Here is a 51,055-nt window from a genome sequence, read left to right on the forward strand (position 1 = left end):
CAGTGTCAGGCTTTAGATCGAGACGAAGAAGAAACTCGCAATCAACGCCATCCCCACCGCCCACACCACCGACCGCAGGATCGCCCAGTCCGCCAGATAGCAGATGATGTAAAGCAACCGGCTGGTAATAAACAGCACCGCCAGCACGTTGATCGTCACCAGCGACGCCGCGCCGGCCAAATGGGCGATGATCACCGCCGCCGCAAAGGCCGGGGTCACTTCAAAGCTGTTGAGTTGCGCACTGTGGGCACGCTTGGCAAACCCCTCCAGCGTATCCAGGAAGGCACGCGGATCATGGTTATCCCGGGGCCCGAACTTGCCACCGCTGAACTTGGCCACGCCCGTGCACAGGTACGGCAGAAAAATTGCGATCAACACACACCAGAAAGCGACTGTCATAACCCATTCCTTTTTTAGTTTTGTCCGACGGTTAGAGCTTCATCACGAACATGCCGATCAGCACCAACCCACAGGCTATGAGCCGCGGGCGGCCGAAAGGTTCTTTCAGGTAACGCATACCGAACAGCACCACCAGGATCACGCTGACTTCCCGCAGCGCGGCAGCCTCGGCAATCGAGCCCAACTGCATGGCCCAAAGCACCAGAGCGTAGCTCAACAACACGCACAACCCGACGCTCAGCCCCAGCCGCCACTGGGTACGCCAGAACAGCCCGAACGCCGCCCGCTTGCGCACCATCGCCAGCAACGGAAACGGCCAGGCGCTGATCAGCGTCAGCCACACCAGGTAATCCAGCGGGTGTGACCAACGGCGCAACGCCTGGCCATCGAGGAAGGTGTAGCAGCCGATGCACAGGCCAATCAGCGCCACCACCGGCAACATCGACCAGGGCAACCGCTCGCCACCACCGCCTTGCCACAACAGGCACAGCATGCCGAACGGAATCAGCAGAATGCCGAGGATCTGTTGGGTGCTGAGCACCTCACCGGCAAACACCAGCGTCAGCACCAGCACCACCAGAGGTGACAGCCCACGCATCAACGGGTACACCAACCCCAGGTCACCCACCCGATAGGCCTGGATCAGCAGGTAGCGATAGAGCAATTCAAACAGCGCCGAGGCGATGATCCATGGCCAGATTTCCAGCGGCGGCAACGACACGAAACCTACCGCCAGCAAGACAAACAGCAACGCCACCGTGTCCATGCACGCGATCACCAACAGGCGCTCGCCGCTGAATTTGATCAAGGTGTTCCACGTCGCATGCAGCAGCGCCGCTACCAGTACCAGAGCTGTTGCAATCACTCGTGACTCCCCAGTCAGAAACAGCAGAATTGATGCGCCATATGTCAGCACCTGTTTATACTAAAGCCAACCACGCCGCACTCAGTTGCGCAAAGACCTCTACCCATAATTTTTTGCTGCTGCCCGATCCTCATCGACCCGAGCGTATGCCTGACGGCACTTTTCTCCATCTGCTTGCAACGTCGCCGCCTCGCTGCGGTCCACCTATCCAACTAACTACTCACCCCCCATCCAAGGACCCCGGATGCTTGAACTTGTCGCTGCGTTTATTTGCCTCACCACCCTGCTCACTTATGTGAACTACCGCTTCATCGGCCTGCCGCCCACTATCGGTGTGATGGTGACGGCACTGATGTTTTCCCTGCTGCTGCAAGGTTTGAGCTTTATCGGTTACCCCGGCCTTGAAGAACGCATTCAGCAGTTGATCGGCCAGATCGACTTCGGCGACTTGCTGATGAACTGGATGCTCTCGTTCCTGCTGTTCGCCGGCGCCCTGCACGTCAACCTGAGCGACCTGCGCAGCTACCGCTGGCCCATCGGCCTGCTCGCCACCTTCGGCGTATTGATCGCCACGGTGGTGATCGGCAGCCTGGCCTTCTACATCTTTGCCCTGTTCGGCTGGCACGTAAGCTTCCTGTATTGCCTGCTGTTCGGCGCGCTGATTTCCCCCACCGACCCGATTGCCGTACTCGGTGTGCTACGAACCGCCAACGCGTCCAAGCCGCTGAAGACCACCATTGTCGGCGAATCGCTGTTCAACGACGGCACAGCGGTGGTGGTGTTCACGGTGTTGTTGGGCATCGCGCAACTGGGCGAGACGCCTACGGTTGGCGCCACGGCCATGCTGTTTGCCCATGAGGCGATCGGTGGCGTGGTGTTCGGCGGGCTGATCGGCTACATCGTGTACCTGATGATCAAGAGCATCGAGCAGTACCAGATCGAAGTGATGCTGACCCTCGCCCTGGTGATCGGCGGCTCGGCAATGGCCACCGAGTTGCACGTCTCGGCACCGATTGCGATGGTGGTGGCGGGACTGATCATCGGCAACCTGGGCCGCAAGCTGGCAATGAACGACATGACCCGTCGCTACCTGGACGGTTTCTGGGAACTGCTGGATGACATGCTCAACGCCCTGCTGTTCGCGCTGATCGGCATGGAATTGCTGCTGTTGCCGTTCAACTGGCTGCACGTGCTGGCCGCCAGTTTGCTGGCGGTGGCGATCCTGTTGTCACGCCTGCTGACGGTCGCCCCGGCGATCCTGCTGCTGCGGCGCTGGCGCACGGTGCCCCGCGGCACCATCCGCATCCTTACATGGGGCGGCTTGCGCGGTGGGGTTTCCGTGGCATTGGCACTGGCCCTGCCGTTGGGCCCGGAGCGCGACTTGCTGCTGAGCATCACCTACATCGTGGTGCTGTCCTCGATCCTGTTGCAGGGCTTGAGCATCGGCAAGCTGGTCAAGCACGTGACCAAGGATGATCCGGCGCCTGCTGCGGCGCCGGAGACTCACTGATCCTTTTTGATCTGCTGCGGATGCCTCGGGTCCGCAGCGGCTTTGCCTGGCAGGCTGCTTTCGCTGCGAATCTGCGCATGGCTGATCAGCGCAAAGATAAAGCTGCCGCCGATGATATTGCCCGCCAGTGTCGGCCCGGCGAACACCAGCCAGAAGTCTTTCCACGGCAACTCGCCGGCAAATACCAGGTACGACACTTCCGCCGAACCCACCACGATGTGGGTGAAGTCTCCCAGTGCCATCAGGTAGGTGATCAGGATGATGATCCAGATTTTGGCGCTTTCCATGGACGGGATCATCCAGACCATGGTGGCGATCATCCAGCCGGAGACAATGCCCTTGGCGAACATCTGGGAGGCGTCGTTTTCCATGACCTTGCGCCCGATTTCCAGGAAGGCCAGGTCGGTCTTGGTGTCAAAGATCGGCAAGTGCAGCATCACGTACGCCACCAGCAAGGTGCCGCACAGGTTGCCCACCAGCACCACTGCCCATAAACGCAGCAGACGTCCGAAATTATTCAGCGTGGGTTTGCTCATCACCGGCAACACCGCTGTCAGGGTGTTTTCGGTGAACAACTGCTGACGGGCGAGGATCACCGCCAGAAAACCTGCGCAGTAGCCAAAACTGGCGATCACCTTGAACTCTTCGCCATCCGGCAGGCGCGAGTTGAGCAAGCCCATGCCCATCAGCGACAGGCCCATGGTCAGGCCAGCGGCCAGCGCCGACCACCACAACGCGGCGACATTGCGCTCCAGTTCCTGGTCGCCTTGAGTGCGGATGATTTCATGCAGAACCGCCGCGCGAGGCGGCTGGTTCTTGTCGACGTCGTGCTGCTCTTCCTGCGACAGATTGGGGGTCTTGCCGTCTTCTTGGGTGGCCATGGTGATACCTGAACGGGGGGCGATATTCAGGTACGACCCATGGTTGATCAAGAGCGTTCACTGGCCCTGCGCAGGATTACTCGCCGATGCCTTCCGACTGAAACTGATCCTTCACGTACTTGATCTCGGTGCGGCCATGGGGCGCCGGCAAACCGTCTTCGCCCAGGTTCACGAAGACCATTTTTTCCACCGTCAGAATGCTCTTGCGCGTGATCTTGTTACGCACTTCGCAGGTCAGGGTGATGGAGGTGCGGCCGAACTCGGTGGCGGTGATGCCCAACTCGATGATGTCGCCCTGGCGCGAGGCGCTGACAAAGTTGATTTCAGAAATGTACTTGGTCACCACCCGCTGGTTGCCCAACTGGACAATCGCGTAGATGGCGGCCTCTTCGTCGATCCAGCGCAGCAGGCTGCCACCGAACAGGGTGCCGTTGGGGTTGAGGTCTTCGGGTTTTACCCATTTGCGGGTGTGGAAGTTCATGTTCACTCCAAAGCGTGTTGCGAAATGATGGTCAACATCATGGCAGAGGCCGGCCCCAAGCTCTATGAGCCATTGCCTATCAACCCCATGAGCGATCTTCATGCCGCCGACAGAAAGGCTTTAGAAGTCAGGCGCAGGCGGCTATAATCGCCTCCGCTTCAAAACGGTCATCTTCGATTGATACCGTTCTCCCGCCACCTGTCCGAGGGGCGCTGCAGCAGGCTCGACCTGTCAGGCTCGGATGGGGCGTTGTCTGGCCTGGTTAATTGGGCCTGATACTAAACGCACAACGGCGCCCATTCGCACACTACGAATGGAGGCTCTTCATGAGCGCTGTAATCACGCCTGCAGGTTTTACCGACTACAAAGTCGCCGACATGTCCCTCGCTGCCTGGGGCCGTCGCGAAACCTTTATCGCCGAATCCGAAATGCCAGCCCTGATGGGCCTGCGCCGCAAGTACGCCGCTGAGCAGCCGCTCAAGGGCGCGAAGATTCTCGGCTGCATCCACATGACCATTCAGACTGCCGTGCTGATCGAAACCCTGGTTGCCCTGGGTGCCGAAGTACGTTGGTCGTCCTGCAACATTTTCTCGACTCAAGACCAGGCTGCTGCCGCTATCGCTGCTGCCGGGATCGCTGTTTACGCCTGGAAAGGCGAGACAGAAGAAGAGTACGAGTGGTGCCTGGAGCAAACCATCCTCAAGGATGGCAAGCCATGGGATGCCAACATGATCCTCGACGACGGCGGCGACCTGACCGAGCTGCTGCACAAGAAATACCCGCAGATCCTCGACCGCGTCCACGGCGTGACCGAAGAAACCACCACCGGCGTTCACCGCCTGCTGGACATGCTGGCCAAGGGCGAGCTGAAAATCCCGGCCATCAACGTCAATGATTCGGTGACCAAGAGCAAGAACGACAACAAGTACGGCTGCCGTCATAGCCTGAACGATGCGATCAAGCGTGGCACCGACCACCTGTTGTCCGGCAAGCAAGCGCTGGTGATCGGCTACGGTGACGTGGGCAAGGGTTCGTCCCAGTCCCTGCGTCAGGAAGGCATGATCGTTAAAGTCTCCGAAGTTGACCCAATCTGCGCCATGCAAGCCTGCATGGACGGTTTCGAAGTGGTTTCGCCGTTCATCAACGGCCAGAACGACGGCACCGAAGCGAGCATCGACAAAGCGCTGCTGGGCAAGATCGACCTGATCGTGACCACCACCGGCAACGTGAATGTGTGCGACTCGAACATGCTCAAGGCCCTGAAAAAGCGCGCCGTGGTGTGCAACATCGGTCACTTCGACAACGAAATCGACACCGCTTTCATGCGCAAGAACTGGGCATGGGAAGAAGTGAAGCCACAGGTACACAAGGTTCACCGTACCGGTGCTGGTGATTTCGACCCGCAGAACGATGACTACCTGATCCTGCTGGCCGAAGGCCGTCTGGTGAACCTGGGCAACGCCACTGGCCACCCAAGCCGCATCATGGATGGCTCGTTCGCCAACCAGGTTCTGGCGCAGATCTTCCTGTTCGGCCAGAAATACGCCGACCTGTCGCCAGCCCAGAAAGCCGAGCGCCTGACCGTGGAAGTACTGCCGAAGAAACTCGACGAAGAAGTGGCCCTGGAAATGGTCCGCGGCTTCGGCGGCGTAGTGACTCAACTGACCAAGACCCAGGCCGACTACATCGGCGTGACGGTCGAAGGCCCGTTCAAGCCGCACGCTTACCGCTACTAAGTAACCGGCTCTCTCCCTGTCGGAGCGGGCTTGTGTGGGAGCGGGCTTGCTCGCGAATACGGAGTGTCAGTCGAAGCAATCATGGCTGACCCACCGCATTCGCGAGCAAGCCCGCTCCCACATTGACGGTGTAAGCCTTCCAGTTTTGAGTTTCCAAGGATACGACCATGTCCCAAGACCGTCGCTACAGCTTCGAGTTCTTCCCGACCAAGACCGATGCTGGGCATGAAAAACTGATGGCGACTGCCAAGCAGTTGGCCAGCTTCAACCCCGATTTCTTCTCCTGCACCTACGGTGCCGGTGGCTCCACCCGCGATCGCACGATCAACACCGTGTTGCAGCTGGAAAGCGAAGTCAAAGTCCCTGCTGCTCCGCATTTGTCCTGCGTGGGCGACAGCAAGGCCGACCTGCGCAGCCTGCTGACCCAATACAAGCAAGCCGGCATCAAGCGCATCGTCGCCCTGCGCGGTGACCTGCCGTCCGGCATGGGCATGGCCAGCGGCGAGCTGCGCTACGCCAATGACCTGGTGAGCTTCATCCGCGAAGAAACCGGCGATCACTTCCATATCGAAGTGGCCGCTTATCCGGAGATGCACCCCCAGGCGCGCAATTTCGAAGACGATTTGCAGAACTTCGTGCGCAAAGCCAACGCCGGCGCCAACAGCGCAATCACCCAGTACTTCTTCAACGCAGAGAGCTACTTCTACTTCGTTGAACGTGTACAGGCGATGGGTGTGAATATCCCGATCGTGCCGGGCATCATGCCGATCACCAACTACAGCAAACTGGCGCGTTTCTCTGACGCCTGCGGCGCGGAAATCCCACGCTGGATTCGCAAACAACTGGAAGCCTACGGCGACGACGTCAAGAGCATCCAGGCGTTCGGCGAGCAGGTCATCAGCGAAATGTGTGAACAATTGTTGCAAGGTGGCGCGCCAGGGTTGCACTTCTATACCCTGAACCAGGCTGAGCCAAGCCTCGCTGTCTGGAACAACCTGAAGCTGCCACGCTAAGGTCTGCTCCGAAATGCCAGGGCCCTCATATCGAGGGCCTTTGCCGTTCTAAACGCCCACGGAATTCTGCAGTCCATGAATACAACCGCCCCGACGTCCCGCCCGCAACTGGTGTACCTGGTATTCGGCGCCGAGACTTACCATCAGGAAGCGGTATTCAGTATCGCCAGTGCCTTGGCCTTCCTGCGGGATACGCCGGATGCCGGCATCGATATCCAGGTCTTCAGCGACAATCCCGAGCCTTATCGCCTGCTGCCGGTACGGGTGCGCCCGCTGGATGAAGCCACGCGTAAACGCTGGAGCGAGCCCCATGGCTACCACTTCCGCACCAAGCACGTGGTGCTGCGGCAGGTGCTGCAAGAGTCCGAAGTGGCGCTGCTGATCGACACCGACACGTTTTTCCACCACTCGCCCTTGGCGCTGTTTGAACGCGTGCAGCCCGGCACCCTGCTGTGCAACGCCTTCTACACCAAGTACGGCGACAACCACGAAAGCATTCTGTACAGCGCCCTGTACCAACGCCTGCTGGACATGGGCGTGGCCGACGACGACATGATGACCCTCAACTCCGGGGTCATGGGCCTGACGCAGCAGGACGCGCACATTCTCGACCGTTCGATCGAGCTGATGGACGAACTGTTTCCCCATGCCCAGGGTGCCTACACCCTGGAAGAGTTCTGCCTGTCCATCGCCGCTTATCGCACCCTCAACGTGCGCGAATGCCCGGACCTGATCCACCACTACTGGAGCCGCAAGCAGCTGTTCCGGGCCAAGGTCAAGGCATGGATCGCCAAGCATGCGGCGAACCCCACCAGCGTCACGGCCCTCGACGATACCCGCCAGGTCTCCGCCCATCTGCCGCGCCCGCCGCGCCTGCAACGGCTGATGTACAAGCTGATCACCCTGATATTGCCCAAGCACCAGCAGCAGTTCATCCGGGAAATCCTCTACGGCTGCTATGAGCATGAAAACGAGTTCGACCAGGCGTGTGGCCCGGTTTGGTGGGACAAGGCCCGGCAAAATCAGGAAGAGCGCCAGGGCCGGCCCGTTGATGCCCATCTGCTAGAGCACTGGTTTGCCAATCCCGTGGTGCGGCTGATTCTCGGTGAGCGGCGCGAGGCGATCTACGAACACTTGATCAAATCTCCCGGTAAGTAAAACCGGCGGGCGCCCGCAGATCGCTGAGCCAGAGCTTCTCTTTAGCCCGAGACAGTCGTAATCTCGGGGCATGCCTGTCACTTTCCGGTTGTTGACTGTTGTTCTTTTCGCTTGCCTGAGCCTCGGTGCCCATGGCGAGAAACTGCGCATTGTCACCGAGCCCTGGGCGCCTTACGTATACGACGACAAAGGCACCATGCGCGGGCTCGACTACGAGACCACGGTGATCGTGTTCCAGCGTTTGGGCATCGATGTGGATTGGCAATTTCTGCCCTGGAAGCGCTGCCTGGCGATGCTCGATCAGGGCCAGGCCGATGGCGCACTGGATATTTTCCACAGCCACGAACGCGACGCGGTGCTGCTGTACCCCAGCGAGCCGCTGTCCGAGGTGGAGTTCGTGCTGTTCTACGCCAACGAGCGCCCACATCCGTTCCAGACCTTCGACGACCTGCGTGGCCTGACCATCGGCACGTCGCCGGGTTACCTCTATGGCGCCGAGTTCAGCGAGTCCACACAGTTCAAGCAGGAGCCGGCCGCCAGCCATGAGGCCAACTTCGGCAAGCTGGCCCTGGGGCGAATCGACCTGGTCATCACGGACCGCCGAGTCGGCCAGCATGTGCTCAAGGCCCTCGGACTTGAGGACCAGATCACCCAGGCACCCCCGGTGGTCAGCAGCCAGCCACAATTCCTCGCCGTGCGCCGTGGTGCCGGCATGGATTTGCTGGTGCAACGCTTTGCCGCCGAACTCAAACGCTTCAAGCAAGAGCCGGCCTACGCGGCCTTGAGCGCCAAATATGCAGGCAGCAGCCCTCAAACCAGCGCATCCGCCGTGCCCGCGCGCACCGTTGAGCAGCAGGAAAGCAGCGCAGAGTGATTGCTCTGTTATACTCCGGCCTTTCCGCCAGGCTTACGCCCGGACGCTTCGGTCTTGCAAAAGGCACCCGACCCCGCTACAGCGCAGCTTTCAAGCCCGCGCGAGCCGTCTGAGTGCCTGCCAGCCCCAGCAGGACCGGACGGGATTGCGTTCATCTAAACGCCATTCACGCCAGGCAAGACTATCCCTCTGGGCCAAGCCCTAACTAAAACAGGATTACTCATGTCCTTTGCTTCCCTCGGTCTCTCCGAGGCTTTAGTCCGCGCCATCGAGGCAGCGGGCTATACCGAGCCTACTCCGGTGCAACAGCGGGCCATTCCCGCCGTGTTGCAAGGTCGCGACCTGATGGTTGCGGCTCAGACAGGTACTGGTAAAACCGGCGGCTTCGCCCTTCCGATCCTGGAGCGGTTGTTCCCCAATGGTCACCCGGACAAATCCCAGCGTCATGGCCCGCGCCAACCGCGCGTACTGGTCCTGACCCCTACCCGCGAACTCGCCGCCCAGGTGCATGACAGCTTCAAGCTGTATGCCCGCGACTTGAAGTTCGTCAGCGCCTGCATCTTCGGCGGCGTCGGCATGAACCCACAGGTTCAGGCCATGTCCCGCGGTGTCGACGTACTGGTTGCATGCCCGGGTCGTTTGCTCGACCTGTGCGGCCAAGGCAGCGTCGATTTGTCCCACGTGGAAATCCTCGTGCTGGACGAAGCCGACCGCATGCTCGACATGGGCTTTGTCCATGACGTGAAAAAGGTCCTCGCGCGCCTGCCGGCCAAACGCCAGAACCTGCTGTTCTCGGCCACGTTCTCCAACGACATCACCGCGTTGGCGGGCAAGTTGTTGCACAACCCCGAGCGCATTGAAGTCACGCCGCCGAACACCACGGTCGAGCGTATCGAGCAGCGCGTATTCCGCCTGCCGGCCGCCCACAAGCGTTCGCTGCTGGCCCACCTGATCACCGCCGGCGCGTGGGAACAGGTATTGGTCTTCACCCGCACCAAGCACGGCGCCAACCGCCTGGCCGAGTACCTGGACAAGCACGGCCTCACCGCCGTCGCCATCCACGGCAACAAGAGCCAGAACGCTCGCACCAAAGCCCTGGCCGACTTCAAGGCCGGTGAAGTGCGCATCCTGGTCGCCACCGACATCGCCGCTCGCGGCCTGGATATCGACCAGCTGCCACACGTGGTCAACTTCGAGCTGCCAAACGTCGACGAAGACTATGTGCACCGTATCGGCCGTACTGGCCGGGCCGGTCGTTCGGGCGAGGCCATTTCCCTGGTCGCTCCGGACGAAGAAAAGCTGCTGAAAAGCATCGAGCGCATGACCAAGCAGAAAATCACCGACGGCGACCTGATGGGCTTCGACTCCAGCGCCGTTGAGGCTGAAAAGCCTGAAGTGCGCGAGCGTCCGGACGTGCGTAACCCACGCAACAACCCACGCGGTCCGAAGGGCGATGGCCCGAACGGCGGCGGCGGTGGTGGCGGTCGTAAAGACAAGGGCAAGGACAAAGGCGGCAAGGACAAGGCTGCGACCAACGGCCGTGGCGAACGCCCGGCTCGTGAGCAAAAGCCCCGTGAAGGCACCCCGGCCCGCGAACAGCGCCAGCCGAGCCAGCCGGCACGTGCTGCTGCCGACCGAGCGCCGGACGAGTTCCTGGACGACGACGTAGACAACTTCGGTAACCGCGTTGACTACGTACCCCAGGCCAAGCCGGCCCAGGGCCGTGGTCGTCGCCCGGGCGCTCCGGCCCAGGGCGCAGGCGCAGGTTCTGCGCCACGCACTGGCGGCCAGCCACAAGGTCGCCAGAACGGCCCGCGCAGCAGCAACGGCGCCACCACCGGCACCCCGCCTGCCAAGCGCAGCGGCCCGCGCAACGGCGCACCGCGTGACGGCCAGGCCCGTCGCGAAGAATCGCGCAACCGTCGTCCGGCTAGTGATGATCAACCTCGTCTGTCGGAGCCAGCGGTGCAAAACCCGCGCGGCGGCCCGGCACCGAAGATCATCCACAAAGAGTCGAAAAGCGATCGCACGCTGACACCTGAGCAGTTGGATCAACTGCCGGGCCGTCCACGTGGTGAAAAACCGGCGTTGCTGACCCGCAACCGCTGAGTTTTCAAAGCGCCATAAAAAATGCCCCGGATCGCGAGATCCGGGGCATTTTTGTTTCAGGGCAACGAAGACTTACTTCGTCCTTATGCCTTCGAACGTGATGTACAACTCGATCCGGCTGGAGCCTGGGGACAGCTTGCCCGTCTGGCCAAAGTCTTCCCGCAGAATACTGGTGGTGCCTTCGAACCCCGCACGGTAACCGCCCCATGGGTCATCGCCCTCCCCGAGGAACGTTGATTTGACCACGATGGATTTCGTCACACCGCCAAGGGTGAGGTCACCCGTTACATCGGCCGTGAGTTTCCCCTCCGAATTGGTGCCGGTCAGTTTCACACCTGTAGAAACAAACCTGGCGTCGGGAAACTTGTCGACATTGAGGTATTCCTTTTCCCGCAGGTGCTTGTCGCGTTCCGTGTGATTGGTGAACAGACTGGCGGTACGCACATTCACTTCGATCTTGCTGTCTTCGGGCTTGGTCGCATCAAAACTGAACGTTCCGTCCAGGTCTCGGAAGGTGCCGGTGATAAAGCTGTACTCCAGATGCTTGACCTTCAAGTCGATAAAGGCGTGCTGGCCTTCCTTGTCGATCACATAGTCCGCAGCCAGGGCCTGGCCTGCAGCAAGCACGCTGAAGCTCATCGTCAGTGCAGCAAATGTTTTCATCAGCATCGATCTACTCCTAGAGAGTCAGGGGGGACCGTGTAGAAATAGAGATATCCGTCGCGTAAAAAAACAGGCTAAGAGCTGAAATTGCGTAGGAGTCTTCTTAAACGACACAAAAAAAAACGCCGACACAAAGGTCGGCGTTTTGTTTAGCGGGCGAAAATTACTTCGCTTTCACACCTTCAAACGTCACGTACAGCTCAACGGTGTTGGACGCTGGGCCCAGGTCCATCTGCTTGCCGAAGTCCTGGCGGTTGAAGGAAGTAGTACCTTCAAAGCCGGCACGGTAGCCGCCCCATGGATCCTTGCCTTCACCCAGGAAGGTGGCCTTGACGACGATTGGCTTGGTCACGCCGTGGAAGGTCAGGTCGCCGGTCACGTCTGCAGTGACTTTGCCGTCAGCATTCTTGCCGGTGGTCTTGACGCTGGTGGAGACGAACTTGGCATCGGCAAACTTGCCAACATCCAGGAAGTCTTTGCTGGCGATGTGCTTGTCACGTTCGGCGTGGTTGGTGAACACGCTGGCAGTGCGGACGTTGAACTCAATCTTGCTGTCTTCAGGCTTGGCAGCATCAAAGCTGAACTTGCCGTCCAGGTCCTTGAAGGTACCGGTGATGAAGCTGTAGCCCAAGTGGCTGATCTTGAAGTCAACGAAGGCGTGCTGGCCTTCCTTGTCGACAACGTAGTCAGCTGCCATCGCCTGACCGGCAGTCAGCAGGGCAGAACCGATGGCCAGAGCGGCGAGAGTCTTTTTCAACATGCTTTCTATTCCTTGTGAGTCGAGGTTGAACATCAGGCTTTGCGCCCCAGCATACGAACCAGGGTCACATCACGATCAATGAAATGGTGTTTCAACGCAGCCACACCATGGAGGCCGGAGAACACCACCAATACCCAGGCCAGGTACAAATGCACCACGCCTGCGGTGTCTGCCTGGTCCGGTAGCCCGGAAACCAGTGCAGGAATCTCAAACAGGCCAAATACCGGGATCCCGACACCGTCTGCGGTGGAAATCAGGTAACCGGCAATCATCACGGCAAACAGCCCGAGATACAGGAATGCGTGGCCAAACGCAGCCCCCAGACGCGTCATGCGGCTATAGCTGGCAAGCGGGGGCGGCGGCGGGCTGAGCAAACGCCAGACAATGCGCACAAGCATGATGGCGAACAGCGTGATGCCGATGCTTTTGTGCAGGTCCGGGGCGTCTTTACGCCAGGTGCTGTAGTAGTCGAGACCCACCATCCACAGGCCCAACGCGAACAGACCGAACACCACAAGGGCCACGCCCCAGTGCAAAACAATGCTGACCCAGCCGTAGCGGGCCGATGAGTTACGTAGCTGCATGTTCCAAATCCCGTAAGAACTGTGCCAAGACTATCGACTTACCTATCGATTTAAAGCGGAAAATTTCGCTTTGAAATATCGAGAAATACGATCAAGAGCGTATGCAGAGTAAGTTAACAAGAGATTAAGGACTATCCAGAAGAAACGTGACGGACTGTCCTGCGTTTACCACCAATTTACGCTTCCACCTCGCAATGGGTTGTGACACAGGTCTGCATTGCATAGGCTTGCGCGATTGTTTCGCCCGCGCACGTCGCGAGCCGCTTCGAGGAGAATGAAGATGGGTTTGAATAACCAGTGGATGCAACGCGACCTTGCGGTGCTGTGGCATCCCTGCACCCAGATGAAAGACCACCAGCAACTGCCGTTGATCCCGATCAAGCGTGGCGAAGGCGTCTGGCTGGAAGACTTCGAAGGCAAACGCTACCTCGACGCCGTCAGTTCCTGGTGGGTCAACGTGTTTGGCCACGCCAACCCGCGCATCAACCAGCGCATCAAGGACCAGGTGGATCAGCTGGAACACGTGATCCTCGCCGGTTTCAGCCACCAGCCGGTGATCGAGCTGTCCGAGCGCCTTGTGAAGATGACGCCCGAAGGCCTGACCCGCTGCTTCTACGCCGACAACGGCTCGTCGTGCATCGAAGTCGCGCTGAAGATGAGCTTTCACTATTGGCTCAACCGCGGCCTGCCGAACAAGAAGCGCTTTGTCACCCTGACCAATAGCTATCACGGCGAAACCATCGCCGCGATGTCGGTGGGTGATGTGCCGCTGTTCACCGAAACCTACAAGGCCTTGCTGCTCGACACCATCAAGGTGCCGAGCCCGGACTGCTACCTGCGCCCCGAGGGCATGAGCTGGGAAGAACATTCCCGGAACATGTTCCTGGCCATGGAGCAGACCCTCGCCGACAACCACGACACCGTGGCCGCCGTGATCGTCGAACCGTTGATTCAGGGCGCCGGCGGCATGCGCATGTACCACCCGGTGTACCTCAAACTGCTGCGGGAAGCCTGCGACCGCTATGGCGTGCACCTGATCCACGACGAAATCGCCGTGGGCTTTGGCCGCACCGGCACGATGTTCGCCTGTGAACAGGCCGGCATCCGCCCGGACTTCCTGTGCCTGTCCAAGGCCCTGACCGGCGGCTACCTGCCGTTGGCGGCGGTGGTCACCACCGACGATGTGTACGACGCCTTCTACGACGACTACCCGACCCTGCGTGCCTTCCTGCATTCCCACAGCTACACCGGCAACCCGCTGGCCTGTGCGGCGGCCCTGGCGACCCTGGATATCTTCGAAGAAGACAACGTCATCGAAAACAACAAGGCCCTGGCCCAGCGCATGGCCACCGCCACCGCGCACCTGGTGGACCACCCTCACGTCTCGGAAGTACGCCAGACCGGCATGGTGCTGGCCATCGAGATGGTGCAGGACAAGGCCACCAAGACCGCCTACCCGTGGCAGGAACGCCGTGGCCTCAAGGTGTTCGAGCATGCGCTGGAGCGTGGCGCGTTGCTGCGGCCATTGGGCAGCGTGGTGTATTTCCTGCCGCCGTATGTGATCACCCCGGAGCAGATCGACTTCCTGGCCGAAGTGGCCAGCGAAGGGATTGATATCGCCACCAACAGCAAGGTCAGCGTGGCGGTGCCCAAGGATTTCCACCCGGGGTTTCGTGATCCGGGCTGATTGAATTCACTTGATTAATCGGGTGCCGCTGCTGCCTGACCTGTAGGAGCGAGCTTGCTCGCGAAAATCGTCAACGATAATGCGGGTATCCTGGTTAAACGCGGCGCCCTTACGTTCTTCGCGAGCAAGCTCGCTCCTACATGAACCTCCCCAGAGAACAGAAATGAGACTGTCCCGCTTTTTTGTCGACGCCCCACTGAGCCTTGGCGACCACGAGTTGCCGGAAGCCCAGGCGCATTACATCAGCCGCGTGTTGCGCATGAGCGAAGGCGACGCCGTGCAACTGTTCGACGGCTCCGGCCAGGAGTTTCGCGCCAGCTTGCTGGAAGTCGGCAAAAAACGCGTGGTGGTGCAGGTCACCGAGACTTTCGCCGGGCAGATCGAATCACCGTTGCAGATTCACCTCGGCCAGGGCCTGTCCCGTGGCGAGCGGATGGACTGGGCGATCCAGAAAGCCACCGAGCTGGGGGTAAATGAGATCACCCCGATCTTCAGCGACCGCTGCGAAGTGCGCCTCAAGGACGAACGCGCCGACAAACGCCTGCAGCACTGGCGCCAGGTGGCGATCAGCGCGTGCGAGCAGTGCGGTCGTTCGCGGGTGCCGGTGATTCACCCACCGCTGTTGCTGGCGGATTGGCTGAAGCAGGCCGAAGCGGATTTGAAGCTGGTGCTGCACCCGGTGGCCGAGCCGCTGGTGAGCCACGCCAAGCCTGGAAGCCTGGCCTTCCTGATCGGGCCGGAAGGTGGTTTGACTGATGGGGAAGTCGAAACGGCCCAAGGTGCAGGTTTTCATTCTGCACGCCTGGGCCCTAGGGTGCTGCGCACCGAAACTGCGCCAGTCGTGGCGCTGGCGGTGGCCCAACAACTCTGGGGCGACTTCTAAACCCGCTTTGCAAACCCGATCAAATGTGGGAGCTGGCTTGCCTGCTCCCACATTTTGATCGGGTTTCCACTCCACTACTCCACCGGATCACTCACCGGCTTGGCAATAATCGCCTTCAACTCACTGGTCATCGGGAATTCCAGGTTCAAGCCCTTGGGCGGAATCGGCTGTTCAAACCAGCGCTGGTAAATCCCGTTGATCTCCCCCGAGCTGTAAAGGCCGGCCAGGGTTTCGTTGACCACCGCGAGAAACTGCGGGTCGTCCTTGCGCACCATGCAGCTGTAGATTTCCCGCGACTGCTCCTCCCCCACTACTACCCACTTGTGCGGATCCTTGGCCTTGGCCCGCTCGCCGTAGAGCAACGCGTCATCCATGTAGAACGCCGCTGCCCGGCCCGATTGCAGCATCTGGAACGCCTCGCCATGGTCCTTGGCGCTGATCACCGACATGTTTAGTTTGTGATCGACGTTGTAGCTCTTGAGGAAGCGTTCATTGGTGGTGCCGGCGGTGGTCACTACGTTCTTGTCCCGCAGGTCGGCGAAGCGTTTGATGCCGCTGTCGTTGGCGGTCAGCAACTGGCCCTTCACATAGATAAACCCGTAGGAAAACGCCACCTGTTTCTGCCGCTCGGCGGTAACGCCGGTGGAGCCGCATTCCAGGTCCACGGTGCCGTTTTGCACCAGTGCAATGCGGGTCTGGGAGGTCACCAGGTTGTACTTCACGTTGAGTTTTGGCACACCGGTTTTCTGCTGGATGCGCTCGACGATCTTGTTCGCCAGCTCCACCGAATAGCCCATGGGCTTGCCGCTGTTATCACCCACATATGAAAACGGCACCGAGGCATCGCGGTAGCCGAGGGTGATGCTCTTGGCGTTGGCGATCTTGCTCAGCGTGCCTTCCAGAGGGGCTTCGATTGCCTGGGTCTGGGCGCTCAATATCAGTGCCAGGAAGAGTATAGGGCTGCTGCGCAGCCCAACGGGGGACAAGCCCCCTCGCCACAGTTTTTGCATTGTTATTCTCCATTTTTGTTTTAGTTATGGACGGCGGGCAGCGATGACGCTGATCTCCACCAATACATCGGGCCGTGCTAACTGCGCCTGCAACGTGGTACGCGTCGGTGCCTGCCCCGGCGACAACCAGGCGGACCAGACTTCATTCATCGGCGCAAAACCGTCCTGAATATTGTTCAGGTAGATGGTCGCGTTCAGTAGATGATCCTTGTCGCTGCCGGCCTCGGCCAGCAGCGCATCGATCTTGACCAACACTTCTTCGGTCTGGGTCTTCACATCGCGGCCTTCCCCCGGCACCTGGCCGGACAAAAACACCAAGTCCTGAAACACCACGGCGCCAGACAGGCGACTGTTGCTGTTGATTCGGGTGATGGTCATCTAAACATCCTCAAGCGGCACGGGGCGCGAAGCCCTGCATATCAATGGAAGTGCTGTGCCGGCCAATCAACTCGGCCAGCACCTGGCCGCTGCCGCAAGCCAGGGTAAACCCGAGGGCGCCATGCCCGAGGTTAAGCCACAGGTTGCTATAAGCGCTGGCACCAATCAGCGGCACACCCGTAGGCGTGGCCGGGCGCATGCCGGCCCATTCGACCGCATGCTGGTAATCCCCGGCCAGCGGGAACGTCTCAAGCGCCTGACGTTTAATCAGCGCCAGGCGTTTGGGTTCAAGGCGTGTGTCGAAGCCGACGATATCCACCATCGCCGCCACCCGCAGTTGCTCACCGATGCGCGCGTAGACGATCTTGCGATCGTAGTCGGTGATGCTGATATTCGGCGCCCGGTGCTGCGCGCCAATCGGCACGCTCAGGCTGTAGCCCTTGAGGGGATAGAGCGGCAGCGACACGCCGGGCAAGGCCAGCTCGGGGCTGCGATGTCCGGCGGCCAGCACCAATTGCTGCACGGGCAGCAGCTCACGGCCCATTTCGATCGCCTGCACGGCGCCTGCGCTGTGACGAATCCCCGTCACCTTGCGCCCCAGCAGGAACGTGCAGCGCCCCGACGCCTCAAGACGTGCCGCCAGTTGCTGGCAGAACGCGTGACAGTCGCCAACTTCTTCATTGGGCGTATAGATGCCGCCAGCAAAACCGGCGCCGTCCAAGGTCGGCTCCAGCCGTGCGCAGTCCGCCGCCGAGAGCACTTGCTGCTGCAACGGGTCCGTCACTTTATTCAGCGCGCGCTCATAGCTGTCGAGGCTGCGGAAGGTCACCAGCTTGCCATTGCGCCGCCAGTGGAAATCCCCCAACTGGTCCTCTTCACGCCAGCGTTGCAGGGTGTCCTGGCTTAGGGACGCCAGGCGCAGCAGATGGGCCGCATTGCGCTGGTTCACCGAGCCACGACAAGCCCCCAGGAACGACGCCATCCAGCGCCACTGTGCCGGGTCCATGCGCGGGCGCAGCTTCAGCGGCGAGTCACCGCGCAGCATCCAGCCAATGGCTTGCAGCGGCACGCCCTTGTCGGCCAGCGGTGCGACATAGCGGTAGGACAGCTGCCCGCCGTTGGCGAAACTGGTCTCGCTGCCCAGGGTTTCCCGAGCCTCGATCACGGTCACTTGCATCCCGGCACGCACCAGCGCGTAGGCACTCGCCAGGCCGATAACCCCACCACCGATGATGCAAACCTGCTGAGCCATGTGCGTCCCTTAACCGTGCGATGTCAGGCTCGAAGGTTAGAGGCAGGTGACATCCGCGGGACAATGAATAAAGATGGGTCACCCATAAACAAAGGTTATGGACTGCCCATGCGCTTGCGTCATATCGAAATCTTCCAGGCCATCCGCCAGACCGGCTCCATCAGCGCCGCTGCCCAACTGCTGCATGTCTCGCAGCCGGCGGTGAGCAAGGTGTTGCAGCATGCCGAGTTGCAGTTGGGGTTCCCGCTGTTCCTGCGCATACGCGGCAAGTTGCAGCCGACGCCGGAAGCGTTGGCGCTGGAGCGGGAGGTCGACAAGGTGACCGAGAGCCTGCAAGGCGTGCGGCGCCTGGCGCAGAACCTGCGACGCGAGCCGGGCCAGAGCTTGCGTATCGGCGCCACGCCAGCGTTGGCCCTGTCGTTGTTGCCACCGGCCATTCGCGAATGGACCCAACGCTACCCGGATATCGCCTGCGAGCTGTCCAGCGCCCACAGCCGCGAGCTGGTGCAAAACCTGTTGATGCGTGAAGTCGACGTAGCGCTGACGCTGCAGCCACCCGATCACCCGGGGCTGAGCGCCCAGGCGTTGGCCCACGGCGTATTGGTAGCGCTGGCGCCAAAGGATTACTGGAAGGAAAACGAATGGGGCAAACCGCTGCCGCTGATGGCGCTGGCGGGCGCGCCGTTGATTGGCCTGTCCAGCGCCGACCCCTTGTCGGCGAAGCTGGACAGCTATCTGGAAGCGGTCGATCCGCCACCGCGGGTCAGCATTGCGGTGCAGACCTATTCCCTGGCCAGGGCCATGGTCGAGTCCGGCGCCGGGCTGGCGGTGATCGATCCGTTCACCGCCCTCGGCGCATCACCGGCAACCACCTGCATTCGCCCATTGGCGCCGCCGCTGCCGATCACCTTGTACGCCCTGACCCGCGCCGACGAACCGCCGCCGCATATGCTCGCGAGCCTGCTGGAGATATTCAGCAGCCGGGCCCAGGAGCAGTTGGACCGGCTATAACACGTACCCCATGATCGCCACGAAATGCAGCAGGCTGCCGCCGATCACGAACAAATGCCAGATCCCGTGGGAGTGCCGCAAGCGGTCCTCCAGGGCAAAGAAAATAATGCCCACGGTGTACAGCACCCCACCCGACGCCAGCCAGGCAAAACCCGTGGGGCCCAGCGCGGCAATCAGCGGCTTGACCGCCACCAGCACGATCCAGCCCATCACGGCGTAGATCACGATCGACAGGATCCGCGCCTCGGAGCGTGGCTTGATCTCCTGCAGGATGCCGATCACCGCCAGCCCCCACACAATCCCGAACAGCGTCCAGCCCCACGGTCCGCGCAGTGTCACCAGGCAAAACGGCGTGTAGCTGCCGGCGATCAGCAGGTAGATCGAAAAGTGATCCACCTTCTGCATGATCGCTTTTTTACGCCCGCGCACGCTGTGGTACACGGTCGACGCGCTGTACAACACCAACAACGTGAAACCGTAAATGGCCACGCTGACAATCTTCCAGGGGCTGCCGTCCATAGCGGCCACCACCAACAGCCATACCGCGCCCACAAAAGCCGCAACCGCCCCGAGCAAGTGGCTCCAGGCGTTGAATCGTTCCCCGTGATACATGTGTCACTCACCTCGAATAACGGTTATCACCCAGACCATTCTGACGTCACCTGCTCAATTTCAGGTAACAACCTTTCTTCATTTGCCCAAATACACGAGCCGATAGATGATTCGCTTCATCCTGTGGGAGCGGGCTTGCTCGCGAAAAACCTGAGGGTGCCGCGTTCATCCAGGATGCCCGCGTCATCGTTAATGACCTTCGCGAGCAAGCCCGCTCCCACACAAAGCCCCTCAACGGTAACGCCCATGCCCGACGTCGAACCTGCCCCGCCTCATCCCAGTCTGTGGCAGTTGTTTTACAACTTCGCCATGGTCGGCCTGTTTGGCTTCGGCGGCGTGATGCCTTGGGCGCGGCAGATGATGGTGGACCGCAGGCAGTGGGTCAGCGAACAAGGTTTCAACGAGCTGCTGACCACCGGCCAATTCTTCCCCGGGCCGAATATCGCCAACGTCGGCATCATCTACGGCCGGCGCCTTCACGGCTTGCCGGGTGCGGTTGTGACCGTGGTCGGCTTGTATCTGTTCCCCTCGCTGATCACCGTGCTGGCCGGCTTCGCCTATGCCAAATGGTGGAGCCATGACGTGGTGCAGCAGATCTTCGGCGCGGTCATGCCGATCGCCACCGGGCTGATGCTCGGTACCACCTTGCGCCTGCTCAAGGCCATGCCGCGGACCCTGGCGAATTACAGCGCGTTCGTCCTGACCTTCGTGTTGATGGCGGTGCTGGTGCTGCCGTTGTGGATGGTCTTGCTGATCTGCATTCCCAGCTCCCTGGCCTTGAGTTTCATGGGCAAGCAAAAGGTGGCGGGCTGATGCAGAGCGTGCTGTTTCACCTGATGATCCAATGCGCGCTGTGGTCGCTGATGGCGATTGGCGGCAACACCGTGGCCCTGAGCGACATCCACCGCTACACCGTCACCGACATGAACTGGATCACCGACGCGCAGTTCGTCGCCTTCTTCGCCCTGTCCCAGGCCCTGCCTGGACCCAACGGCATGTTCCTGGTGTTTATCGGCCAGCAAGCCGCCGGGTTACCGGGCGCGCTGGTGGCGCTGACCGCCAAGCTGCTGCCCTGCTCGGTGCTCACCTACTTCGGCGCCGGCTGGCTGGAAAAACACACCGAGACGCCGTGGGTGCAGCGGGTCAAGCGCAGCCTGTTGCCGATCTCCATCGGGCTGATCCTGGCCGCCAGCTACATCCTGATGAACAGCCTGGAAAACAACGCCACCAGCCTGGTGCTGACCCTGGCCAGCGCCGCCGTGGTGTATTACACGCGGCTTAACGCGATCTGGCTGATCATCCTCGGCGTGCTGCTGGGCCTGTGCAGTTCATGGCTGGGAGCGGGCTGGTTTTAGGGGCACAATCGACGGCATTCGAACAAGGGTCACTGTCATGCTGATCGACGAAGAATTCACCCTCAAGAAGCTGGAAATCTTTCTGGCGTTCATGCGCACCGGCAACCTGGCGCGGGCGGCGGCTGAACTGCAAACCAGCAACGTGAGCGTGCACCGGGCGATCCACTCCCTGGAAAACGCCCTGCGCTGCCCGCTGTTCAAGCACGAAGGGCGCAACCTCACGCCGCTGGAAAGCGCCTATGTGCTGGAAGAGCGCGCGCAGAAGCTGGTGCAGGACGTGGTGGACAGTGTGCGGCTGACCCGCGAAGCCGCCGGGTTTTCCGCCGAGCGTTTCAAGCTGGGCTCGCTGTATTCGCTGACGGTGAAGACCGTGCCACAGTTGATCATGGGGCTGAAGATTCGCCGCAGCGAGCTGAACATCGACCTGATCCTCGGCTCCAATTTCGACTTGCTCTACAAGCTGAAGAACATGGAAGTCGACGCGATCCTGATCTCCCTCGACGAGCACGCCAACGATCCCGACTGCGAGCAAATCGCACTGTTCTCCGACGACATCTTCCTCGCCACCCCGGCCGATTCACCCTTCGACCGCGAACAGGAAATCGACCTGGCGGACGTGCGCGACGCCACCTTCATCACCCTCACCCAAGGCTTCGCCACCCATCAGGATGGCAACCGCGTATTCAAGCAGGCAGGGTTCGAGCCGAAGGTGGCGATGCAGGTCAACGACATCTTCACCCTGCTGAGCATGGTCAGCTCGGGCGTGGGTTATGCACTGCTGCCGGGGCGGATTGCGGCGGTGTATGAGAACCGGGTCAAGCTGATTCCCCTGCAACCGCGCTACCGTTTGCAGCAGCACATTGGCGTGGTGTTTCTGAAAGCCAAGGAGCGCGACCCGAATTTGCTCGCGCTGTTGGCAGAGTGCCGGATGTATGCGAATCGCCAAACCTGACAATGATCCCCTGTGGCGAGGGAGCTTGCTCCCGCTCGGCTGCGCAGCAGTCGTAAAATCAGCGCCCGCGTTGTTTCTGGAAGGATGCAATGGGACCGCTTCGCGCTCCAGCGGGAGCAAGCTCCCTCGCCACAAAAGCGGTCGACAAATCTCGGGTTAGCCGACGATTCCTCGCACGATGAAGTAGAGCAACGAAGGCCCCAGCAAGCACCCAAGCCCGGTGTGAAAGGTGGCGGTCAACGCGCCATACGGCACCAGCCGCCGGTCCGTCGCCGCCAGGCCCGCCGTCACACCACTCACCGTGCCGGCCAGGCCACCAAACACCATGGCCGAGCGCGGGTTATCCAGGCCCATCCAGCGTGCCGCCATGGGCGTACCCACCATCACCAGGATCGCCTTGATCAACCCGGTTGCAATGGACAGCGCCACCACATCCGAGCTTGCGCCCAACGCCGCTCCGGTCACCGGCCCGACGATGTAAGTCACCGCGCCCGCACCGATGGTGGTCATGCTGATCGCATCGCGATAACCAAACGCCCAGGCGATACTCGCGCCCACAATAAACGGCAATACCGTACCCAGCAGCAAGGCAATCGCACCAATCCACCCGGCCTTTCGCGCCTCGGTAGCCTGCACTTCAAACGCCGTGGCCACGATGGCAAAGTCCCGCAGCATGGCGCCGCCCATCAACCCGATCCCGGAAAACAGCGCCACATCCGCCAGGCCTTTCTGCCCACCGGTCAACGTACCGCCCACCCACGCCAGCACCAGCCCGATCACAATCGCGATGGCTGAGCCGTGGATGCGTCCGAAGGTCAGGCGCTTGGACAGCACCACCGAAATCCACATCACCACGCCGACAAATGCGAAGGCGGTGATCAAGCCGTTATTTGCCAGGCCTTTCTCGATGAGTTCCCACATATCAGCGACCTCCCGCGACAGGTGCAACCGCGATCAGCGGCTCTTCATCGGGCAGCGGTTCGCCTTTGTGAGTACGGCTGATCAAGGCAATCGCACAACCGCACACCACCACCGAACCAATCGCCGCCAGCACCGCCACCGGGCCGCCGTGCAGCGCGGTCACCACGTTTTGCTGGGCCGCCATCGCCACTACCACCGGGATGTACATCGCGCCCCAGAAGCCGACACCCATCTCGCATTCCTTGGTCATGCCACCGTGCTTGTGCATCCACAGCCGCGCGCAGATTAGCAGGATCATTGCGATGCCCACCCCGCCCACGTTGGATTTCACGCCCAGCAGCACGCCGAGCATGTCTCCCAGAATCACGCCTGCCAACATGCAGATCGCCAGCAACGCCACACCGTAAATAATCATGATGGTTGTCCTCAAAGTGCTTCATCGAAATTGTTGTTTTTGTGCTTCGAAAGCCTTGGGCGGCAATGCCGATCCGATAAAGATGAATACCGTACCTGTGGCGAGGGAGCTTGCTCCCGTTAGGCTGCGTAGCGGCCCTGAAATCCTGGGAGCGCTGCGCACTCCAACGGGAGCAAGCTCCCTCGCCACAGGTCATTGGTGACCCGCTCTATCTATTAACCGACCAGCATCAGCCTTGGTGGAGCTCTATCGGTGATGGTTTCCCTCCTCTCGCAGCAAGGCCTGCAAGGTGTCCAGACGGGCGCCTTCGAAGGCGATGACGGTGCCTTGCTCGAACACCCGCCGCGCGAGGCCCGTGAGCACGGCGCCGGGCGGCAGTTCGATATGCAGGCGCACGCCACGCTCAAAGGCGCTTTGCACAGTGCCGCGCCAGTCGACGATGCGGCACATGTTGAAGGCGAGGTCGTCGCGCAGGTGTTCGGTGTTGTGAATTGGCCGGGCGCGGGTGCTGCTCAGGTAAGTGATGCTCGGCGGTTTGAGTGTCACTTCAGCGAAGGCTTGGGCCAGTGTTTCGGCAGGTTTTTCCAGCAGCGCACAATGGGACGGCACGCTGACGGCCAGGCGTTTGGCGACGCCGTTGCCGCGGACTAGATTGGCGACTGCTTTCATTGCTTCGTCGCTGCCCGCGATAACCGTCTGGTTATCGGCGTTGATATTGGCCAGGTACACCGGGGTCTGCTGGCTGTTGACCTGGGCGAGCAAGGCTTCGACAGTGGACAGGTCCGGGCCGATAAGGGCGGTCATGCCGTAGCCGTGGGGATACGCTTGTTGCATCAGTTCGCCGCGCAGGCTGACGAGTTTCAGCGCATCGGCAAACTCCAGGGAGCCGGCAATAACGGCCGCCGGATAGGCGCCGATGGATAGGCCGGCTACGTAATTGGGGCTGTGTTCCAGCAAGCGCGCACTGGCCACGCCGGCAATCAACAGGCATAGCTGCACGGCGCGGGTGGAGGCCAGCGCTTCGGCAGAGTCGAGTTTCAGCACGTCTTCATTCAAGGCAGCACTGGCTTCGTCCAGCACCGCGCGCGGCAGCTGCTGGAGCATGCCGGGACGCTGGGCGCCCTGCCCCGGAAAGGCCAGGAGGCTGCTCATGCAACGGCCTGCCACGGGTCGATCACCAGCTGCGCGCCACCGGCATTTTTCAGCAGTACGCGGCGTGAACCACCGGCCCACTCGCGCAACGCGACGGCGCCAAACGGCGTTTGCAGTTGCAGGTCTACGGTGCACACCGCCGTGTCGAGTATCGCCAGCAAGTCCTCGGCATCGCCGCGATCAAGCCGCTCGGGCGTGCGCAGAATCAAATCCAGATCACTTTTGGCGTGCAATGCTTCGATGCCGCTGGCCAGTTCAAAACCGGCACTGCCAGTGACGCCCCAGTTCTCCTTCGCCAACACCGGACGCAACTGAGCGAGTGCCTGCAACGCCGGTAAATCCCGTGGAGAGATCACACCGCGCAAGTCTTCCGGCACCACGCATCGCCGCACGGCCGCGATCGGCATCACGGCGGCAAAACGTTGCTCGCGCAAGCGCCCACGTACACCCACCGCCACATGGCCCAGCGGCGCGATGGCACGCCGCACCACCACCGGATGCCCAGCGACCAATGCATCCAGCACCCAGGCCGGCGCATCAGCGGGGGCATGCACCGGGGTCATGCCCCAGAGCAAGTCGTGGGCGTTCACCATTGCTCCCGCAGCAGTTGGCGCACATGGCTGGAGGCCGCACGATTGGTGGCGCCCAGGCGACCGCTCAGGTCACAGCCGCTCGCTCGCACGTCCTTAATCGCATGCAGCAGGCAATCGCTGACCCGCGCAATATCTTCGGCAGTGGGTTGCTCAATCTGGCTGACCGACAAGGTCTCCCAGAGCAAGCCAAGGCTCGCATAGCTGTCGATGTCATAGGCCATCGGCGGCACGCTGGCGGCCAGGGCTTCCAGCTCTTCGACACTGCGCAGGGTGACCCGCGCCGCCGAGGCTTTGCCCATGGCATGCACCATCACGCCAGGATCGCGCAGGGCAATCAGGCGGTTGGCCTGGTAACCATGGGCGAGGAAGGCGCCGGACATCGCCTTGCCCACCAGCAGCGCGATCACCGGGTGACCGGCCAACCGGGCGCGAGCGTAGCTGTCGGCAGCGGCGGCCAGGGCTTGATGGATGCCCAGGGCCTCTTCGCGACGACCATAAGCCTGGCTCGGCACATCGACGATGGCAATCAGCGGACGCTTGTCGCCGGTGTCGATCGCTTCATCAACCGCCTTGGCCAAGACCCAGCCTTCCAGCAAACCGACCTCACCGTTGCGAGCGCGGGGAAAGCGGTTTTGTGCATCGGTGACCACCGCGATAAAGCGCACCGGCTGATCACCGAGCACACCGTCGGCGACTTTCAGCGAGTTCGGCAAACCGCTTACCGGCGTTGCATCGCCGCTCAATGCGTTGAACCACTGCAAGCCTCTCATGAGCGTTCTCCCTGATACAGATCGCGAACCGTCGCCGGGTCGATTTGCGGTTCGGCGTTCAGTGCAGCCAGCCGTTCCAGATAGTGTTCGACCTGGCGGCTACGCTGTTTTTCCGGCAAGCCTTGTTGCAGCAGTTCGGTGATTTGCTGCTGAATCTGCGCCACGTCGTCGGCCACATACCGGTCGGCCAAGCCGCTGTTAAAGCGTTGCTCACCGCCCGTCAGGCTCCAGATGAAGGGCCGGTCGCGGGAGTCGTATTCCTCAAGCCCGGCTTCCTGCTCGATCACCTGCGGGCCGTTGAGGCCAAGGCGCGCCTCACGGGTCACCAGCAGATAACTGCACAGGCCTGCCGCGATGGACATGCCGCCAAAGCAACCGACGCTGCCCGCCACCACGCCGATCACCGGCTGGTACTGGCGCAGGTCGACAATCGCCGCGTGGATATCGGCAATCGCGGCCAGGCCCAGGTTGGCTTCCTGCAAGCGCACGCCGCCGGTTTCCAGCAGCAGGACGGCGCGAGTCGGGATGCCGTTGCGGTTGTCTTCAGCGGCCAGTTCCAGTGCGCCGGCCATCTTCGCGCCGCCGACTTCACCGAGGCTGCCGCCCTGGAAATTGCCTTCAATAGCGGCGATGACCACCGGCAAGCCGGCGATGCTGCCCTTGGCAATCACCACGCCGTCATCTGCCTGAGGCACCACGCCCTGGCGACTCAGCCATGGCGACATGACGCGCTGGAACGGATCGATCAGTTCGCGATAGCTGCCCGCATCGAGCAAGGCCTTGGCCCGCTGCCGGGCGCCGAATTCGACGAAGCTGTGTTTGTTGAGCAAGTCAGTCATGACCGATCTCCTCGAAGCCCTGCTCCAGGCGCAAACGCACCACGCCGGGTGTGGCGCCAAAGTCGTGGATATCGATATTCAGTGCGGGAGGCGTCTGCTCCTGGAAGATCCGTTCAAACAGGTGCTGCCAACGTAACTGCGCACCATTGACCGAGGTCTGTACCTGGATCGTCAGGGTGCCGGCGCTGCCCGGTTCCAGCAGCACTTCCAGGTCGCCCGAGCCGACGCAGCCCACCAGCGCGCGGCCTTTGGCAGGCGGCCCGGCGGGGAATTCAAAGGATAAGGTTTCCATCACAGCGCTCCGTCGAGGCGGTCGATAAACAGGCAGGCGGCCAACAGGTCGGCGGCGCCACCGGGGGAGGCATTCAGCGCCAGCAGTTGCTGGTCCAGCTCGTGCAGTTGGCGGCGGCCGGCGAGGCTCGCACTGCCGCCGGCGTCCAGCACCGCTTGGGCGCCTTGTTGCATGGCCTGCAAGCCTTCAGGGCCGGCGCGGTAGAGCACGCAGGTGTCGGCCAGGTCCGTCATGATCGCCAGCAAGGCATCGAGGCGAGCGTTCTGTTCGCCGTGTTGTTGCAGGCGGCTTTTTTTCAGCTGTGGCAGGCCGCGTTGCAGTACGGATGGGAAGCCCAGTTGCGCTTCTTCACGGGCACCCCGAGCGCCGTAGCGTTGTGCGACCTGGGCGCCGTGGCTCAGCGGTTGCGGTGCGTAACGGTCGTTGAGCAAGGCCAGGCGGGCAGCGCGCAACGTCACTGCGTTGGCCGTGCAGGATTCGGGTTGCAGTGCGGCGGCGGCGACTAACAGGCCGAGCGCCCAGATCGCGCCACGATGGGTATTCACGCCGCTGGTAGTGACAAGCATCGCCTGTTCGCCTTCGCGACCGATGCGCCCGAGGGCTTCGCGCAAGGGCAAACCCACTTCGCCACATTCAACCGCCGCTTCGGCCATTTCCTTGAACGCCGGCCACAGCGACAGCGCCGAGGCGTGCATCAAGCCGAGGTGCAAATCGGTATGGGCGCCGTTGCCGCGACGGTCCACCAGGGCCGGTTTCGGCGACAGGTCGGCTTCATCAATCAAGGCGTCGACGGCCATGTCGGCCAGGCGTTCGGCCAGTGTCAGGTCGTGCAGTTTGAGTGCGTGCATTTACCAGCTCCTGAACTTGGCGGGCGGGTTGTACAAGCCACCGGACCACTCCACCAGATCGGCCACGCTCTTGGCGGCCAGCAACTCGCGGGTGGCATCGGTGCGGCGGATGCCGAGGTCTTCGGGCAGCGCGATCAGGCCTTCGCGGCGCATGCGCGCGGTGTCCTTGGGGTTGTGGCGCATGCCGATGGCGGTCACGCCGGCCACGGCAGCGATCATCGCCTGGCGCTCTTCCAGGGAGCGGGCCTTGTACAGGTAGGCGATGCCTTCTTCGGTGAGCAGGTGAGTGACGTCGTCGCCGTAGATCATGATCGGCGCCAGGGGCATGCCGCTTTTGCGCGCCACTTCCACCGCATCGAGGGTTTCGACGAAGGTCGGTTTGCCGCCTTCCTGGAAGGTCTCGACCATTTGCACCACGAGTTTTTTGCCACGTTCGAGCAAGGCTTCCGGGGCGTCGTCATGGCGCATGTCGAGCCAGGCGGGTGTGCCGTGGCGGCGACCGCGTGGGTCATGGCCCATGTTCGGCGCACCACCAAAACCAGCAAGGCGGCCACGGGTGACGGTGGAGGAGTGGCCGTCCCCATCGACCTGCAAGGTGGCGCCGATAAACAGATCCACCGCGTATTGGCCGGCCAGTTGGCAGAACATCCGGTTGGAACGCAGCGAGCCGTCGCGGCCGGTGAAGAACACATCCGGCCGGGCGGCGATGTAGTTCTCCATACCCAGTTCGGTGCCGAAGCAATGCACGCTTTCCACCCAGCCGCTTTCGATAGCCGGGATCAAAGTCGGGTGAGGGTTGAGAGTCCAGTTGCGGCAGATCTTGCCCTTCAGGCCCAGGGATTCACCGTAGGTTGGCAGGATCAATTCGATGGCCGCGGTGTTGAAACCGATACCGTGGTTCAGGGACTGAACGTTGTGTTTCTCGTAAATGCCACGGATCGCCATCATCGCCATCAACACATGCACGGGCTTGATGTGCCGTGGGTCGCGGGTGAACAGCGGTTCGATGTAGAAAGGCTTGTCGGCGACCACCACGAAATCGACCCAGCTTGCCGGAATATCAACGCGCGGCAGGTCGGTGACGTCATCCACCAGTTGGTTGACCTGGACGATGACGATGCCATCGCTGAAGGCGGCCGGCTCGATCAGCGCGGGTGTGTCTTCGGTGCTGGGGCCGGTGTAGATATTGCCGGCGCGGTCGGCCATGAAACCGGCGGACAAGACCACGTTGGGAATCAGGTCCACCACCAGCCGCGCGTAGAGTTCGATGTAAGTGTGGATCGCGCCGATCTCCAGCAGGCCGTCTTCCAGCAACTGGCTGATGCGCAGGGATTGGGTGCCGGCGAAGGAGAAATCCAGCTTGCGGGCGATGCCCTTTTCAAACAGGTCCAGGTGCTCGGAGCGGCCGACACTGGGCATGATCATGTGCAGGTCGTGGAGCTTGGCGGGGTCGGTCTTGGCCAGGGAGCGGGAGAGGAAATCGGCCTGCTTCTGGTTGTTGCCTTCCAGCACCACACGGTCGCCGGGGAGGATCAGGGCTTCCAGGGCTTCGACGATGCGGTCGCTGGGGAGAACGGCGCCATCGGCGAAGGATCGCACCAGTGCGAGCCGGCGCTGCTTCTCATCGCGCCGCCGCGTCCAGCGCGAGTCGGGGGAAGTTGTTGTTGTCATGGTCGCTCCACGGGATTTGCTGTCGTGGGCTGTACCTTAGGAGGGTATTGGGGGGGCATCAATCAAGCTGCGCGGTGGATCGTTACGACTGGAGTAATGGTTCGCCAGCAAACGCTGAGGCTCGAGCTAAGCGCCGTTCAAATGTGGGAGCGGGCTTGCTCGCGAAAGCGGTGGGTCAGTTGATAAATCTGGTACTGACACACCGTATTCGCGAGCAAGCCCGCTCCCACATTTCGTTCAGCGGTGTTTGTGAGAGGTGCGAATCAGTCCCAAAATGGGAACGATCAGTCCCTTTTGGGGACTGATCTAACTTCATCACCCAGCCGCTATTTCTGATGAGTCACCAACTGTTCGACCTCCATCAACAGCGCTTGAGTCTGCGCAATCAGTTGCTCCAACAACCCCTCATCCTCATCCATATACCCTTCATATTCCGCCAGGTTGCGGCGCTCGTGGCATAGCGCAAACAGTCTTACCTGAACCTTGTTGGCTCCGGTGGTATGAACCAGGCATTGGAACACCAGATAGCGCTTGTCCGAGCGATAGCCGTGCAAGCGCAAGGCTGTGAGGGCGATTGCATGGGCGGCGTTGTAAGCCAAATCAAAACGGCTGGCGAAAGATAATTGCGGGGTTTTGGCGTCCTCCAATCGATCACAGGCAGAGCGCATCAACCCATCACATTCCTTGCGATCCGGCGGCTCAGTCTTCAAGCCACCACTACGTTGCAGGTTCTCCAGGTTTGCCTTGCTGTCCATCCTTGGACTCCACGGGGTTTTCCCCAATCAGGTTGATCTTGTCCTGCTCCGTCACCCGCTGCACAAAACTATGACCGGCATTCCATTTGCCGATCCAGTCTTCGGGGGTATAGAGCGTCGGGTTGATGGTGCGGCCCAGCTGCTCTTCCAGCGGCATGAGCTGCTCCATGACTTCACTGTAGTTGAGGCTTTCGCCGATCAGCATCAGATCTATGTCACTGGATGAGTGCGCCTCACCCTTGGCGATGGAACCGTAGATAAATGCCCACTTGAGTTGCGCGGCAAAGGGAGCCAGTGCGTTGCGCAATGGCTCATCCAGGCTCAGGGTCTTGCGCACGATGGCCAACAGCTCCGAGTAAACAGGGCACTGCGGATTGGCCTGGTAGTGGGTTTGGTTGCCCTGGCGCGTCACCGTCAGGATGCCTGCCAACTGCAAACGCTCCAGCTCGCGGGTCAGGCTGCCCTTGCCCACCTTTGCCCAGCGGGCGATTTCATTGGTGAAGAAGCTTTGGTCGGGCTTGCCAAAGAGCAAACCCAAGACTTTCTGCTGAGTCACGGTGAACAGCGCAGTGCTAAGGGGCAAGGTTTGCATGGCAGCGGCCGAAGAGTCCCAAAAAGGGAACGATAGGTCCCTTTTTGGGAACGATCAAGTTTTTAGGCTGCGCAAGAAGGAGCAACCTGCTCCAGTGCCTGATCAACCAGTAACTGCCCCAGCTCACTCATCTGCTGAATGGCCAGCACCACGCCGCGCTGGGAGCCTTCCAATTCGAAGGCCAGGTTGGAAGTCAGGGCGTTGAGTGAGGCAAAGGTTTCAGATGCGTTGGCCAGCAGGGCTTCGGTGGATTGAGAGGGCGTGACGGTAAAGAGTGAAGATGAAGCGGAAGTCGGAAAGTAATGATCCATTGCACGCTCGGCGGCGGCCTGGAGTTTGCGGTGTTCGATTTCGGTGTTGTGGGGCGGATTGGGGGTAGGTTTGAACATGATGAAACTCCTAAACAGATGAGTAAGGAGCGCCACCGTTCGCTTGCACGCGAATGAGGGTGGCGACCGTGCGCAGGTGTGCAAGACCGGGCCTGTTTAGGACACCCAGCAGGTCCGAAGACCTCCTGCGCGCAGCCGCCATAAAGCAGCGAGCACAAAAAACGCCCGTTGGATGGCTGGGCGTTTGTACGCCTAAACAGTTTCGTCGGACTTGCACGTCCGTGTCACCGTTTTTTGCGATGACGGACGAAGACTAGGCGCGATCGCAGGGCACAACAAGTTCATGCACAGCGCGAGAGGTTGCAGGAAAAATCCGATCGTAGAGCACGAGCTGATTGCTCCTACGAACTTTTCGGGTTGTTGCTCGGAACCTGTCTCTTTAGCCTTCATGGCTAAACCAGATAGCCGCAGGACACAACCGAATGGGTATGCATAATCCTCCTCACCCAGGCGGAATCCTGCTTGAGGACGTGATACCGGCCTTGGGCATCACCATTACTGAAATGGCACGGCGCCTTGGCTTCGCCAGAGAGACCCTCTCTAGAATCCTCCACGGACACGCGCCGATCAGCCCGGACCTTGCGGTAAGGCTTGAACGGGCAGGTATCAGCAAAGCTCGGTTGTGGCTTTCGATGCAAAGTGCCTATGACCTGTGGCAGGCAGAGCATCGAGATCAACCGAAAATCGAACGCTTTGCACGGATTGATTAAGCAAAAATCCGACCGAGCGCTCAACGCGCCATGACGTTAATCAACAAATACAAAATGAACGAAGGTCCAAAACAAGGTTTCCCCTGCGCACTCTCAATTCTCCAGATTGACGCCACCGTGCAGATTTCCCTGGGTGCTGCAAACTCCACGCTGATGTGCACGGGTTGACCTGATGCACCCTCTCTGAATGGGCAATCTAATGAACAGCAACCGGCTCAAGTTTCATACGCACATCGCTCTTGCCGAGGTTTTCCAGGGCAAAGCTGCTGTACTCATAAACTCGTCCTCGTACAGTCAGGTGAATTCCCGATTCATCATCCATGACTTCCAACGAGGGTTCCTGAGTTTTCAGAAACGGTGACTTCGAAACCAACCCGGTCAAAATCGCTCGCTCATCACTAAAATCCGGATGGACGTAATAGCGATAACTGAACCCCACAGTCGCCCCGCCACCGCTGTCGCGAACACCGTAGATTGAACTGCCATTGCCCAAAGAATGATTGAGCACAACCTGATCCAGTTCTGGTGTGCCGGGACTGAACAGCCAACCCAATACAAGGTACGCCAGACACACCGCCAACAACGTATTCAGCATGGCCTGCAATGGCCACTTAGTACCCCTGGGACTTGGCATAGTCGATGCCCTCTTTGATCCAGTGCTGGTCACTATGGTCATCGCCATAGGGCGCATCTCCCCACCAGCTTCCGAATTCTGGACGGGAAGTCCCAGCCGCTTTTTGTGCCGCACCAGCCGCTCTTAACAACACGCTTTCGGGGATACCCAGGACGGTGCCGGTAACTCCATAGTTGAAGTTGCCGAACGCCTCATACTCCCGACTCTTTTGCTTGTAGTCCCAAGGCCCACGCCCCCTGACCTGTGAGTAAAACCACGAGTAGGTGAACGCCGAGCCTGGCTTCAAGTGCAATCGTTGATTGTTCGCCAAGGCGATATTGTCTTGTAGAGAAACGCCCGGGGGCATTGGAGGGGTGGCCATTCGCGAATCCTTGCTGATGGGGATGAGCGATAAAAACTAGCACTCAAAAACCAGCAAAAATCCCGAGAACTGACTTCCAGAAACTTCAGACGTCACTCTCGTCCCTGCCTTACATGGATTCCAATCGGGAGTCACCGTAAGACTGGAACGGCTCTTGTCCGCTCGTTCCCACGCTCTGCGTGGGAATGCATCCCGTGACGCTCCGCGTCACCACAGCGCAAGACTTGAGCCTTGCATCGCCAGTTGGACGCAGAGCGTCCGAGGCGGCATTCCCACGCGGAGCGTGGGAACGATCATCAACAGGGAGGTCAGGCCAATCCGGCCTCGACCAACAACGCCTCCAACCCCATCAAATCCGGCACCCTGGCCACATGCTCCCCCACCTGCACCGCCGCCAGTTCCAGCGGGCACAGCGGTACGTCCACATAACTCAGCTGGCTATCGAGCTTGTACGAACGCGGAATTCCCTGGATCACCAACGCGATAAACTTCAACGTCGGCCGTCCTCCAAGGGCGTTCAGCACCACAATCCGTGCGCGCTCTCCCACCACGCCCGACTCGCCACACGCCGCTTCAAAGCTGATCAACGGCAACTGCCGATCCCGCCATGTGACTTGCCGCAGGTACCACGGCGGCGCGTCGCTGGCCGGTTCGCCGCGCTGGAAGTCGATCAGCTCGGCCACGGCGACGTTGGGCAATAACAGGTGGCGGTCGGCCAATGGCAGCAGCAAGCCAGTGAGTTGCGTAGCGCGGTGATCAAGCACGGGACTTGCTCCAATAAGCGATGCTTTCCAGCAACACCGACTCTTGATAAGGCTTGCCGAGGTAGTCGTTGACGCCAATCGCCATCGCACGATCACGGTGTTTTTGCCCGGTGCGGGAGGTGATCATGATGATGGGCATGCGCATCAGCCGTGGGTCGTCGCGCACCTGGATCGCCACTTCGAAGCCGTCCATGCGCGGCATTTCGATGTCGAGCAGCATCAGGTCCGGGGTGTGTTCTTCCAGCACGGCCATGGCGTCGATGCCGTCCTTGGCGGTGAGGACGTTCATGCCGTTGCGCTCCAGCAGGCGGCTGGTGACTTTGCGCACGGTGACCGAGTCGTCCACCACCAGTACCAGCAACGGGCGCTTTTTCAGGGGGTCGTTGAGGATCAAGGGCGCCTCGACCGCCTGGGCCGGCAAGGCCGGTGGCCGCGCGCGGATATGCGCCAGCAGGTCGATGATCAGTACCACGCGGCCATCGCCGAGGATGGTTGCGCCCGACAGGCCCTTCACCCCGGCAAATTGCGGCCCCAGGCCCTTGACCACGATCTCCCGGGTGCCGGCCATGGCATCTACCTGCACCGCCACGCGCCGCTCGTTGCACTGCACCAGCAACACCGGCAGCGGCTGGTATTGGCCGAGCAGGTTCGGGCGGCCAACGGTGTGCAGCAGGTCGCCAAGGTAGAACAGCTCGTAGCGCTGGCCGGCGTATTCGTAACGCGGCGGATTCAGTTGATAGTGCCCTTCCAGCTCATGGGGCATAACCCGCACCAGGCCTTCGATGGTGTTCAGCGGGATCGCGTATTGATCGTCCGCGCACTGCACCATCAACGCCTGGTTGACCGACACGGTGAACGGCAGGCGAATGCGAAAGTGCACGCCCTCCCCCGGCGTCGAATCGATAACCATCGAACCGCCCAGCTGGCGCACTTCTTCATGCACCACGTCCATGCCGACGCCACGCCCGGAAATCTGAGTGATTTTTTCGGCGGTGGAAAACCCCGGTTGCAGGATGAACTGCAACACGTCGCGGTCGCTGATTTCCAGGTTGGGGTCGAGCAAACCGCGCTTGATCGCCTTGCGCCGAACCGCTTCAAGGGGCACGCCGGCGCCGTCGTCGCGCATGTCGAAAACGATGTCGCCGCCTTCGTGGGTCAGGTCCAGGGTGATCCGGCCTTTTTCAGGCTTGCCCGCCAGCAACCGCGCATCGCGGGATTCCAGGCCATGGTCGACGGCGTTGCGCAGCATGTGTTCCAACGGCGCGACCATGCGTTCCAGCACGTTGCGGTCCATCTCGCCTTCGGCGTTACCGACGATAAATTCCACATCCTTGCCCAACTCGCCCGCCACCTGCCGCACGATGCGTTTAAGGCGCGGCAGCATGCGTTCGAAGGGCACCATGCGCGTGCGCATCAGGCCTTCTTGCAACTCGGTGTTGATGCGCGCCTGTTGCTGCAAAAGGTTGTGGGCATCCTGGTTGCGACGCTCGAGGGTTTCCTTGAGGTCGAGCAGGTCGGAGGCTGACTCGAACAGGGCCCGGGACAGTTGTTGCAGTTGGGAATGGCGGTCCATTTCCAGCGGGTCGAATTCTTCGTAGCCCAGGCGTTCGGCCTCAGCCTGTTGGCGGCTGAGAATGCGACCCTGGGTTTCGGTGTCGAGCCGGCGCAGTTGGTCGCGCATGCGCTCGATGGTGGTTTCCACTTCATGCAGGGCGATGCTCGCGTCGTTGACCTGCTGCTCGATACGCCCGCGAAAGATCGAGGTTTCACCGGCCAGGTTGACCAGGTCATCCAGCAAGTCGGCAGAGATCTTCACCATGTCGGCGGCCGGATCGCTGGCCGGCACCGCTTCGGTTTTGGTGGCCGCCAACGCCACCGGTGCGGCCGTCACTTCAGCCGGATGCACCAGGCTTTTGATCCGCTCGATCAGCAGATCCACCGAGCCCACCGGCATTCCCGCCGCCACGGCTTCGATCATCTGCGCCAGGCGGTCGTGGCAGCCTTGCAGCAACGCGAAGAGTTCAGCCGAGGGCGCCAGCAACCCTGCCGACAAGCCTTCGTAGAGAAACTCCAGCTCATGGGCCAGATCGCCAATCGGGCCGATCTCGACCATGCGGGCGCCGCCCTTGAGGGTGTGCAGGTCGCGCAGCAGTGTCTCGACTTCCTGGCGATTTTTTGGCTCGGCCTGCCAGCGCAACAGCGCGGCGCCGGAGCTGTCTAGGATGTCGGCGGCTTCTTCGAGAAAGATATCCAGCAGCTCGGGATCACTGCCTGGTGTCTCGACTTCGGCGGCGGCTGCGGGCGCCGCTTGTACGGTGCCTTGGCGCAACTCACGCAAGTGGCTGATCAGGTCGGTGGAGTCGCTCAGCGGCTGCTGGTGTTGCAGTTGCTCAAGCAGCAGTGCCAGTCGCTCATGACTGGCCATCAACACGTTCGCCAACTCGCTGGAATAGCTGTAGCGACGGTCCACCAAGCCTTCGTAAAGGTTTTCCAACTCAAGGGCCAGGTCGCCCACCGCACCGATTTCAGCCATGCGTGCACCCCCCTTGAGGGTGTGCAAATCCCGTTGCAACGACGACAGCGGTGCTGCGTTATCCGGGTCCAGCAGCCAGCGTTTCAGGGACTGGCCGGCGCTGTCGAGAATGTCTACCGCCTCTTCAAGGAAGATCTCGACGATCTCATCGTCTACCGCAAAACCTTGGTCCAACTTCGCCGTGGCGGCGCCCAGTTCGGAAATGCTCAGCGCACGGCTGCCATCGGTTTTGATCAAGCCGGTGGCGGACGGGTCGAGGCCTTCATCCAACAGCTCGCGCAGGGCTCGAACCCGTGCCGGAGCCGCGCTGATTTCCTGGCCGGCAGCCAGTTGGTCGAGCATGTTGATCAGCGCTTCGTGGGCCTGTTCAGCCTCGTGGAAGAAGCGCTCGCTGACCGCCAGGCTGCTTTCTTCCACCGCGCCGTAGAGGTCGAGCAAGGCTTCGCACAACTCATCCATCGAGTGCAGGTCGGCCAGGTGCGCGCCTTCGCCGAGGGTGGTCAGCTCGTCCAGCAGTGCACTCAGTTCCTGCCGCTCGCCGGGATGTTGTTGCCAGCGGCGCAGCAAGCTTTCGGCGTCCAGCAGGATATCCATGCCCTGGGCCAGGAAGTTGGCAATCAACTGCGGGTCGCGCTTGATCCGCAGGCCGGTGTTGGGCGCATTCAGCAAGGCTTCAAGCTGGCTGTTCAGCAAGTTCTGTGTGCGTTCGATCAACCCTGCCGCACCGGTGATGTGCGCATGGGGATCGCTGTCCAGCTGGCGCACCCCGCGCTGGAACAGCGCCTCGGCCTCCAGCAGCAATTCAATTTCATCCAGGTCCAGCGGCAGGCGATGGGCCTTGTATTCGCGGGTCAGGTGATCCAGCGGTCGCGCCAGTTCGGCGATGGGCAACACGCCGGCCATGTAGGCGCTGCCCTTGAGGGTGTGCAGTGCGCGTTGCAGTTCATCGCTGACTTGCAGCGGCAGGTGCTCGGTGGCCTGTTGCAGGAAATGGTTGAGGCTGTCGAGGTGGCTCTGGGCTTCGTTGCGGAAGATCTCCAGCAACTGCGGGTCCAGGGTGGCCGGGTCTGTGGCCGACGGTTCGACACCGCTGGCCAGGGCGTGAGCCCGCGCCGCCAGTTCGTCTACGTCGTCGCGCTGGCGCTGGGCATCGTCGGCGAAATCGGTGATCAGCTCAGGCAGCAATTCCAGCACGTCATCCAGCACCGCTTGCACATCAGGGCCCGGCGCAACGCTGCGTTCCAGTATGCGGTTGAGCAGGTTTTCCACCGCCCAGGCCAGCTCCGCCAACACCAACGCGCGGACCATGCGACCACTGCCTTTCAAGGTGTGGAAGGCGCGGCGCATTTCGCTCAGGGTGGCCTTGTCTTCCAGGCTCGCGGTGCCGGTAGGTACGTAGCGGTGCAGCACGTCGAGGACTTCGGTGGTTTCTTCGAGGAACACTTCCCGCAGTTCGTCGTCGATGGGCTCTTCGCCGGCAGGCGGTGGCAGCAGGCTGCCAGGGCGTTGGAGGGCTGGCGGGTTGAGGCGCGAGGTGGGGCTGGCCAGCGCATCCGCGAGAAACGGGGTTTGTTCCGCCGGCGTGTCATCCTGGGCGAGCAGCGCCTGGCGCCACGGCTTCTCGGCCGGCAAATAGCCCAGTGCAGCGAGGCCTTCGGCGGCGACTTCCAGCACCCGTTCGCCCGGGGCGTCGTGGTCCTGCAGCATGCGTTCGAGGTAATACTCGAGACTGGTGAGCACATCGGCAAAATGCTCGAGCTGCGCCTCGGAAGGCGCTGCCTCACTGACCATCAGTTGCTCGTTGACGTAGTCATTGCAGCCGCGCATCAGGCTCGCCGCACGCGGCAGCGGAATCATCGCCAGCGCACCGCGCACCTGGGTCAGCAACTCGGGCAGTGACTCCAGACGCTGGCGGTCCCAATGGGCTTCGATGCAGTCGATCACCAGCTCTTTGGCCTGGGTCAGGCACTGGCAGGATTCGCGGATCACCAGGTGGTGGATCTGCGTCAAATCGGTGGTGGGCAGGCGGCTTTCTTCGCGGCGTTCCGGCTCGACAGTGCCGACCATCCCGGCCAGCGTGGCCTCGACGTAGAGCAACGCACCGGCGACATCCATCAATACCGCGTCGTTGGGCTCGCGCTGCCCTTGGGCCAGGCCGAGCACCACCGCCAATTGGTCGATGATCACTTTGCGCGGCTGGCCGAAACCCAATACCGCCAGGGTATCGGCGATCTGGCGCAAGGGCGCCAGCAAGGCTTCAAGGTCGGAGGCGTGCTGGCGGTCGCTGCGTACGAACAGGTCCAGGCGTTCCTTGACCCGCACCAGCTCCTCACACAGCGCGCCGAGCACCGAGCCCATGGCGTCGCGGTCCGGGCCGGCCAGGCGGGCGCGTTCGGCGTCCACTACGGCGCTGTCGGGCAGGGCTTCATCGAGGCCATAACGTTCTTTCAAACTTTGCATCCGTGGAGTCGGTCGGGTGACTTTGGCGACGTAGAACAACAGGCTCTTGAGCAACTCATCCGGGGCCGGGGTGTTGATGCCGTTGATGCCCTGGATCAGCAGGCGCTTGAGTTCCTTGTCGCAGGCTTTGAGCAAACTGCGCAACGCCGGGCTGTTGGCGACCACGCCAATGAGCATGCCTTCCACCAGCGCCGAGGTCACCTGCCACAACGGTAACAGCGGCGCACCATGGCACAGGGCTTCGAGGCGGGCGAAAACCCGTGCCATGTCTTCCAGGTTGCTGGGGCCGTGGTCTTCGCGCAACAAACCAACCAGCGCCTGTTGCAGCATCTGCCGCCACTGACGCAGCAGCCCGGGGAAATCCTCCGGCGTGCGCTGGGCCAGCGCCTCCTCGGGCAGTGGCGGGATAATCAGCAGTTGCGGGCTGAACAGACTGGTTTCCGAGAGCAGGCTTTCGCCGCGTACGCTGCGCAGGTCGTTGAGCAGCGGCAACACCACCAGGGGCAGGTCGCGGCGGGCGCTGTGCACGCGGTCGAGGTACAGCGGCAGTTGGCCGAGGCCCTGTTGCAGCAGGCGAATGCCTTCGTCGCGCTGACTCACGCGCGCACCTTGCAGGGCGAGGGCCAGTTGTTCCATTTCTTCGGCGAACAGGGCCGCGCCGTAGAACTCGACCATCAGCAAACTGCCATGGACCTGATGGATGCATTCCAGGCATTGGCCAATGGCTTCGCTGCTGCCTTCTTCTACATAGGCGTCCAGCGCCGAACGGGCCTGTTTCAGGGTTTCGGCAATTTCGCCCTTGACCCATTCGAGGGCCACGTAGTCGTGCCGATCAACCATAACTGCTCCCGTCTGAATTCATGAGTTGCCGTGTTGCTTGAACATAACGCCCTGTAGGAGCGAGCTTGCTCGCGAAGAGCGCTAACGATGACGCGGGCATTCTGAATGAACGCGGCGCTCTCGGGTTTTTCGCGAGCAAGCTCGCTCCTACGGGGCTGGCGGCAAGGTGAACCCCGACACCGACCGCCGCAGCTGACTGGCCATTTTTGCCAAGTTGCCGATGCTCTCGGCAGTGGCCGTGGAGCCAGAGGAAGTTTGAGTGGTGATCTGCTGAATCACGTTCATCGTCAACGATATCTGCCCTGCCGACGACGTCTGCTGCTGCGCCGCGTTGGAAATACTCTGGATCAACGCCGCCAGGGTTTTCGACACACCTTCGATCTCTTCCAGCGCCACGCCGGCGTCCTGGGCCAGCCGCGCACCGCGCACCACTTCGGTGGTGGTCTGCTCCATGGAAATCACCGCTTCGTTGGTGTCCGTCTGGATCGCCCGCACCAGGGTTTCGATCTGCCGCGTCGCCGCTGAAGAACGCTCGGCCAGGCGCTGTACTTCATCGGCCACCACCGCAAAACCACGCCCGGCGTCACCGGCCATGCTCGCCTGGATCGCCGCGTTGAGGGCGAGGATGTTGGTCTGCTCGGCGATGTCGTCGATCAGGCTGACGATGTCGCCAATCTCCTGGGACGATTCCCCCAGGCGCTTGATGCGCTTGGCGGTGTCTTGGATCTGTTCGCGGATGTTGTCCATCCCGTGGATGGTGTTGTGCACCACCTCATTGCCCTTGTTGGCGATCTCTACCGAACGCTCGGCCACTGCCGAAGATTCGGCGGCGTTGGCCGACACCTGGTCGATGGACTGGGCCATCTGGTTGATCGCCGTGGACGCTTCGGCAATCTGTTGCGCTTGATGCTCCGACGCTTGGGCCAGGTGCATGGCGGTGGCCTGGGTGTCCTGCACCGCGCCAGCCACCTGGCCGGCGGTGAGGTTGATGGTCGCCACCAGGTCGCGCAGCTGGTCCACGGAATAGTTGATGGAGTCGGCGATGGTGCCGGTGAAGTCTTCGGTGACCGAGGCGGTGACGGTCAGGTCGCCGTCGGCCAGGTCTTCAATCTCATCCAGCAGGCGCATGATCGCGTTCTGGTTGCGCTCGTTTTTTTCAGCGGTTTCCCGCAACTGGCGGTTGGTCTCGCGGACCATCACCAGGCCGATCAGGATGATCGAGGCCAGCGCCAGCAAGCCCAGCACGTAGCCGCCGATGGTGTCGAAGGTGCGCCCGTCGGCCAGGTTTTCAAAACCGGTGGCCAGGTGCGAGGCTTCGTCCAGCAGGGTTTGCGACAGGTTGAAAATATTGCTCGCCGAGGCGCGCACCTGGAACAGTTGCGGCGAGGTCTCGAGGATTTCGTCCACGGAGCCGGAGACGAATTCGAACAGCTCGGCGATTTCCGCCAGCCGCGCCCGCGCATCGTGATCTTCTACCTGAGAGATACGCAGCCCAGGGTTGCCCTGAAGCATGCCGTTGAGCACCTGGCCGAAACGGTTGGCATCGCGGCCAAAGGCATCGGCGGCCTGCACCGCGGTTTCGTCGCCCGCCAGCACGGTGTTCACCGCACCGAGGATGCGTTCAGCCAGCAATGACTGGCGCTGGGCCAAAGCCACCTGGCTGGCCGGCGCGCCGCGTTGCAGGAGGATGTCCACAACCTTTTCCGACTCGACCTGCAACTGCGGCACCGTTTCCGCCAAGGTGGCAGCCACTTGATGCAGCGACAACACCGTCTGTTCGCTGGCCAGAATCGCATCGGCGTTTTTCAGCAGCGCTTCCCAGTCGGTCTGCACCGCGCGCATTTCTGCGCGAACGGCGGTAGGTGCCGCGGGCAGGCCGGTGGCCGGGTCGCCTTTTTTCAGGTAACCCCAGCGCTGGGCAAAATCGTTGCGCGCATCCCCCAGCAGTTTGAACGCAGCCGCCTTGCCGGCGGCGGCCTCGGTGGCGTTCTTGGCGATGCGTTGGGACAGCACCCGCAGCTCACCGGCGTGGCCGATGTACTGCTTGTCGTAGGTGGACTGGGTGTTGAGGTAAGCGAAGTTGGCGAACAGCAGCATGATGAACACGATCAGCGCGATAAACAGCACGATGATCTGCGAGCGGCTGCGGGAAGCCTCCTGGGGTTTGACGGGAGTGACGGTACTCATGCGGCGACATCCATGAAGCCTGGGGCCAGGGCCAGGGCGAAAGGGCTGAAGACCTGCCACAGCTGGTCGCCGTCGAACTGGCCCTGGATAAACGGCGCGCTGGCCGCAGTGCTCGTCGACAATGCGTCTTGTGCGAAATGCTGCATGCCCACCACCTCGTCCACCAACAGGCCGACAAACACGTCCTGATATTCCACCACCAGCACCCGCCGTTGTTTGCGCGCCACCGACAGCTCAAGGCCGAGGAACCCGCCCAAATCCATCACCGGCAGCAAGCGCCCGCGCAGGTTGGCCACGCCCTTGACCCACGGTTTGACCCCGGGCATCAAGGTGCAGCGCGGTTCGTGCAGCACTTCTGCGACCTCGCCCATGGGAGCCACGTACCAGTGCTCGCCCAGGCGAAACCCGATCCCGCTCCAGCTGTGCAGCCGGGTTTCCTGGGACGGCAGGTCGGCAGCCAGCAAGCGGCAGCGGCGGTCGATGTCCAGCAGCAGCTCGAAGGCGGTTTGCGACTCGGTCATGGGAACGTGCCGTCAGCCGGCCAGCACCTTGTTCAGGGTGGCGATCAGGGTTTCTTCGTCCACAGGCTTGGTCAGGTAATCCTTGGCGCCCTGGCGCTCGCCCCAGATCTTGTCGGTTTCCTGATCCTTGGTGGTGATGATGATCACCGGGATGTGCCCGGTTTCAGGGTCTTTGGTCAACTGCCGGGTGGCCTGGAAGCCATTGAGGCCGGGCATGACGATGTCCATCAATACCGCGTCAGGCTTTTCCTGGCGGGCCAGCGCGACGCCGTCGCCGCCGTTCTGGGCCTTGAGGACTTCGTGACCATGCTTTTCGAGCATTTCAGTCAGTTTGTACATTTCAGTCGGCGAATCGTCGACGATCAGAACACGTGCCATGGTTTTCCCCACTTATCTAGTAGACGCAAGCCCTCGTGGGGCCCTCGTCAGTGTGCTTGTTCTACTGCGGCGAAGCCCGGTACATAGGCCTTGATCGCGCTCAGCAGTTCTTCCTTGCTGAAAGGCTTGGTCAAAAACTGATCAGAACCGACGATGCGCCCCTTGGCCTTGTCGAACAGACCATCCTTGGAAGACAACATGATCACCGGGATCGACTTGAACGCCGGGTTGTTCTTCACCAGCGCGCAAGTCTGATAGCCATCCAGGCGCGGCATCATGATGTCGACAAAGATAATGTGCGGGTGATGGTCAACAATCTTGGCCAGGGCATCGAAACCGTCGATGGCCGTGATGACGTCGCACCCTACGTTCTTCAACAGTGTTTCGGCCGTGCGGCGAATCGTTTTCGAATCGTCGATCACCATCACTTTCAAGGCGTTGGAATGCTGTTCCATATCTGCTCTACCATCGCCACAGCGAATAGGTTTTCGGTGTGTACTGCCTGATGTTGCACAGGACGAGCGTCAAAAGCCTCGGAATTCAAGGGCTGATGTGCCATGGCAGCCTTTTTAGCACAGTCTCAGAACGCAATCTATCGGCCGACCCGCGCGGTGGTTTTTCCTTGACCCACAACAGCCGCAGCGCCACTCTGACGCCACTTTTATGCGCCCTTATTTGCTAGAGGAAATCCCCCATGAGCGTTCGCGTCGGCATTGTCATGGACCCTATCGCCAGCATCTCCTATAAAAAGGATAGCTCGCTGGCCATGCTGCTGGCCGCCCAGGCCCGCGGCTGGAGCCTGTTCTATATGGAGCAGCCGGACCTTTACCAGGGCGACGGTGAAGCGCGGGCGCGGATGCGCCCGCTGCAGGTGTTTGCCAACCCTGAGAAGTGGTTCGAACTGCAAGACGAAATCGACAGCCCCCTGAGCGACCTCGACGTAATCCTGATGCGCAAGGATCCGCCGTTCGACATGGAGTTCGTCTATTCCACCTACCTGCTGGAGCAGGCCGAGCGCGCGGGCGTGCTGATCGTCAACAAGCCCCAGAGCCTGCGCGACTGCAATGAAAAGCTGTTCGCCACCCTGTTCCCACAATGCACGCCGCCCACCGTGGTCAGCCGCCGCGCCGACGTGCTGCGTGAATTCGCCGCCAAGCACGGTGATGTGATCCTCAAGCCGCTGGACGGCATGGGCGGCACGTCGATCTTCCGCCATCGCGCGGGCGACCCGAACCTGTCGGTGATCCTGGAAACCCTGACCGCACTGGGCACCCAGCAGATCATGGGCCAAGCCTACATTCCGGCAATCAAGGACGGCGACAAGCGCATCCTGATGATCGATGGCGAGCCGGTGCCTTATTGCCTGGCGCGTATTCCGGCGGCCGGCGAGACCCGTGGCAACCTGGCAGCCGGTGGCCGGGGTGAAGCCCGCCCGCTGACGGACAAGGACCGCTGGATTGCCGCCCAAGTCGGCCCAACCCTGCGTGAAAAGGGCCTGCTGTTTGTAGGACTAGACGTAATCGGCGAAAACCTCACCGAGATCAACGTCACCAGTCCGACCTGTATTCGCGAGATCGACAATGCATTTGGCACGAACATCGGCGAAATGCTGATGGCGGCCATTGCCTCCAAGCTACAAGCCAAGTGACATAGAACAGCCGGACACAAACCAACATTGCGTTATCATGCGCCACCTGTGAAACGCGCGATGTTGGTTTTCTTGTCATGACGCTCCCGTCCGATCTGCCCCCCGAACTCTCCCACAGCGGCGTGCGCCCGGCTGATCGGCTCGGATTTACCCTGTTTCTCGCGGCGTTGATTCACCTGGCGTTGATCCTCGGCCTGGGCTTCACCTTTGCCGAACCCAAGCAGATCACCAAGACCCTGGAAATCACCCTCGCCACCTTCAAGAGCGAAAAGAAGCCCGAAAAGGCTGACTTTCTCGCCCAGGACAACCAGCAAGGCAGCGGTACCCTCGACAAGAAGGCCGTGCCCAAGACCACCGAAGTGGCGCCCTTCCAGGACAACAAGGTCAATAAGGTCACGCCACCGCCAGCGCCCAAGCCGGAGGTGAAACAGGCTGCACCCAAGGCCGCCGTGACCACCGTGGCGCCCAAACCGCAGAAAGCGCCCACCCAACGGGAAAAGGCCAAGACTGAACCCACACCTGCGCCGCCGGCCCCGACGTTTGACAGCTCGCAACTCTCCAGTGAAATCTCAAGCCTGGAAGCCGAACTGGCCCATGAACAACAGCTGTACGCCAAGCGCCCACGGATCTACCGCCTCAACGCCGCCTCCACCATGCGTGACAAAGGCGCCTGGTATAAGGACGAGTGGCGCAAGAAGGTCGAGCGCATCGGCAACCTGAACTACCCGGACGAAGCTCGCCGCCAGCAGATCTACGGCAATTTGCGACTGCTGGTGTCGATCAACCGCGACGGCACCTTGTACGAAGTGCAGGTGCTGGAGTCCTCCGGCCAGCCGCTGCTGGACCAGGCGGCGCAACGCATCGTGCGCCTGGCAGCGCCTTTTGCGCCGTTTACCGGGGACTTGAACGACATCGACCGCCTGGAAATCATTCGCACGTGGCGCTTTGCCAAAGGTGACCGACTGTCCAGTAACTAACCGCCCCTGCTCTCTGTAGGAGCGAGCTTGCTCGCGAAGGTCGTTAACGATAACGCGAGCTTTCTGGTTTAACCCGGCGCTCTCCGGTTTTTCGCGAGCAAGCTCGCTCCTACAGAGAATCAACACGCCAAACCAATTCCTGCGCATCCTCAGCTTGTCAGTTCGCCCCTCCAACGCCACACTAGCGGACATGAAAAATGTCAGCCCGACCTACCTCAAGCACCAATTCCTGATCGCCATGCCTCATATGGCCGACCCGAACTTTGCGCAGACCTTGACCTACATCGTCGAGCACACCGCCAATGGTGCGATGGGGCTGGTCGTCAACCGCCCGCAAGACCTGAACCTGGCCGATATCCTCGAGCAACTGCGCCCGGACATCGACCCGCCCGCCAACTGCCAGCACGTACCGATCTACATCGGCGGGCCAGTGCAGACTGACCGGGGTTTTGTGCTGCACCCTACCGGGCCGAAATTCCAGGCGACCGTCGACCTTGAAGGACTGTCGCTTTCCACTTCCCAGGATGTGTTGTTCGCCATCGCTGATGGCATCGGGCCTGATCAAAGCGTGATCACCCTGGGCTACGCCGGTTGGGAAGCCGGGCAACTGGAGGCCGAGCTGGCGAGCAATGCCTGGCTGACCTGCCCGTTTGACGCCGACATCCTGTTCAACACCCCCAGCGAACTGCGCCTTGAAGCCGCCGCCGCCAAGCTGCGGATCAACCTCAGCCTGTTGACCAGCCAGGCGGGGCACGCCTGATGGCCTTGCGTCTGATCCTCGGCTTTGACTACGGCACCAAACAGATCGGCGTAGCGGTCGGCCAGGTCATCACCGGCCAGGCCCGCGAGCTGTGTACCTTGAAAGCCCAGAACGGCGTGCCGGACTGGAACCAGGTCGAAGCCCTGATCAAGGAGTGGAAGCCCGATGCCGTCGTGGTCGGCTTGCCCTTGAACATGGACGGCACCCCGAGCGAGATGTGCCTGCGAGCCGAAAAATTCGCCCGCCGCCTGAATGGCCGTTACAACCTGCCCTTCTATACCCACGACGAACGCCTGACCACCTTTGAAGCCAAGGGCGAGCGCCGCGACCGTGGCGGGCAGAAAGGCAGCTACCGCGACAACCCGGTGGATGCCATCGCCGCGGCCCTGCTGTTGCAGGGCTGGCTGGATGAAAACACCGCTTTATTTGAATCCTGAATTGCCGCATTGCTTTTTGTAGGAGCGAGCTTGCTCGCGAAAAACGTCAACGATTACGCGCGCGTCCAGTGATGCACGCGGTGCCTGTGAGTTCTTCGCGAGCAAGCTCGCTCCTACAGTGTCTTTTACGTTTGAGCCCGGACCTTGCCTGCGCAAGGCCTTGAAGGAGCCACCATGAGCCTGCCCAATCCCGCCGACCTGATCAGCCAGATGGCGATCCGCCTCAAGGCGCACCTGGAACACCGCGCTATCAGCGAGCCGCGCTTTATCGGCATCCGCACCGGTGGCGTGTGGGTGGCCCAGGCACTATTGGAAGAACTGCGCAGCGATTCGCCCCTGGGCACCCTGGACGTGTCCTTCTACCGTGACGACTTCAGCCAGAACGGCCTGCACCCGCAAGTGCGTCCTTCGGCCCTGCCGTTCGAGATCGAAGGCCAGCACCTGGTGCTGATCGATGACGTGCTGATGAGCGGTCGTACCATCCGCGCCGCCATGAACGAATTGTTCGACTACGGCCGCCCGGCCAGCGTGACGCTGGTCTGCCTGCTGGACCTGGATGCCGGCGAATTGCCGATCAGCCCGGACGTGGTCGGCGCCACCCTGTCCCTGGAAGCCCACCAGCGGGTAAAATTGTCCGGTCCCACGCCGCTCGAACTCGAACTGCAAGACCTTGCCCTTTAAACCGCCTTGTAAAGAGTCCCCGCGATGACGCCTCTAGATGCCAAGCGCCCGCTGCAGCTCAACGCTCAGGGCCAGCTGCAACACTTCCTGTCCCTCGACGGCTTGCCCCGCGAACTGCTCACCGAAATCCTCGACACGGCCGACTCGTTCCTCGAAGTCGGCGGCCGGGCGGTGAAAAAAGTCCCACTGTTACGCGGCAAGACCATCTGCAACGTGTTCTTCGAGAACTCGACCCGCACCCGCACCACCTTTGAACTGGCGGCCCAGCGCCTGTCGGCTGACGTGATCACGCTGAACGTGTCCACCTCGTCGGCGAGCAAGGGCGAAACCCTGCTCGACACCCTGCGCAACCTGGAAGCCATGGCCGCCGACATGTTCGTGGTGCGCCACGGCGACTCCGGTGCTGCGCACTTCATCGCCGAGCACGTGTGCCCGAACGTGGCGATCATCAACGGCGGCGACGGCCGTCACGCCCACCCGACCCAGGGCATGCTCGACATGCTGACCATCCGTCGGCACAAAGGCAGCTTCGAAAACCTCTCGGTGGCCATCGTTGGCGACATCCTGCACTCACGGGTAGCGCGCTCGAACATGCTGGCCCTGAAAGCCCTGGGTTGCCCGGACATCCGCGTGATCGCGCCAAAAACCCTGTTGCCAATCGGCATCGAGCAGTACGGCGTGAAGGTCTACACCGACATGGCCGAAGGCCTGAAGGATGTGGACGTGGTGATCATGCTGCGCTTGCAGCGCGAGCGCATGGCCGGCGGCCTGTTGCCGAGCGAAGGCGAGTTCTATCGCCTGTTCGGCCTGACCACCGCGCGCCTGGCCGGCGCCAAGCCGGATGCCATCGTGATGCACCCGGGGCCGATCAACCGTGGCGTGGAGATTGAGTCGGCAGTGGCCGACGGCGCGCAGTCGGTGATTCTCAACCAGGTGACCTACGGCATCGCCGTCCGCATGGCTGTGTTGTCCATGGCCATGAGCGGGCAAACCGCACAACGTCAATTCGAGCAGGAGAACGCCCAGTGAAGCTCAGCATTCTCGGCGCCCGAGTCATCGATCCGGCCAGCGGCCTGGATCAAGTCACCGATCTGCACCTGGAAGCCGGCAAGATCATTGCCATCGGCGCCGCACCCGCAGGCTTCAGCGCCAGTGAAACCATCGACGCCAAAGGCCTGATCGCCGCGCCCGGGCTGGTGGACCTGAACGTCGCCCTGCGCGAACCGGGTTACAGCCGCAAAGGCAGCATCGCCAGCGAAACCCGCGCCGCCGCAGCCGGCGGCGTCACCAGCCTGTGCTGCCCGCCCCACACCAAGCCGGTGCTGGACACCTCGGCCGTGACCGAGCTGATCCTCGACCGCGCCCGCGAAGCCGGCAACTGCAAAGTGTTCCCCATCGGCGCCCTGAGCAAAGGCCTGGACGGCGAACAGTTGGCCGAGCTGATCGCCTTGCGCGACGCCGGCTGCGTGGCCTTCGGCAACGGTCTGGAGAGCTTTCGCAGCACCCGCACCCTGTGCCGCGCGCTGGAATATGCTGCGACCTTCGACCTGACCGTGATTTTCCACTCCCAGGACCGCGACCTGGCCGAAGGTGGCCTGGCCCACGAAGGCGCCACGGCAAGCTTCCTTGGCCTGCCGGGCATCCCGGAAACCGCCGAGACCGTGGCCCTGGCCCGGGACCTGCTGTTGGTGGAGCAAAGCGGCGTACGCGCGCACTTCAGCCAACTGACCAGCGCTCGCGGCGTGGCCCTGATTGCTCAGGCACAAGCCCGCGGCTTGCCGGTGACGGCGGATGTGGCGTTGTATCAGCTGATTTTGACGGATGAGGCGCTGATCGACTTCTCCAGCCTGTATCACGTGCAGCCGCCCCTGCGTACCCGCGCTGACCGTGACGGTTTGCGGGCTGCGGTGAAGTCCGGGGTGGTTTCGGCGATTTCCAGCCATCACCAGCCCCACGAGCGGGACGCCAAGCTGGCGCCATTCGGCGCGACAGAGCCGGGCATCAGCAGTGTCGAGCTGTTGTTGCCACTGGCAATGACGTTGGTGGAGGATGGCTTGCTGGACCTGCCGACGCTGCTGGCACGCCTCAGTGCGGGCCCTGCCGAGGCACTGCGCCTGCCGGCGGGCAATTTGGCGGTGGGGTCGGCAGCGGACCTGGTGCTGTTTGATACGGCCAGTTCCACGATTGCCGGGGAACACTGGCTGTCCAAGGGCGAGAATTGCCCGTTCATTGGCCATAGCTTGCCGGCGAATGTGCGGTACACACTGGTGGATGGGCGGATCAGCTACCAAGCTTAAACCCGATCCAGAGTGGGCACGGTAAATGTGGGAGCGGGCTTGCTCGCGAAAGCGTTGGGTCAGTCAATAGAGATGTCGACTGACACATCGCATTCGCGAGCAAGCCCGCTCCCACATTTGGATCTCCACAAATCTTATCGACCGCCGCTGCGCTCGGCATTACGGATCGAAACCTGCGTATTCAGCGTCCAGAAGTCATACAGCACGCCGATCAGGAATAACCCACCGGTCAGCAAGTAAACGATCCCGCTGATCCATTTGCCCTGATACATGCGGTGCAACCCGAAAACACCCAGGAACGCCAACAGAATCCAGGCCACGTTGTATTCAATCGGCCCGGCCGTAAATCGCAGGTCCGCTTCCCGGTCCATCGCCGGGATCAGGAACAAGTCGATCAGCCAGCCAATCCCGAACAAACCAAAGGTGAAAAACCAGATCGTCCCGGTCACCGGCTTGCCGTAATAAAAGCGGTGAGCACCGGTAAAACCGAAAATCCAGAGCAGGTAACCGATCACCTTGCTGTGGGTGTCTTGTTGCGAAACATCCTGTCGATAGGTGTTCATGGAGTACCTCTTTCGCCTCGATAGATAAATTTTTTCATTTTCTTTGTGACTTTTTTACGGGCGCCCGACGCACGGCAAATGGTATCTTCCTTCCCGCAAAGCCTTATGCCACCTGACCTGAGTCGGACAATAGCGACAATTCGTCGCGTTTTTCCTGAATTTGACCCCAGGGTTCAGTCGACAAACGGCCTTAGAACGACACAAAAAGCTGTTATAAAGTTGCGCGCAAACCTAAAAGAGCCACGCCTAATGCGACCATTTTTCAAGACATGGCTAACCATTTGCCTATTAATGCCACTGGCCGCCCACGCCACCAATCGTGAGCAACGACTTCCAAACGTTAACGGTTTCACCCCTAAAGTTCACGCCACCACCAGCTCCGCCAAATCGGTAAAGCTGACCGTGAAGCGCCCGACTCAACTGAGCAAGGCCAACGGTAAGGCAGTTCCAGGGTTGATGGCCGTCAACACCAAGCAAAGCAGCAACGTCCTCAGCCGCGCCGTCAACGTGCTCGGTACTCCTTATCGTTGGGGCGGCAGCAGCCCAAGTAAAGGGTTCGACTGCAGCGGTTTGGTGAAATATGCGTTTAACGACGTAAAAGCCGTGGATTTGCCGCGCACTTCCAACGCCATGGCCGCCGGCCACGGGCAAAAGGTTGAGCGCAAGGATTTGAAACCGGGCGACCTGCTGTTCTTCAAACTGAAGAGCCGCCAGGTGAACCACGTTGCCATTTACCTGGGCAACGACCGCTTTATCCACGCACCGCGTCGTGGCAAGTCCGTGAGCATCGATACCCTGAAGAAGCCGTTCTGGGACAAGAACTACGTGATTGCCAAGCGTGTCCTGCCTAAAGAGCAGAACAATCTGCGGATTGTGCAGCGCTGATATCAGGCT

At 61.3% G+C, this 51,055-nt stretch carries 53 protein-coding genes and 1 riboswitch; of the genes, 21 read left to right on the forward strand and 32 right to left on the reverse strand.

From position 1 onward, the window contains the following. Positions 1 to 12 precede the first annotated feature (12 nt). Together SNL23_RS07590 and SNL23_RS07595 are read right to left on the reverse strand one after the other, a co-directional pair. Positions 13 to 399, reverse strand: a complete 387-nt coding sequence (locus SNL23_RS07590) for an MAPEG family protein (RefSeq protein WP_076017779.1) — start codon at positions 397 to 399, stop codon at positions 13 to 15. A gap of 31 nt (positions 400 to 430) precedes the next feature. Then, positions 431 to 1,264, reverse strand: coding sequence for an EamA family transporter (locus SNL23_RS07595; protein ID WP_076017778.1), 834 nt, complete (start codon positions 1,262 to 1,264; stop codon positions 431 to 433). A gap of 244 nt (positions 1,265 to 1,508) precedes the next feature. Between SNL23_RS07595 and SNL23_RS07600 the strand changes: the two genes are divergently transcribed. Then, positions 1,509 to 2,774, forward strand: a complete 1,266-nt coding sequence (locus SNL23_RS07600) for a cation:proton antiporter (RefSeq protein ID WP_076017777.1) — start codon at positions 1,509 to 1,511, stop codon at positions 2,772 to 2,774. On the opposite strand, the gene SNL23_RS07605 is transcribed toward SNL23_RS07600, so the two are convergent. After that, positions 2,768 to 3,655 (reverse strand): formate/nitrite transporter family protein, encoded by an 888-nt coding sequence (locus SNL23_RS07605; RefSeq protein ID WP_076017922.1) that lies wholly within the window; start codon positions 3,653 to 3,655, stop codon positions 2,768 to 2,770. The two genes, SNL23_RS07600 and SNL23_RS07605, sit on opposite strands and share 7 nt — an antisense overlap. A gap of 76 nt (positions 3,656 to 3,731) precedes the next feature. Then, positions 3,732 to 4,136, reverse strand: coding sequence for an acyl-CoA thioesterase (locus tag SNL23_RS07610; protein WP_076017776.1), 405 nt, complete (start codon positions 4,134 to 4,136; stop codon positions 3,732 to 3,734). Positions 4,137 to 4,334: 198 nt separating this feature from the next. After that, a riboswitch (S-adenosyl-L-homocysteine riboswitch) is annotated at positions 4,335 to 4,441 on the forward strand. Between the two features lie 21 nt (positions 4,442 to 4,462). On the opposite strand from SNL23_RS07610, the gene ahcY reads away from it, so the two are divergent. The 5 genes from ahcY to SNL23_RS07635 all read left to right on the forward strand — a co-directional run bounded on the left by ahcY (position 4,463) and on the right by SNL23_RS07635 (position 11,026). Beyond that, a complete protein-coding gene (gene ahcY, locus SNL23_RS07615) occupies positions 4,463 to 5,872 on the forward strand; it encodes an adenosylhomocysteinase (RefSeq protein WP_076017775.1) in 1,410 nt (469 codons plus the stop codon). A gap of 167 nt (positions 5,873 to 6,039) precedes the next feature. Next, complete coding sequence (gene metF, locus SNL23_RS07620) at positions 6,040 to 6,885, forward strand: methylenetetrahydrofolate reductase [NAD(P)H] (RefSeq protein ID WP_063033886.1); 846 nt, start codon at positions 6,040 to 6,042, stop codon at positions 6,883 to 6,885. 75 nt (positions 6,886 to 6,960) lie between these two features. Further along, positions 6,961 to 8,043 (forward strand): hypothetical protein, encoded by a 1,083-nt coding sequence (locus SNL23_RS07625; RefSeq protein WP_076017773.1) that lies wholly within the window; start codon positions 6,961 to 6,963, stop codon positions 8,041 to 8,043. 70 nt (positions 8,044 to 8,113) lie between these two features. Further along, positions 8,114 to 8,917 (forward strand): substrate-binding periplasmic protein, encoded by an 804-nt coding sequence (locus SNL23_RS07630; RefSeq protein ID WP_076017772.1) that lies wholly within the window; start codon positions 8,114 to 8,116, stop codon positions 8,915 to 8,917. Between the two features lie 222 nt (positions 8,918 to 9,139). Further along, positions 9,140 to 11,026 (forward strand): DEAD/DEAH box helicase, encoded by a 1,887-nt coding sequence (locus SNL23_RS07635; RefSeq protein ID WP_076017771.1) that lies wholly within the window; start codon positions 9,140 to 9,142, stop codon positions 11,024 to 11,026. A gap of 72 nt (positions 11,027 to 11,098) precedes the next feature. Here SNL23_RS07635 and SNL23_RS07640 read toward each other — a convergent pair whose 3' ends face one another. The 3 genes from SNL23_RS07640 to SNL23_RS07650 form a co-directional block, all read right to left on the reverse strand. Further along, positions 11,099 to 11,695 carry a YceI family protein gene (locus SNL23_RS07640; protein ID WP_076017770.1) on the reverse strand — a complete coding sequence of 199 codons (597 nt, stop codon included), beginning with the start codon at positions 11,693 to 11,695 and terminating at the stop codon, positions 11,099 to 11,101. 157 nt (positions 11,696 to 11,852) lie between these two features. Continuing rightward, positions 11,853 to 12,449 carry a YceI family protein gene (locus SNL23_RS07645; RefSeq protein WP_076017769.1) on the reverse strand — a complete coding sequence of 199 codons (597 nt, stop codon included), beginning with the start codon at positions 12,447 to 12,449 and terminating at the stop codon, positions 11,853 to 11,855. Positions 12,450 to 12,481: 32 nt separating this feature from the next. Then, positions 12,482 to 13,033: a cytochrome b gene (locus SNL23_RS07650; RefSeq protein WP_076017768.1), complete on the reverse strand. Its 552-nt coding sequence runs from the start codon at positions 13,031 to 13,033 to the stop codon at positions 12,482 to 12,484. Positions 13,034 to 13,313: 280 nt separating this feature from the next. On the opposite strand from SNL23_RS07650, the gene SNL23_RS07655 reads away from it, so the two are divergent. Together SNL23_RS07655 and SNL23_RS07665 are read left to right on the forward strand one after the other, a co-directional pair. Further along, on the forward strand, positions 13,314 to 14,720 hold the full coding sequence (locus SNL23_RS07655; protein WP_076017767.1) for an adenosylmethionine--8-amino-7-oxononanoate transaminase: 1,407 nt from the start codon (positions 13,314 to 13,316) through the stop codon (positions 14,718 to 14,720). 163 nt (positions 14,721 to 14,883) lie between these two features. Next, positions 14,884 to 15,603 (forward strand): 16S rRNA (uracil(1498)-N(3))-methyltransferase, encoded by a 720-nt coding sequence (locus tag SNL23_RS07665; RefSeq protein WP_076017765.1) that lies wholly within the window; start codon positions 14,884 to 14,886, stop codon positions 15,601 to 15,603. A 74-nt stretch (positions 15,604 to 15,677) separates the two neighbouring features. On the opposite strand, the gene SNL23_RS07670 is transcribed toward SNL23_RS07665, so the two are convergent. The 3 genes from SNL23_RS07670 to SNL23_RS07680 are packed head-to-tail and all read right to left on the reverse strand — an operon-like array spanning position 15,678 to position 18,243. Then, positions 15,678 to 16,613, reverse strand: a complete 936-nt coding sequence (locus SNL23_RS07670; protein ID WP_318301948.1) for a transporter substrate-binding domain-containing protein — start codon at positions 16,611 to 16,613, stop codon at positions 15,678 to 15,680. Positions 16,614 to 16,637: 24 nt separating this feature from the next. Further along, positions 16,638 to 16,991, reverse strand: a complete 354-nt coding sequence (locus SNL23_RS07675) for a RidA family protein (RefSeq protein ID WP_318301949.1) — start codon at positions 16,989 to 16,991, stop codon at positions 16,638 to 16,640. A gap of 10 nt (positions 16,992 to 17,001) precedes the next feature. Beyond that, positions 17,002 to 18,243, reverse strand: coding sequence for a D-amino acid dehydrogenase (locus tag SNL23_RS07680; RefSeq protein ID WP_318301950.1), 1,242 nt, complete (start codon positions 18,241 to 18,243; stop codon positions 17,002 to 17,004). 108 nt (positions 18,244 to 18,351) lie between these two features. Here SNL23_RS07680 and SNL23_RS07685 point away from each other — a divergent pair, with 108 nt between their 5' ends. After that, positions 18,352 to 19,254, forward strand: coding sequence for a LysR family transcriptional regulator (locus SNL23_RS07685; RefSeq protein WP_076017762.1), 903 nt, complete (start codon positions 18,352 to 18,354; stop codon positions 19,252 to 19,254). Here the strand turns inward: SNL23_RS07685 and trhA are convergent. After that, the gene (gene trhA, locus SNL23_RS07690) at positions 19,249 to 19,866 is read right to left on the reverse strand and encodes a PAQR family membrane homeostasis protein TrhA (protein ID WP_318301951.1); all 618 of its coding nucleotides are present in this window, start codon (positions 19,864 to 19,866) and stop codon (positions 19,249 to 19,251) included. The genes SNL23_RS07685 and trhA overlap by 6 nt on opposite strands. Before the next feature lie 246 nt (positions 19,867 to 20,112). Between trhA and SNL23_RS07695 the strand changes: the two genes are divergently transcribed. The 3 genes from SNL23_RS07695 to SNL23_RS07705 are packed head-to-tail and all read left to right on the forward strand — an operon-like array spanning position 20,113 to position 22,173. After that, the gene (locus tag SNL23_RS07695; protein WP_318301952.1) at positions 20,113 to 20,679 is read left to right on the forward strand and encodes a chromate transporter; all 567 of its coding nucleotides are present in this window, start codon (positions 20,113 to 20,115) and stop codon (positions 20,677 to 20,679) included. Further along, positions 20,679 to 21,221, forward strand: a complete 543-nt coding sequence (locus tag SNL23_RS07700; RefSeq protein WP_318301953.1) for a chromate transporter — start codon at positions 20,679 to 20,681, stop codon at positions 21,219 to 21,221. The genes SNL23_RS07695 and SNL23_RS07700 overlap by 1 nt, the downstream gene beginning before the upstream one ends. 37 nt (positions 21,222 to 21,258) lie before the next feature. Beyond that, complete coding sequence (locus tag SNL23_RS07705) at positions 21,259 to 22,173, forward strand: LysR family transcriptional regulator (protein ID WP_167664108.1); 915 nt, start codon at positions 21,259 to 21,261, stop codon at positions 22,171 to 22,173. A gap of 156 nt (positions 22,174 to 22,329) precedes the next feature. Here the strand turns inward: SNL23_RS07705 and madM are convergent, their stop codons facing one another. The 12 genes from madM to SNL23_RS07765 form a co-directional block, all read right to left on the reverse strand. Further along, positions 22,330 to 23,094 carry a malonate transporter subunit MadM gene (gene madM, locus SNL23_RS07710; RefSeq protein ID WP_076017756.1) on the reverse strand — a complete coding sequence of 255 codons (765 nt, stop codon included), beginning with the start codon at positions 23,092 to 23,094 and terminating at the stop codon, positions 22,330 to 22,332. Position 23,095: 1 nt separating this feature from the next. Next, complete coding sequence (madL, locus tag SNL23_RS07715) at positions 23,096 to 23,509, reverse strand: malonate transporter subunit MadL (protein ID WP_076017755.1); 414 nt, start codon at positions 23,507 to 23,509, stop codon at positions 23,096 to 23,098. A gap of 246 nt (positions 23,510 to 23,755) precedes the next feature. Then, the gene (gene mdcH / locus SNL23_RS07720; protein WP_318301954.1) at positions 23,756 to 24,661 is read right to left on the reverse strand and encodes a malonate decarboxylase subunit epsilon; all 906 of its coding nucleotides are present in this window, start codon (positions 24,659 to 24,661) and stop codon (positions 23,756 to 23,758) included. Further along, positions 24,658 to 25,254, reverse strand: a complete 597-nt coding sequence (locus SNL23_RS07725) for a malonate decarboxylase holo-ACP synthase (RefSeq protein WP_318301955.1) — start codon at positions 25,252 to 25,254, stop codon at positions 24,658 to 24,660. Before SNL23_RS07725 ends, mdcH begins: the two co-directional genes overlap by 4 nt. After that, positions 25,248 to 26,024 (reverse strand): biotin-independent malonate decarboxylase subunit gamma, encoded by a 777-nt coding sequence (gene mdcE, locus SNL23_RS07730; protein WP_318301956.1) that lies wholly within the window; start codon positions 26,022 to 26,024, stop codon positions 25,248 to 25,250. The genes SNL23_RS07725 and mdcE overlap by 7 nt, the downstream gene beginning before the upstream one ends. Then, the gene (locus tag SNL23_RS07735) at positions 26,021 to 26,863 is read right to left on the reverse strand and encodes a biotin-independent malonate decarboxylase subunit beta (protein WP_318301957.1); all 843 of its coding nucleotides are present in this window, start codon (positions 26,861 to 26,863) and stop codon (positions 26,021 to 26,023) included. The genes mdcE and SNL23_RS07735 overlap by 4 nt, the downstream gene beginning before the upstream one ends. Beyond that, entirely contained in the window at positions 26,856 to 27,155 is a 300-nt protein-coding gene (locus SNL23_RS07740; RefSeq protein WP_318301958.1) for a malonate decarboxylase subunit delta, read from the reverse strand. Before SNL23_RS07740 ends, SNL23_RS07735 begins: the two co-directional genes overlap by 8 nt. Further along, complete coding sequence (locus SNL23_RS07745) at positions 27,155 to 28,003, reverse strand: triphosphoribosyl-dephospho-CoA synthase (RefSeq protein WP_318301959.1); 849 nt, start codon at positions 28,001 to 28,003, stop codon at positions 27,155 to 27,157. The genes SNL23_RS07740 and SNL23_RS07745 overlap by 1 nt, the downstream gene beginning before the upstream one ends. Continuing rightward, positions 28,004 to 29,674, reverse strand: a complete 1,671-nt coding sequence (mdcA, locus tag SNL23_RS07750) for a malonate decarboxylase subunit alpha (RefSeq protein ID WP_177079252.1) — start codon at positions 29,672 to 29,674, stop codon at positions 28,004 to 28,006. 326 nt (positions 29,675 to 30,000) lie between these two features. Further along, positions 30,001 to 30,429: a hypothetical protein gene (locus SNL23_RS07755; RefSeq protein ID WP_318301960.1), complete on the reverse strand. Its 429-nt coding sequence runs from the start codon at positions 30,427 to 30,429 to the stop codon at positions 30,001 to 30,003. Further along, entirely contained in the window at positions 30,392 to 31,021 is a 630-nt protein-coding gene (locus SNL23_RS07760; RefSeq protein ID WP_318301961.1) for a nucleotidyltransferase domain-containing protein, read from the reverse strand. The genes SNL23_RS07755 and SNL23_RS07760 overlap by 38 nt, the downstream gene beginning before the upstream one ends. 62 nt (positions 31,022 to 31,083) lie before the next feature. Further along, positions 31,084 to 31,410, reverse strand: coding sequence for a DUF6124 family protein (locus SNL23_RS07765; RefSeq protein WP_102370093.1), 327 nt, complete (start codon positions 31,408 to 31,410; stop codon positions 31,084 to 31,086). 422 nt (positions 31,411 to 31,832) lie between these two features. Between SNL23_RS07765 and SNL23_RS07770 the strand changes: the two genes are divergently transcribed. Beyond that, a complete protein-coding gene (locus SNL23_RS07770; RefSeq protein ID WP_318301962.1) occupies positions 31,833 to 32,120 on the forward strand; it encodes a HigA family addiction module antitoxin in 288 nt (95 codons plus the stop codon). Positions 32,121 to 32,316: 196 nt separating this feature from the next. Here the strand turns inward: SNL23_RS07770 and SNL23_RS07775 are convergent, their stop codons facing one another. The 8 genes from SNL23_RS07775 to pilG all read right to left on the reverse strand — a co-directional run bounded on the left by SNL23_RS07775 (position 32,317) and on the right by pilG (position 43,253). After that, a complete protein-coding gene (locus SNL23_RS07775; RefSeq protein WP_318301963.1) occupies positions 32,317 to 32,715 on the reverse strand; it encodes a hypothetical protein in 399 nt (132 codons plus the stop codon). 16 nt (positions 32,716 to 32,731) lie between these two features. Further along, positions 32,732 to 33,115, reverse strand: coding sequence for a polymorphic toxin type 44 domain-containing protein (locus SNL23_RS07780; RefSeq protein ID WP_063026529.1), 384 nt, complete (start codon positions 33,113 to 33,115; stop codon positions 32,732 to 32,734). 308 nt (positions 33,116 to 33,423) lie between these two features. Further along, the gene (locus SNL23_RS07785; RefSeq protein ID WP_010167660.1) at positions 33,424 to 33,879 is read right to left on the reverse strand and encodes a chemotaxis protein CheW; all 456 of its coding nucleotides are present in this window, start codon (positions 33,877 to 33,879) and stop codon (positions 33,424 to 33,426) included. Then, positions 33,872 to 39,712, reverse strand: coding sequence for an Hpt domain-containing protein (locus tag SNL23_RS07790; protein ID WP_318301964.1), 5,841 nt, complete (start codon positions 39,710 to 39,712; stop codon positions 33,872 to 33,874). The genes SNL23_RS07785 and SNL23_RS07790 overlap by 8 nt, the downstream gene beginning before the upstream one ends. A gap of 147 nt (positions 39,713 to 39,859) precedes the next feature. Continuing rightward, a complete protein-coding gene (locus SNL23_RS07795) occupies positions 39,860 to 41,899 on the reverse strand; it encodes a methyl-accepting chemotaxis protein (protein WP_076017745.1) in 2,040 nt (679 codons plus the stop codon). Continuing rightward, positions 41,896 to 42,420 (reverse strand): chemotaxis protein CheW, encoded by a 525-nt coding sequence (locus SNL23_RS07800; RefSeq protein WP_167664098.1) that lies wholly within the window; start codon positions 42,418 to 42,420, stop codon positions 41,896 to 41,898. The genes SNL23_RS07795 and SNL23_RS07800 overlap by 4 nt, the downstream gene beginning before the upstream one ends. 12 nt (positions 42,421 to 42,432) lie before the next feature. Then, complete coding sequence (gene pilH, locus SNL23_RS07805) at positions 42,433 to 42,798, reverse strand: twitching motility response regulator PilH (protein ID WP_017476512.1); 366 nt, start codon at positions 42,796 to 42,798, stop codon at positions 42,433 to 42,435. A 47-nt stretch (positions 42,799 to 42,845) separates the two neighbouring features. Next, complete coding sequence (gene pilG, locus SNL23_RS07810; protein WP_003213736.1) at positions 42,846 to 43,253, reverse strand: twitching motility response regulator PilG; 408 nt, start codon at positions 43,251 to 43,253, stop codon at positions 42,846 to 42,848. Positions 43,254 to 43,492: 239 nt separating this feature from the next. Here pilG and gshB point away from each other — a divergent pair, with 239 nt between their 5' ends. The 7 genes from gshB (at position 43,493) to SNL23_RS07845 (ending at position 49,598) form a co-directional block, all read left to right on the forward strand. Continuing rightward, a complete protein-coding gene (gshB, locus tag SNL23_RS07815; protein WP_010167673.1) occupies positions 43,493 to 44,446 on the forward strand; it encodes a glutathione synthase in 954 nt (317 codons plus the stop codon). A gap of 77 nt (positions 44,447 to 44,523) precedes the next feature. After that, on the forward strand, positions 44,524 to 45,423 hold the full coding sequence (locus SNL23_RS07820; RefSeq protein ID WP_003213740.1) for an energy transducer TonB: 900 nt from the start codon (positions 44,524 to 44,526) through the stop codon (positions 45,421 to 45,423). 190 nt (positions 45,424 to 45,613) lie between these two features. Continuing rightward, on the forward strand, positions 45,614 to 46,183 hold the full coding sequence (locus tag SNL23_RS07825; protein WP_063026519.1) for a YqgE/AlgH family protein: 570 nt from the start codon (positions 45,614 to 45,616) through the stop codon (positions 46,181 to 46,183). Beyond that, on the forward strand, positions 46,183 to 46,620 hold the full coding sequence (ruvX, locus tag SNL23_RS07830) for a Holliday junction resolvase RuvX (RefSeq protein ID WP_003213744.1): 438 nt from the start codon (positions 46,183 to 46,185) through the stop codon (positions 46,618 to 46,620). Before SNL23_RS07825 ends, ruvX begins: the two co-directional genes overlap by 1 nt. 174 nt (positions 46,621 to 46,794) lie before the next feature. Next, the gene (gene pyrR / locus SNL23_RS07835; RefSeq protein ID WP_318301965.1) at positions 46,795 to 47,301 is read left to right on the forward strand and encodes a bifunctional pyr operon transcriptional regulator/uracil phosphoribosyltransferase PyrR; all 507 of its coding nucleotides are present in this window, start codon (positions 46,795 to 46,797) and stop codon (positions 47,299 to 47,301) included. Between the two features lie 24 nt (positions 47,302 to 47,325). Next, a complete protein-coding gene (locus tag SNL23_RS07840) occupies positions 47,326 to 48,330 on the forward strand; it encodes an aspartate carbamoyltransferase catalytic subunit (protein ID WP_167664094.1) in 1,005 nt (334 codons plus the stop codon). Further along, on the forward strand, positions 48,327 to 49,598 hold the full coding sequence (locus tag SNL23_RS07845; RefSeq protein ID WP_076017741.1) for a dihydroorotase: 1,272 nt from the start codon (positions 48,327 to 48,329) through the stop codon (positions 49,596 to 49,598). Before SNL23_RS07840 ends, SNL23_RS07845 begins: the two co-directional genes overlap by 4 nt. Before the next feature lie 134 nt (positions 49,599 to 49,732). Here the strand turns inward: SNL23_RS07845 and SNL23_RS07850 are convergent, their stop codons facing one another. Then, complete coding sequence (locus SNL23_RS07850) at positions 49,733 to 50,161, reverse strand: NINE protein (protein WP_076012988.1); 429 nt, start codon at positions 50,159 to 50,161, stop codon at positions 49,733 to 49,735. 249 nt (positions 50,162 to 50,410) lie between these two features. On the opposite strand from SNL23_RS07850, the gene SNL23_RS07855 reads away from it, so the two are divergent. Then, a complete protein-coding gene (locus tag SNL23_RS07855; RefSeq protein WP_076012989.1) occupies positions 50,411 to 51,046 on the forward strand; it encodes a C40 family peptidase in 636 nt (211 codons plus the stop codon). Positions 51,047 to 51,055: the final 9 nt, after the last annotated feature.

Source organism: Pseudomonas sp. SED1 (genome assembly GCF_034044025.1).
In the GTDB taxonomy this organism is placed as follows: Bacteria; Pseudomonadota; Gammaproteobacteria; order Pseudomonadales; family Pseudomonadaceae; genus Aquipseudomonas.

Excerpts from the sequence above, each read along its gene's own strand:
- SNL23_RS07765 (WP_102370093.1), bottom strand. The coding sequence starts at position 31,410 with ATGTTCAAACCTACCCCCAATCCGCCCCACAACACCGAAATCGAACAC.
- SNL23_RS07850 (WP_076012988.1), bottom strand. The coding sequence starts at position 50,161 with ATGAACACCTATCGACAGGATGTTTCGCAACAAGACACCCACAGCAAG.
- SNL23_RS07800 (WP_167664098.1), bottom strand. The coding sequence starts at position 42,420 with ATGACCGAGTCGCAAACCGCCTTCGAGCTGCTGCTGGACATCGACCGC.
- SNL23_RS07855 (WP_076012989.1), top strand. The coding sequence starts at position 50,411 with ATGCGACCATTTTTCAAGACATGGCTAACCATTTGCCTATTAATGCCA.
- ruvX (WP_003213744.1), top strand. The coding sequence starts at position 46,183 with ATGGCCTTGCGTCTGATCCTCGGCTTTGACTACGGCACCAAACAGATC.
- SNL23_RS07685 (WP_076017762.1), top strand. The coding sequence starts at position 18,352 with ATGCGCTTGCGTCATATCGAAATCTTCCAGGCCATCCGCCAGACCGGC.
- SNL23_RS07705 (WP_167664108.1), top strand. The coding sequence starts at position 21,259 with ATGCTGATCGACGAAGAATTCACCCTCAAGAAGCTGGAAATCTTTCTG.
- SNL23_RS07770 (WP_318301962.1), top strand. The coding sequence starts at position 31,833 with ATGGGTATGCATAATCCTCCTCACCCAGGCGGAATCCTGCTTGAGGAC.
- SNL23_RS07675 (WP_318301949.1), bottom strand. The coding sequence starts at position 16,991 with ATGACCATCACCCGAATCAACAGCAACAGTCGCCTGTCTGGCGCCGTG.
- SNL23_RS07645 (WP_076017769.1), bottom strand. The coding sequence starts at position 12,449 with ATGTTGAAAAAGACTCTCGCCGCTCTGGCCATCGGTTCTGCCCTGCTG.
- SNL23_RS07610 (WP_076017776.1), bottom strand. The coding sequence starts at position 4,136 with ATGAACTTCCACACCCGCAAATGGGTAAAACCCGAAGACCTCAACCCC.
- SNL23_RS07760 (WP_318301961.1), bottom strand. The coding sequence starts at position 31,021 with ATGCAAACCTTGCCCCTTAGCACTGCGCTGTTCACCGTGACTCAGCAG.
- SNL23_RS07600 (WP_076017777.1), top strand. The coding sequence starts at position 1,509 with ATGCTTGAACTTGTCGCTGCGTTTATTTGCCTCACCACCCTGCTCACT.
- SNL23_RS07605 (WP_076017922.1), bottom strand. The coding sequence starts at position 3,655 with ATGGCCACCCAAGAAGACGGCAAGACCCCCAATCTGTCGCAGGAAGAG.
- SNL23_RS07780 (WP_063026529.1), bottom strand. The coding sequence starts at position 33,115 with ATGGCCACCCCTCCAATGCCCCCGGGCGTTTCTCTACAAGACAATATC.
- mdcA (WP_177079252.1), bottom strand. The coding sequence starts at position 29,674 with ATGACAACAACAACTTCCCCCGACTCGCGCTGGACGCGGCGGCGCGAT.
- SNL23_RS07755 (WP_318301960.1), bottom strand. The coding sequence starts at position 30,429 with ATGGACAGCAAGGCAAACCTGGAGAACCTGCAACGTAGTGGTGGCTTG.
- SNL23_RS07590 (WP_076017779.1), bottom strand. The coding sequence starts at position 399 with ATGACAGTCGCTTTCTGGTGTGTGTTGATCGCAATTTTTCTGCCGTAC.
- metF (WP_063033886.1), top strand. The coding sequence starts at position 6,040 with ATGTCCCAAGACCGTCGCTACAGCTTCGAGTTCTTCCCGACCAAGACC.
- pyrR (WP_318301965.1), top strand. The coding sequence starts at position 46,795 with ATGAGCCTGCCCAATCCCGCCGACCTGATCAGCCAGATGGCGATCCGC.
- madL (WP_076017755.1), bottom strand. The coding sequence starts at position 23,509 with ATGATTATTTACGGTGTGGCGTTGCTGGCGATCTGCATGTTGGCAGGC.
- SNL23_RS07650 (WP_076017768.1), bottom strand. The coding sequence starts at position 13,033 with ATGCAGCTACGTAACTCATCGGCCCGCTACGGCTGGGTCAGCATTGTT.
- SNL23_RS07825 (WP_063026519.1), top strand. The coding sequence starts at position 45,614 with ATGAAAAATGTCAGCCCGACCTACCTCAAGCACCAATTCCTGATCGCC.
- SNL23_RS07635 (WP_076017771.1), top strand. The coding sequence starts at position 9,140 with ATGTCCTTTGCTTCCCTCGGTCTCTCCGAGGCTTTAGTCCGCGCCATC.
- SNL23_RS07790 (WP_318301964.1), bottom strand. The coding sequence starts at position 39,712 with ATGGTTGATCGGCACGACTACGTGGCCCTCGAATGGGTCAAGGGCGAA.
- SNL23_RS07670 (WP_318301948.1), bottom strand. The coding sequence starts at position 16,613 with ATGCAAAAACTGTGGCGAGGGGGCTTGTCCCCCGTTGGGCTGCGCAGC.
- SNL23_RS07735 (WP_318301957.1), bottom strand. The coding sequence starts at position 26,863 with ATGACTGACTTGCTCAACAAACACAGCTTCGTCGAATTCGGCGCCCGG.
- SNL23_RS07745 (WP_318301959.1), bottom strand. The coding sequence starts at position 28,003 with ATGCACGCACTCAAACTGCACGACCTGACACTGGCCGAACGCCTGGCC.
- madM (WP_076017756.1), bottom strand. The coding sequence starts at position 23,094 with ATGTGGGAACTCATCGAGAAAGGCCTGGCAAATAACGGCTTGATCACC.
- mdcE (WP_318301956.1), bottom strand. The coding sequence starts at position 26,024 with ATGAGAGGCTTGCAGTGGTTCAACGCATTGAGCGGCGATGCAACGCCG.
- gshB (WP_010167673.1), top strand. The coding sequence starts at position 43,493 with ATGAGCGTTCGCGTCGGCATTGTCATGGACCCTATCGCCAGCATCTCC.
- SNL23_RS07725 (WP_318301955.1), bottom strand. The coding sequence starts at position 25,254 with ATGGTGAACGCCCACGACTTGCTCTGGGGCATGACCCCGGTGCATGCC.
- SNL23_RS07640 (WP_076017770.1), bottom strand. The coding sequence starts at position 11,695 with ATGCTGATGAAAACATTTGCTGCACTGACGATGAGCTTCAGCGTGCTT.
- SNL23_RS07740 (WP_318301958.1), bottom strand. The coding sequence starts at position 27,155 with ATGGAAACCTTATCCTTTGAATTCCCCGCCGGGCCGCCTGCCAAAGGC.
- SNL23_RS07630 (WP_076017772.1), top strand. The coding sequence starts at position 8,114 with ATGCCTGTCACTTTCCGGTTGTTGACTGTTGTTCTTTTCGCTTGCCTG.
- pilH (WP_017476512.1), bottom strand. The coding sequence starts at position 42,798 with ATGGCACGTGTTCTGATCGTCGACGATTCGCCGACTGAAATGTACAAA.
- ahcY (WP_076017775.1), top strand. The coding sequence starts at position 4,463 with ATGAGCGCTGTAATCACGCCTGCAGGTTTTACCGACTACAAAGTCGCC.
- pilG (WP_003213736.1), bottom strand. The coding sequence starts at position 43,253 with ATGGAACAGCATTCCAACGCCTTGAAAGTGATGGTGATCGACGATTCG.
- SNL23_RS07840 (WP_167664094.1), top strand. The coding sequence starts at position 47,326 with ATGACGCCTCTAGATGCCAAGCGCCCGCTGCAGCTCAACGCTCAGGGC.
- trhA (WP_318301951.1), bottom strand. The coding sequence starts at position 19,866 with ATGTATCACGGGGAACGATTCAACGCCTGGAGCCACTTGCTCGGGGCG.
- SNL23_RS07680 (WP_318301950.1), bottom strand. The coding sequence starts at position 18,243 with ATGGCTCAGCAGGTTTGCATCATCGGTGGTGGGGTTATCGGCCTGGCG.
- SNL23_RS07820 (WP_003213740.1), top strand. The coding sequence starts at position 44,524 with ATGACGCTCCCGTCCGATCTGCCCCCCGAACTCTCCCACAGCGGCGTG.
- SNL23_RS07795 (WP_076017745.1), bottom strand. The coding sequence starts at position 41,899 with ATGAGTACCGTCACTCCCGTCAAACCCCAGGAGGCTTCCCGCAGCCGC.
- SNL23_RS07625 (WP_076017773.1), top strand. The coding sequence starts at position 6,961 with ATGAATACAACCGCCCCGACGTCCCGCCCGCAACTGGTGTACCTGGTA.
- SNL23_RS07775 (WP_318301963.1), bottom strand. The coding sequence starts at position 32,715 with ATGCTGAATACGTTGTTGGCGGTGTGTCTGGCGTACCTTGTATTGGGT.
- SNL23_RS07695 (WP_318301952.1), top strand. The coding sequence starts at position 20,113 with ATGCCCGACGTCGAACCTGCCCCGCCTCATCCCAGTCTGTGGCAGTTG.
- SNL23_RS07700 (WP_318301953.1), top strand. The coding sequence starts at position 20,679 with ATGCAGAGCGTGCTGTTTCACCTGATGATCCAATGCGCGCTGTGGTCG.
- mdcH (WP_318301954.1), bottom strand. The coding sequence starts at position 24,661 with ATGAGCAGCCTCCTGGCCTTTCCGGGGCAGGGCGCCCAGCGTCCCGGC.
- SNL23_RS07655 (WP_076017767.1), top strand. The coding sequence starts at position 13,314 with ATGGGTTTGAATAACCAGTGGATGCAACGCGACCTTGCGGTGCTGTGG.
- SNL23_RS07665 (WP_076017765.1), top strand. The coding sequence starts at position 14,884 with ATGAGACTGTCCCGCTTTTTTGTCGACGCCCCACTGAGCCTTGGCGAC.